Genomic DNA, 55,508 nt, shown 5'->3' on the forward strand with positions numbered 1-55,508 from the left:
CCCGCAACGGACCGGTGGGAGCGCCACCGACGAGGAGATAACGGCGCCATGCCGAAGAACAAGACGCACAGCGGTACCAAGAAGCGCTTCAAGGTCACCGGCTCCGGCAAGGTGCTCCGCGAGCGCGCCGGCAAGCGCCACCTGCTCGAGCACAAGTCGTCCCGTGTCACCCGCCGCCTCACCGGCAACGCGGAGATGGCCCCCGGCGACGCCGCGAAGATCAAGAAGCTTCTCGGCATCTGATGTCCTCCGCTCCCCTTGCGGGAGCGGTGACGTCAAGACCGGGACCCCATCGAATTCGGGCCGTGTGAAGACACCCACGGCCCCGCTACAAGGAGTTAAAAAGTGGCACGCGTCAAGCGGGCAGTAAACGCCCACAAGAAGCGCCGGGCAATCCTCGAGGCGGCCTCCGGCTACCGCGGTCAGCGTTCGCGCCTGTACCGCAAGGCCAAGGAGCAGGTCACCCACTCGCTGGTCTACAACTTCAACGACCGCAAGAAGCGCAAGGGCGACTTCCGTCAGCTGTGGATCCAGCGCATCAACGCTGCTGCCCGCCAGAACGGCATGACGTACAACCGCCTCATCCAGGGTCTGAAGGCCGCCAACATCGAGGTGGACCGCAAGATCCTCGCCGAGCTGGCCGTCAACGACGCCAACGCGTTCGCCGCGCTGGTCGAGGTCGCGCAGAAGGCGCTTCCGGCCGACGTCAACGCCCCCAAGGCCGCTGCCTAAGGGCTAGCCGGCCCAGCTTCACGCGGCCGGCCCCCACGGACCCGCAGGCATTCGCCTGCGGGTCCGTGTGCTTTCGCCCCGCGGGCCCGAGAGCCCCGCGAGCCCCCGTACGGTCCGTGCACGGCCGCGCCCCCGCCCCTCCTGCGCGCGGCGCCCGCCCCCCGCGGCCGGCCCTCGCCACCGCGCCCCCGCTTCCCCGCGCCCCGCGCGCATCGGAACCCCGAGAGAGAACCGCTGAGACCATGGGTACCCCCGCCGAGCTGATCTCCCCCCGATCCCCGCGGGTGGCCGCCGCCAGGCGACTGGCGCGGCGCAACTTCCGCACCAAGGAGCGCCGGTTCATCGCCGAGGGCCCGCAGGCGGTCCGCGAGGCCGTCGAGCACCGCGGGCCCACCGGGGCGTCGACCCTGATCGAGCTGTTCGCCACCGTCGAGGCGGCCGAGCGCTACACCGAGATCATCGCCGCGGCCCTCGACGCGGGTGCCCGCGTGCACTACGCCTCCGACGAGGTGCTCGCCGAGGTCTCGCAGACCGTCACCCCGCAGGGCCTCGTCGGCGTCTGCCACTTCCTGGACTCCCCGTTCGAGGAGATCCTGGCGTCCGGGCCCCGGCTCGTCGCCGTCCTCGCGCACGTCCGCGACCCCGGCAACGCCGGCACGGTGCTGCGCTGCGCCGACGCCGCCGGCGCCGACGCGGTGGTGCTCACCGACGCCTCCGTGGACCTCTACAACCCCAAGTCCGTACGGGCCTCCGTGGGCTCCCTCTTCCACCTCCCGGTCGCGGTCGGCGTCCCCGTGGAGCAGGCCGTCGAGGGCCTGCGCGCGGCCGGCGTACGGATCCTCGCGGCCGACGGCGCGGGCGAGGACGACCTCGACGCCGAGCTGGACGCGGGCACCATGGGCGGGCCCTCCGCCTGGGTCTTCGGCAACGAAGCCTGGGGCCTGCCCGAGGAGACCAGGGCCCTGGCGGACGCCGTGGTGCGGGTCCCGATCCACGGAAAGGCGGAGAGCCTGAACCTGGCGACGGCCGCCGCCGTGTGTCTCTACGCGTCCGCGCGTGCACAGCGGGCGCCCGGAGGGTGCCGCTCCGTGACCCCCAGCTAGTAATGTGGCGGCCCGGGGGCCCACTGCGCTACTCGGAGATGTGGGGTACGGGGACATGACCGTCGGTACGAACAGCTCACCGGGGGCCGGCACGACGGCCGGTACACCGGTGCCGGCCGCCGTCGGCGGCCGCGAGGTCCGCCCGGTGGGCGACGAACTCTCCGGCGTCCCGTCGCAGGCTCCGCCCCCGTCCGCCGCCCGCAAGGGCCGGCCCGCGGCCCGGGCCGGCGGTGTCCGCGCCGACGCCGTCCCCCCGGTGCCCACGTCCGGAACGCGCTGCCCCGTACCGCCGCAGGCCGGGCCCCCGCAGGCCGGACCCCCGCTGTCCGGGGCCCGCGCGGCGGTCCCGGGCAGCGGCGCCCCCGACGAGGGGACCGGCTTCGGGATCGACCCCGACAGCCTGCCCGACGGACTCGTCGTCGCCGACGAGACCGGGCGGGTGATCTGCTTCAACGCCGCCGCCGCACGGATCACCGCCCTGGCGCCGGAGCAGGCGCTCGGCACGCGCATCGACCGGGCGCTCCCGCTGGAGGACCTCGAAGGCCGCCGCTGGTGGGCGATGACCGACCCGTACGGGGGCCTCGCCACCCGCCGCGGACAGCCCGAGCGGAACCTGCTGCTCCCCGGCGGCCGCGAGGTGCTGGTATCCGCCAGCTACGTCCGCACCCACCCCACGGGCCCGCTGCGCCGCCTCGTCATCACCCTGCGGGGCACCGAGGCGCGCCGCCGCACCGAGCGCAGCCACGCCGAGCTGATCGCCACCGTCGCCCACGAGCTGCGCTCCCCCCTGACCTCCGTCAAGGGGTTCACCGCCACCCTGCTCGCCAAGTGGGAGCGGTTCACCGACGACCAGAAGCGGCTGATGCTGGAGACCGTCGACGCCGACGCCAACCGCGTCACCCGCCTGATCGCCGAACTCCTCGACATCTCCCGCATCGACTCCGGCCGTCTGGAGGTGCGCCGCCAGCCCGTCGACATCGCCACGGCCGTCGGCCGCCACGTACAGGCGCTCACGGCGAACGGCCAGGCCCCCGAGCGGTTCCTCGTGAGCGTGAGCCGTCCGCTCCCCGATCTGTGGGCCGATCCGGACAAGATCGACCAGATCCTCGGCAACCTCCTCGAAAATGCGGTGCGCCACGGAGAGGGAACGGTCACCATCGGGGTATCGCCGCATGAGAAGGGAACCGCCGTCACCGTGTCCGACGAAGGCCCCGGGATCCCCGAGGAGTCGATGGGCCGCGTCTTCACCCGCTTCTGGCGGGGGAGCAAGCGCGGCGGCACCGGCCTGGGCCTGTACATCGTCAAGGGCATCGTGGAGGCCCACGGCGGCACCATCACGGTCGGCCGCGGCCCCGGCGGCGGCGCCGAGTTCCGATTTATCCTGCCCGTGAGCGCCCCGGCGTACCTCACGCAGTAGCCCTGCTGAGCATCTCGCCAGACGGCCCACGGGCTCCTTCACCCCCAGCGACCTTTAGACTCGTCCTTTGGCACCTTTGTGTCCTTGTGCCGAGCGCGTCCTGCGCGTCGCGCGGGGGACCCATCCAGCCAGCCATCGGAAGTACGGGAAGAGATGTCGGCACCGAACAAGTCGTACGACCCTGTCGAGGTCGAGGCACTGAAACCGGAAGAGATCGAGCGCATGCGGGACGAGGCGCTCGCCGCCTTCGCGTCCGCCGGCGACCTCGACGCGCTGCGTGAGGCGAAGACCGCGCACATGGGCGACCGCTCGCCCCTGGCGCTCGCCAACCGCGAGATCGGCGCGCTGCCCCCGCAGGCCAAGGCCGAGGCGGGCAAGCGCGTGGGCCAGGCCCGCGGCGCCGTGAACAAGGCCTTCGGGGCCCGCACGGTCGAGCTCGAAGCCGAGCGCGACGAGCGGGTGCTGGTCGAGGAGGCCGTGGACGTCACGCTGCCCTACGACCGCGTCCCCGCCGGCGCCCGGCACCCCCTGACCACGCTGATGGACCGCATCGCGGACATCTTCGTGGCCATGGGGTACGAGGTCGCCGAGGGTCCCGAGGTCGAGGCGGAGTGGTTCAACTTCGACGCCCTCAACTTCACGCCCGACCACCCGGCGCGCCAGATGCAGGACACCTTCTTCGTCCGGGGCCCCGAGGGCACCGAGGGCGACGAGTCCGGTGTCGTCCTGCGCACCCACACCTCCCCGGTGCAGGCGCGCTCGCTGCTGGAGCGCAAGCCCCCCGTCTACATCGTCTGCCCGGGCCGCGTGTACCGCACCGACGAGCTCGACGCGACGCACACCCCGGTCTTCCACCAGGTCGAGCTGCTCGCCGTGGACGAGGGCCTGACCATGGCGGACCTCAAGGGCACCATGGACCACATGGTCCAGGAGCTGTTCGGCGAGGGCACCACCACGCGCCTGCGCCCGCACTTCTTCCCCTTCACCGAGCCGTCCGCCGAGATGGACATGCAGTGCTACGTGTGCCGCGGCGAGTCGGTGGGCAACCCCGACCGCCCGTGCCGTACCTGCTCCAGCGAGGGCTGGATCGAGCTGGGCGGCTGCGGCATGGTCAACCCCAAGGTGCTCGTCGCCTGCGGTGTGGACCCCGAGAAGTACAGCGGGTTCGCCTTCGGGTTCGGCATCGAACGGATGCTGATGTTCCGTCACAACGTTGAAGACATGCGAGACATGGTCGAGGGTGACGTTCGCTTCACCCGGCCGTTCGGGAGTGAGATCTGATGCGCGTCCCGCTTTCCTGGCTGCGGGAGTACGTCGACCTGCCCGCGGGCGAGACCGGTCGTGACGTGGCCGCCAAGCTGGTCGACGCCGGCCTCGAGGTCGAGACCGTCGAGCAGCTCGGCGGCGGGCTCAAGGGCCCGCTCGTCGTCGGCCAGGTGCTGACCATCGAGGAGCTCGAGGGCTTCCGCAAGCCGATCCGCTTCTGCACGGTCGACGTCGGCCAGGCCAACGGCACCGGCGAACCGCAGGAGATCGTCTGCGGCGCCCGGAACTTCTCCGTCGGCGACAAGGTCGTCGTGGTCCTGCCCGGCGCGGTGCTCCCCGGCGACTTCGCGATCGCCTCGCGCAAGACGTACGGCCGCACCTCGCACGGCATGATCTGCTCCGGCGACGAGCTGGGCATGGGCGACGACGGCACGCACGGCATCATCGTGCTGCCGCACGAGCACGAGGTCGGCACCGACGCCATCGAGCTGCTCCAGCTCGTCGACGAGGTCCTCGACATCGACATCACCCCGGACCGCGGCTACTGCATGTCCATGCGCGGTGTCGCCCGCGAGGCGGCCACCGCCTACGGCCTGCCGCTGCGCGACCCGGCGCTGCTCGACGTGCCCCAGCCGAACTCGTACGGCTACCCGGTGAAGATCGACGACCCGGCCGGCTGCGACCGCTTCACCGCCCGTACGGTGACCGGCCTCGACCCCGACGCGCGCTCCCCGATCTGGCTGACCCGCCGCCTGCAGAAGGCGGGCATGCGCCCGATCTCGCTCGCCGTCGACATCACCAACTACGTGATGCTCGAGCTCGGCCAGCCGCTGCACGCCTACGACCGCTCCAGCATCGACGGCACCATCGGTGTCCGCCGTGCCGAGCAGGGCGAGAAGTTCACCACCCTCGACGGCGTCAAGCGCACGCTCGACGCCGAGGACCTGGTGATCACCGACAACAGCGGGCCGATCGGTCTCGCGGGTGTCATGGGCGGCGCCAACACCGAGATCGCCGACTCCGTCACCGACCCCGAGACCGGCCAGGTCACGGGGACCACGGACGTCGTCATCGAGGCCGCGCACTTCGACTCCGTGTCGATCTCGCGCACCGCCCGCCGCATGAAGCTCTCCTCCGAGGCCTCCAAGCGCTTCGAGCGGGGCGTCGACCCGCAGGCCGCCGCCGCGGCCGCGCAGCGGACCGTCGACCTGCTCGTGCTCCTCGCGGGCGGCACCGCCGAGGCGGGCGTCACCGAGGTCCTCGCCCCGGGCGCGCCGCGCACCATCGCCATGCCCGCGGACCACCCGGACCGGGTGGCGGGCATGGAGTACGGCCGCGAGACCGTCGTGCGCCGCCTCCAGGAGATCGGCTGCGACGTCTACGGCCAGGACGAGCTCGTCGTCACCGTCCCCTCGTGGCGGCCGGACCTCGCCGCGCCCAACGACCTCGCCGAAGAGGTCATCCGGCTGGAGGGCTACGGGAACCTCCCGTCGACCCTCCCGCAGGTGCCCTCCGGCCGCGGTCTGACCGCCCGGCAGCAGCTGCACCGCCGGGTCGGCCGCGCGCTGGCCGGCGCGGGCTACGTCGAGGCGCTGAGCTACCCCTTCATCGGCGAGGGCGTCTTCGACCAGCTCCAGCTCCCCGCGCACGACGCCACCCGCCAGGTGGTCAAGCTCGTCAACCCGATCTCCGACGAGGAGCCGGCGCTGCGCACCACGCTGCTGCCGGGTCTGCTCGGCGCGCTGCGCCGCAACGACAGCCGGGGCAGCCACGACCTCGCGCTCTTCGAGACCGGTTCGGTCTTCCGGGCCGCCGCCCAGCCGGGCGTCGCCGTACGGCTGCCCGTGGACCGGCGTCCCACCGACGAGGAGATCGCCACCCTGAACGCGGCCCTGCCCGCGCAGCCGCGGTACGCCGCGGTCGTGCTGGCCGGTGCGCGCGAGCAGGCCGGCTGGTGGGGCAAGGGCCGACCGGCCGACTGGGCGGACGCGGTCCAGGCCGCCCGCTCGCTGGCCGTCGAGGCCGGCACGGAGCTCGTCGTCCGCCAGGGCCAGTACGGCCCCTGGCACCCGGGCCGCTGCGCCGAGCTCGTCGTCACCATCGACGGCGTCGAGCAGGTCATCGGCCACGCCGGCGAGCTGCACCCGCGCGTGGTCAAGGCGATGGGCCTGCCGGCCCGCACCAGCGCCATGGAGCTCGACCTGGACCGCCTCGCTGCGGCCGGCGGCGAGGCCCTGCAGGCGCCCCGGATCTCCACCTTCCCGGTGGCGACCCAGGACGTCGCGCTGATCGTGGACGCGTCGGTTCCGGCGTCCTCGGTGGAGGCCGCCCTGCGCAAGGGCGCGGGCGAACTCCTGGAGTCGCTGCGGCTGTTCGACGTGTTCACCGGTGAGCAGGTCGGCGAGGGCAAGAAGTCCCTCGCCTACGCGCTGCGCTTCCGCGCGGCCGACCGGACGCTGACCGCCGAGGAGTCCACGGCCGCGCGCGACGCGGCGGTGGCCCTGGCGGGCGAGCGGACCGGGGCGGTGCTCCGGGGCGCGTAGCCGCACCGCGTAAGGCCAGTTGAGGGCGCATCCGGACCACCGGATGCGCCCTCACTCGTTCGGGTGAGAAGCGCGGAGGCCCGTGTCCGGGGCGCCGGTCGGTCGACACAATCGATCCGGCCGGAGGGGAGCCTACGGATGATCACGCGCGGGGAGATGCCCCAGCTGCGCCGGGTGTGCGTCGTGGCCTGGGGCGGTGCCGCGGTGTCCTGGGAGCTGGCCACCCCGGGGCGACTGGTGCCGAGCCTGGCCACCTGCGCGGCCTTCCTGCTGCTGGCCACCGGGTGCGCCCTGCACATCCGGCGCGGGCTGCTGAACGAACTGCGCCGCTCGCAGGAGATCGCGGGCGCCGCGCAGCGGGCCCTGCTGCGGCCGTTGCCGGGGCGGATCGACGGTCTGACGCTGGCCGCGGCGCAGCTCTCGGCGAGCCGGGGCGCGGCGGTGGGCGGGGACCTGTACGAGGCCGTGCCGACGGCGTACGGGGTGCGGGTGGTCATCGGGGACGTACGGGGGCACGGACTGCCGGCGCTGGGTGCGGCGGCGGCCGTGCTCGGGGCCTTCCGCGAAGCGGCGTACGACGAGGTGGCGCTGGGCGGTGTGCTCCGGCGGATGGAGCGGGCGCTGTCCCGCCACGTCCGTGACCGGGCCCGGTCGGAGCATCCGGCGTCCTGCCCCGCGGAGCCGGAGTCGCCCTCGGCGGAGGAGTTCGTGACGGTCCTCCTCCTCCAGATCGCCCCGGACGGCACCCTCCTGGCCCTGAACTGCGGCCACCCCTGGCCGTACCTGCTGAGCCCAGAACACTGCGCTCCGCGCAGCCGGGGCTCCGCCCCAGACCCCGCTCCTCAAACGCCGGAGGGGCTGAAATTGCCAGGGTTGTGCGTCGCGCGCTTCACGGACGGCAGCGGGGAAAATCCAGCCTCGCCGGCGTTTGAGGCGCGGGGTTCGGGGCGGAGCCCCGGTCTTTCAGCCCGTCCGGCGTTTGAGGACCGGGTTCGGGCGGAGCCGGGCGTGGGCGTACAGGCGGTCGACGGGGGTGAGCCGCTGCCGCCGCTCGGGGTGGTGCCCCTGCCGGTGGGAGTCGAACCGCACCCCGTGGGGGAGCTGCACCCCGGCGAGACCCTCTTCCTGCACACCGACGGCGCCGAGGAGGCCCGGGACGCCGCCGGTGCGTTCTTCCCCCTGCGCAGCGTCCTCGCAGAGGCCCCGGCACCGCGAACGCCCGCGCGGCTGGTCGCGGGCGTGCACGCGGCCCTGCTCCGGCACACCGGCGGGCGACTCGCCGACGATGTCGCCCTGCTGGTGCTGCGCAACGACCGGTCCTGACCGGCCGGCTGCCGGGGGGCCGGCTCCGCCGGGGCCCGGCGACCAACCGGACGCCGGCGGAGCCGGAACACGCCGCCCGCCTGCCGTGGAGTGTCGGGCAGACAGCAGGACGGGCGGCGCGGTGCGGGTCGTCGCACTGTACGAGGGGGAGCCGACGACCCGAGCCGCCTCTTTGGCGAGGCCCTTAAGTGAAGCGCCCACGGGGGCCCGTGCGGCAGAGTGCGCATCGCATTTATGCGCGTACTCGGTTCACACCCCGTGTGAACCGCGCACCCACTAGCCTGAGACCGACGAGCCCTTGGAGCGGCCCATGCAGCCCAATGTCCTGCTCGACGCCCTCCTCGCCGAGGCGGGCATGTCCCATGCCGGACTCGCCGCCTACGTGAACCAGGCAGGCCGCACCCGCGGACTCGCCCTGCGCTACGAACACACCGCCGTGGCCCGGTGGCTGAAGGGCCAGCGGCCCCGGGGCCAGGTCCCCGACCTGATCTGCGAGGTGCTCGGCGGCCGGCTGCGGCGCCCCCTCGGGCTGGACGACATCGGGCTGGGGGCGGCCGACCGGCCCGTCTCCCTGCACGCCTCCCCGCTCAGCGGGTTCGTGGACCGGGCCGCCGCCCTCTGGCGTTCCGACGGCCAGGCCCGGCCCCAGCTGCTCGCCGCCGAGGCGGTCACCGGCACGCCCGCCGTCATCCCGGTCTGGGAATGGGAGAACCCGCCCGAGGACGCGGACGTCTCCCGCGAGGGGCCGAACCGGATCGGTCCCGAGCACATCGAGATCCTGAAGGCCGCCCGCGCGCACTACGAGCTGATGTACCGCCGGGCCGGCGGGGTGGCCACCCGGGACCGGATCGTCCGCTTCCTTGGCAGTGAGACGGCGCCCATGCTGCGCGGCAGTTACTCCGACGGCCTCGGCCGCCAGCTGCACCGGGCCACCGGGTCCCTCGTGGCGGTGGCGGGGATCTGCGCGTACGACTCGGACGCCCACGGGCTCGCCCAGCGCTACTTCCACCAGGCGCTGCGCCTGGCCAAGGCGTCCGGGGACCGGGGGCTCGGTGCGTACGTGATCGCGCTGATCGTCAACCAGTCCCTGCACCTGCGCGAGTACCGCCAGGCCGTCGCCTTCGCCGAGGCCGCGCTGCGCGCCGCCGGCCGGCACACCACCCCGGCGCTGGCCGCCGACCTGTACGCGATGCAGGCCAAGGCGTACGCCCAACTCGGCGACACCCAGGCCGCGCTGGCCTGCATCCGCAACGCCGAGGCGGCCGCCGAGCGGATCCACCCGGGCACCGAACCCGACGAGACCGGCTACGTGCAGCCGGGGCTCGTCAACGTCCAGGTCGCCGAGGCGCTGCTCAGTCTGGGGGATCTGGAGGCGGCCCGGATCCAGGCGGCCGCCGCCGTAGGCACCCCGGCCCACGACCGCGGCCGGGTGCACCGGCTGGCGATGCTGTGCGAGATCCAGCTGCGCCAGGGCGAGGCGGACCGGGCCGCGGCGTCCGCGGCGGAAATGGCCGAGCGGGCCAGGGGAATGGAGTCGCTGCGGCTGCGCGACCGGCTGCGGACGGTCCGCGAACAGCTTCTGACCAGCGGTTCTCCGGACGCGGCGCAGACCGCACAGCTCATCGACGGGGCGCTGCGCGTTCCGCTGTGACCGGTCAGCTGCTGCCATGTTTGCCACCTACTCGAACGGAAGGTGGCACAGCCGTGCAGTGGATGAACCTGAGTGAGCAGACTGTGTACAAGAACCGCTGGTTCGACGTGAATCTCGCCGATGTGGAACTTCCCGACGGCCGGCACCTGGACCACTTCGTGATCCGGCTGCGTCCGGTCGCCGTGGCCACGGCCGTCAACGAGGCCAACGAGGTGCTGCTGCTCTGGCGGCACCGCTTCATCACCGACAGCTGGGGCTGGGAGCTGCCCGCCGGGGTGGTCGAGGACGGCGAGGACATCGCGGTCGCGGCGGCGCGGGAGATGGAGGAGGAGTCGGGCTGGCGGCCCGGCCCGCTCCACCACCTGATGACCGTCGAGCCGTCCAACGGGCTGACCGACGCCCGCCACCACCTCTACTGGGCGGACGGGGCCACCCACATCGGTCATCCCGAGGACGATTTCGAGTCCTCGCGCCGGGAATGGGTCCCGCTCAAACTCGTGCCGGACATGATCGCGCGCGGGGAGATCCCGGCCGCCAACATGGCGGCCGGGCTGCTCCTGCTGCACCACCTGCGGCTCGGTCAGCCGTAGGTGGCAGTGGCGGGGATCAGGCGTACGGGTAGAAGCCCGCGCCCGTCTTGCGGCCCAGGCGGCCCGCGTCGACCATCCGCTGGAGCAGCGGGGGAGCGGCGTACAGCGGCTCCTTGTACTCGGCGTACATCGAGTCGGCGATCGAGGCGATGGTGTCCAGGCCGATCAGGTCGGACAGCTTGAGCGGGCCCATCGGGTGGGCGCAGCCCAGCTCCATGCCGTTGTCGATGTCCTCGCGGCTCGCGATGCCGGACTCGAACATCCGGATGGCGGAGAGCAGGTACGGGACGAGGAGCGCGTTGACGACGAAGCCGGAGCGGTCCTGGGCGCGGACCGCGTGCTTGCCCAGCACGTCCCGCACCAGGGCCTCGGCCCGCTTTACCGTCTCCTCGCCCGTGGTCAGCGCGGGGATCAGCTCGACGAGCTTCTGCACCGGGGCCGGGTTGAAGAAGTGGATGCCGATGACCTGGTCGGGCCGCGAGGTCGCGACGGCCAGCTTGACCAGCGGGATCGAGGAGGTGTTGGAGGCCAGGATCGCGTCCGGGCGGGTGATCACCTGGTCGAGGACCTGGAAGATCTCCGTCTTGACCTGCTCGTTCTCGACGACCGCCTCGATGACGAGGTCGCGGTCGGCGAACTCGCCGAGGTCGGTGGTGAAGGTGAGGCGGGCGAGGGTGGCGTCGCGCTCCTCCTCCGTGATCTTGCCGCGTTCGGCGGCCTTGGTCAGGGAGTTGTGAAGCCGGGTCCGGCCGATCTCCAGGGCTTCGCCGGTGGTCTCGGCGACCTTGACCTCAAGGCCACTGCGGGCGCACACCTCGGCGATACCCGCGCCCATCTGGCCACAGCCCACTACGCCGACTCGTGTGATGTCGGAAGGGAGGTCAGTCACTTCGTGCCTTTCGCAGCTCTCCGTCGGCGGGTCCCCCGTACGATTCCGGCGCCCGCCACGCCCCCCGACGTTACTCCCGACCTTGCGCCGGGCGGCGGGCCGGGGCGGGCATGCTGGGCGGACATCGTGCAATGTCACTCAGTGAAACGGAGTCGTCACATGACGTACATCGGCCGACGGGCACTGCTGGCCGGAGCCGCGGGGGTGATCGCGGCCGCCACGTCCGGACCGGCCGCCGCGGCGGCGGGGCGGACCTCCTCCGGGCCTTCCGCACGGGCCGCCGCCGACTTCAGGGGGATGTGGATCGCCTCCGTGTCCAACGTGGACTGGCCCTCGCAGAGCGGGCTCTCCGCCGCGCGGCAGCGCACGGAACTGCTCCGGCTCCTCGACACCGCGGTCGCGCGACGGCTCAATGCCGTGATCCTCCAGGTCCGGCCGGCGGCCGACGCGTTCTGGCCCTCGAAGCTGGAGCCCTGGTCGCAGTGGCTGACCGGGGAGCAGGGGGCCGATCCCGGCTGGGACCCGCTGGGCACGGCCGTCGCCGAGGCGCACGCCCGCGGGCTGGAGCTGCACGCCTGGTTCAACCCGTACCGGGTGGCCAACCACACCGACCCCGACCGGCTGGCGCCCTCCCACCCGGCCCGGCGCAATCCGGGCTGGACCGTGGAGTACGGCGGCAAGCTCTACTACAACCCCGGCCTGCCCGAGGTGCGGCGCTTCGTCCAGGACGCCATGTTCGACGCCGTCACCCGCTACCCGGTGGACGCGGTGCACTGGGACGACTACTTCTACCCCTACCCGGCCGACGGCGAGTACTTCGACGACGACGAGGCCTACGAGGAGCACGGGAGCGGTTTCTCCTCCCGCGCCGCCTGGCGCCGCCACAACACCGACACCCTGGTCCAGGAGATGTCCGCGCGGCTGCGGGCGCTGCGCCCGGCGGTCCGGTTCGGCATCAGCCCCTTCGCGGTCTGGCGCAACTCCGACCGCGACCCGCTCGGCTCCCCGACGCGGGCGGGCCTGGGAACGTACGACGACCTGTACGCGGACACCCGCAAGTGGGTCCGGGAGGGCTGGATCGACTACATCGTGCCGCAGGCCTACTGGCACATCGGCCACCCGACGGCCGACTACGCCGACATCGTCCCCTGGTGGGCGCGGACCGTAGCGGGCGCGGGCGTCGACCTCTACGTGGGGGAGGCGCTCTACCGCTGCGACGCGGACAGCACCACCGCGGCCTGGCGCGATCCGGGGGAGCTGTCGAAGCACGTGCGGCTCGCCGCCGGACACCCGGAAGTCCGCGGCCACGTCTACTTCTCGGCGAAGCAGGTGGCCGCGGACCCCAATGGAGCAATGGCCCGGGTGGTCGCCGACCACTACGGCTCGGCGGTGCCCCCGCGCTGATTCAGTGTTCGGGGTCTACGGGGTGACGGACCACGCAGTCGGGCCCGGGGGCCATCAGGGCCTCGTGCCCGTCCTGGAAGCGGACCCGGTACGGGGGGGTTCCGTTCTCGCCCAGCACCTGGGTGATCTCGCCCACCTTGTCGTGCTGTCCGACGATCCTGCCGTGCTGCACCAGCTGGTCGCCCTCGGTCGCGCGCATAACTGACCTCCTCGGTGGCGGTCCGATCCGGTGCTAGCAGTTTAGGTCGTTCCGGGGCTATTTGACCCGTTGAGTCACCGCGATGCAGACGAGGACCGCGCAGGCGGCCGCCGGTGCGGCGGGAGTGAGGTGCTCGCCCAGCAGCGCCACCGACCAGACCAGGGTCAGCAGCGGCTGGGCGAGCTGGAGCTGGCTCGCGCGCGGCGCGCCGATCTCGGCCATGCCCCGGTACCAGACGTACAGGCCGAGGAAGGTGGAGCCGGCCGCCGCCCAGACCAGGCCGGCCAGCCCGTGCGCGCCGAGGCGCACCGGCTCGTACGCGAGCCCGAGCGCGGACCCGGCCAGGGTGAGCGGCAGGCACAGGACCAGCGCCCAGCCGATCACCTGCCAGCCGGGCAGGGTCCGCGCGAGGCGCCCGCCCTCGGTGTACCCGGCGGCGCAGACCAGCAGGGCGGCGAAGAGGTAGGCGTCGCCGGCCGAGAGGGAACCGCCGCTCTGCGCCACGGTGAAGCCCAGGACGACGGCGGCCCCGGCGACGGCCGCCGCCCAGAAGGTGCGCGAGGGGCGGGAGCCGGTGCGCAGCGCGGACAGGGCCGCGGTGGTGAGCGGCAGCAGGCCGACCACGACGGCGGCGTGCGAGGTGGTGGAGGTCGTCAGCGCGAGGGTGGTGAGCAGGGGGAAGCCGACGACCACCCCGGCGGCGACCACGGCGAGACCGGCCCAGTGCTCGCGGGCGGGCAGCGGGACCCGGCGGGCCAGTAGGAAGGCTCCGGCGATGACGGCGGCGAGCACGCTGCGCAGGGCGACGAGGGACCACGGGCCGAAGCTCTCCAGACCCCAGGCGGTGGCGGGGAAGGTCAGCGAGAAGGCGAGGACGCCGAGCGAGGCGAGGGCGGTGCCCCGGCCCACCGGACTCTTGACCGCTATCGGCTTCGGGAGAGTAGCGCTATTCTGTGCTGTCATGTATGAGCGTAGCAGTGTGGCAGAACTGGCAGAATCCCTGCGGTCCGAGCTGAATCGCTACTCGGTGGGTGGAAAGCTCCCGTCGAGCCGCGCCCTGGTCGAGCGCTACCGGGTCAGTCCCGTCACCGTCTCCCGGGCCCTGGCGCAGCTCGCCGCCGAGGGCCTCGTCGTCACCCGGCCCGGCGCCGGCGTCTTCCGCGCCTCCCCGCGCACGGCGCCCGCCGCGCCCGGGGACACCTCCTGGCAGGAGGTCGCCCTCAGCGCGGAGGCCCCCGGCGAGATCGTGCCGCGCTCGGTGGACGCCTCCGGGGTGCTGGTTTGTCTGGCCGCACCGCCGCCCGGGGTGATCGGGCTCAACAGCGGCTACCTGCACGCCTCCGTCCAGCCCCAGCGGGCCATGGCCGCCGCGCTCGCCCGGGCCGGGCGGCGCCCCGGGGCCTGGGACCGCCCGCCCATGGAGGGGCTGCCCGAGCTCCGGGACTGGTTCGCCCGCGAGATCGGCGGGGCCGTCGCGGCCGCCGACGTCCTGGTCACCGCCGGCGGGCAGAGCGCGCTGACCACCGCCCTGCGGGCGCTGGCCCCGCCCGGGGCGCCGATCCTGGTGGAGTCCCCGACCTATCCCGGACTGCTGGCCATCGCCCGCGCCTCCGGATGCCGGCCCGTGCCCGTCCCGGTGGACGCCGAGGGGGTACGGCCGGAGCTGCTGGCCGCCGCCTTCGAAGCGACCGGGGCGCGGGTGTTCGTATGCCAGCCGCTGTTCCAGAACCCGACGGGCGCGGTCCTGGCTCCCGCGCGGCGGGCCGAGGTGCTGAGGATCGCGCGGGCCGCCGGGGCCTTCGTGGTGGAGGACGACTACGCCCGCGCCCTGGGGCACGACGACGCCGGTCCGCTGCCAGCGACGCTGGCAGCCGAGGACCACGACGGGGTGGTCGTGCACGTCCGGTCCCTGACCAAGGCCACCTCGCCCAGCCTGCGGGTCGGCGCCCTCGCGGCCCGGGGCCCGGTGGTGGACCGGCTGCGCGCCATCCAGGTCGTGGACAGCTTCTTCGTCCCCCGGCCGCTCCAGGAGGCCGCCCTCGAACTGGTCGGCGCGCCCGCCTGGCCGCGCCACCTGCGCACCGTGGCCGCCGAGCTGCGCCACCGGCGGGACGTGCTCGCGGGGGCCGTGCGGCGCGAGCTGCCCGGGCTGACGCTGCCGCACCTGCCCTCGGGCGGATACCAGTTGTGGGTCCGGATGGCCGACGGCGCCGACGACGCGGCCTTCGCGGCGGCGGCCCTGCGCGCCGGGGTGGCGGTGGCCCCCGGCCGCCCGTACTTCTGCGCCGAACCGCCCGGCCCGTACGTCCGGCTGAGCTTCGCCGGGGTGTCGGGACCGGGGGAACTGGTGGAGGCGGTCCAGCGGCTGCGGGCGGGCCTGGACGACTAGGCCGCACCCGGCCCCGCCGACGGCCCCGTTCCGGAAAGCTTGACCCCCGGCCGTTCGCGGCTCACCATCACCGCATGCATGTTCGGGTTTCGCTGGTCGCCGCAGCCCGTAGTTCCTCGCTGCTCGCCGAGCGCTTCGACGACGACCGCCCGCTGGACGGAGCGGGCTGGCGGTCGGTGGAGTGCGCCGCCCGGGACCTCGTGCCCCTGGGCTCGGCCGAGCTGCGCTACTGCTCTCCGACCCCGCGCAGCCGGGCCACGGGCGAGGCCCTCGGCTACGCGCCCCTCGCGCAGCCCGCGCTGCGCGAGTGCGACATGGGCCGCTGGCGGGGGCTGACCCTGGCCGAGGTGACCGCCCGAGAGCCCGGGGCGGTGGACCTGTGGCTCGCCGATCCGCGGTCCGCCCCGCACGGAGGCGAGTCCCTGCTCGCCTTCATCTCCCGGATCGGCGGCTGGCTGGACACCCGTCCCGCCGACGACGGCGGCGAGATCGTGGCGGTGGCCGAGCCCTCGGTGGTCCGGGCTGCCCTGGTCTACGCGCTGCAGGCGCCCCCGCTGACCTACTGGCACGTGGACGTCCGGCCGCTGTCCACGCTCACCCTGACGGGCTGGTCGGGGCGCTGGTACCTCTCCCTGCAGGCCCCGGCGTAAACGCGTTCGAGGCCTCCCCGGGCAGTCGTTAGGGTGCGGGGGTGACCGCGATACTGATCACCACGCTCGCCGAGCGGCCCGAACTGGCGGACCGGCTCTGGGACATGAAGGACCCGTGGCCGCCCTTCGCCGCCCACGACGCGGTCGCCTGGCTGCTGTACCCGCGGATGACGGCCGAGCTGGCGGACTACGTCCTGGTCGCCACCGACGGGGACGCGGTGGCCGCCCGGGGCTTCAGCGTGCCCTTCGCCCTGCACGCCGACGGCCGTGACGGGGAGCTGCCCGCGCAGGGCTGGGACCGGATCCTCCTGTGGGCCTTCTCCGACCTGCGCCGCGGGGTGCGGCCCGACACGGTGAGCGCGATCGAGATCACCGTGGCCGCCGACCGGCAGGGCGAGGGGCTCTCCGGGCTGATGCTGGCCGCGATGCGGGACAACGCCCGGGCCCTCGGCTTCGCCGAGGTGGTGGCCCCGGTCCGGCCCAGCGGGAAGCCGGCCGAGCCGGACACCCCGATCCACGAGTACGCGTACCGGACCCGCGAGGACGGCCTCCCGTACGACCCGTGGCTGCGCGTCCACGTCCGCGCGGGCGGGGTCGTCCACTCGGTGGCGCCGCTGTCGATGACGATCACCGGCTCGCTCGCCCAGTGGCGCGAGTGGACCGGACTGCCCTTCGACGCCGCCGGCCCCGTGCGCGTCCCGGGCGCCCTGGCGCCGGTGCGCTGCGAACCGGAGCAGGGCTACGCGGTCTACGTGGAGCCGAACGTATGGGTCAGGCACCGTCTCGTCGACGGGACGCCCCCGCCGGCGGCCGGCGCGACCGGCTGACGGGAAGGCGGAATCGCCGCCGGAGCGGGGCCTTTCCTGCTAGACATCTTCTCCAGGGCGCCACAGGCGCCGGATCCTCCCGCGCACCCCTCCCGCCGAGATCCAGAACATTGCATAAACGTGCGGACGTACGTATAGTCATGCCATCGATGAGGAGGGTCCGATGGTGGTACGTGTAGCGGTGGCCGGAGCGAGCGGGTACGCGGGCGGAGAAGTCCTGCGCCTCCTGCTCTCGCACCCCGAAGTGGAGATCGGCGCGCTGACCGGCCACTCCAACGCCGGACAGCTCCTCGGCCCCCTGCAGCCGCACCTCGTGCCGCTCGCCGGGCGCACCCTGGAGGCGACCACCCCGCAGGCCCTCGCCGGCCACGACGTCGTCTTCCTCGCACTCCCGCACGGCCAGTCCGCCGCCGTCGCCGCCGAGCTCGGCGAGGACGTCCTCGTCGTCGACATGGGCGCCGACCACCGGCTCAAGGACTCCGCCGACTGGGACGCCTTCTACGGCGCCCCGCACGCCGGGACCTGGCCCTACGGGCTCCCCGAGCTGCCGGGCTGCCGCGCCGCGCTGGAGGGCACCAAGCGCATCGCCGTCCCCGGCTGCTTCCCCACCGCCGTCTCCCTCGCGCTCTTCCCCGCCTACCAGGCGCAGCTCGCCGAGCCGGAGGCCGTGATCGTCGCCGCCACCGGAACCTCCGGCGCGGGCAAGGCCCTCAAGCCGCACCTGCTCGGCGCCGAGGTGATGGGATCGGTGACCCCGTACGGCGTCGGCGGCAGCCACCGGCACACCCCCGAGATGGTGCAGAACCTGAGCCCGCTCGCCGGGCAGCGCGTCTCCGTCTCCTTCACGCCGACCCTCGTGCCCATGGCGCGCGGCATCCTCGCCACGTGCTCGGCCAAGGCCCTCCCCGGCACCACCGCCGAATCGCTCCGCGCCGCCTACGAGAAGGCGTACGCCGACGAGCCCTTCGTGCACCTGCTGCCCGAGGGCCGGATGCCGTCCACCAAGTCCGTCCACGGTTCCAACGCCGTCCAGATCCAGGTCGCCTACGACGCGTCCGCCCAGCGGATCATCGCCGTCAGCGCCATCGACAACCTGACCAAGGGCACCGCCGGCGGCGCGGTGCAGAGCATGAACATCGCCCTCGGGCTCCCCGAGCAGCTCGGGCTTTCCACGATTGGAGTCGCGCCGTGAGCGTTACGGCTGCACAGGGATTCACGGCGGCGGGCATCGCCGCCGGGATCAAGGCCAGCGGCAACCCGGACCTGGCCCTCGTGGTCAACAACGGGCCGCGTCTCGCCGCCGCGGGCGTCTTCACCTCCAACCGCGTCAAGGCCGCCCCCGTGCACTGGTCCGAGCAGGTCCTGCGGGGCGCCGCCGTCAGCGCGGTCGTCCTCAACTCCGGCGGCGCCAACGCCTGCACCGGCCCCAAGGGCTTCCAGGACACCCACGCCACCGCCGAGAAGGTCGCCGACGTCCTGAACGGGCTCGGCACCGGCACGGAGTTCAACGCCGGCGAGGTCGCCGTCGCCTCCACCGGCCTGATCGGCGTCCTGCTCCCCATGGACAAGCTGCTCCCCGGCATCGAGACCGCGGCCGCCGCCCTGTCCGAGGACGGCGGCGAGGCCGCCGCCATCGCCATCAAGACCACCGACACCGTGCACAAGACGGCCACCGCCTCCCGGGGAGACTGGACCGTAGGCGGCATGGCCAAGGGCGCCGGCATGCTCGCCCCGGGCCTGGCCACCATGCTCGTCGTCCTCACCACCGACGCCGACCTGGACAGCGCCACCCTCGACAAGGCGCTGCGCGCCGCGACCCGCACCACCTTCGACCGGGTCGACTCCGACGGCTGCATGTCCACCAACGACACGGTGCTGCTGCTCGCCTCCGGCGCGTCCGGCCAGGTGCCCGTCTACGAGGAGTTCGCGGAGGCCGTGCGCACGGTCTGCGACGACCTGGCCCGCCAGCTGATCGGCGACGCCGAGGGCGCCAGCAAGGACATCCGCATCGAGGTCATCGGCGCGGCCAGCGAGGACGACGCGGTCGAGGTCGGCCGGTCCATCGCCCGGAACAACCTGCTCAAGTGCGCCATCCACGGCGAGGACCCGAACTGGGGCCGGGTGCTCTCCGCGATCGGCACCACCGGGGCCGCCTTCGACCCGGACCGCCTCAACGTCGCCATCAACGGCGTGTGGGTCTGCAGGAACGGCTCGGTCGGCGAGGACCGCGACCTGGTGTCGATGAAGGACCGCGAGGTCCGCATCACCGCCGATCTGTCCACCGGCGGCGAGTCGGCCGTCATCTGGGCCAACGACCTGACCGCCGACTACGTCCACGAGAACAGCGCCTACTCCTCATGAGCGACGAGAAGGCCGGCCAGCCCGGCACCTCCGGCGGCACCGCCCGCAAGCACACCGCCCTGCCCAAGGCGCAGATCCTCATCGAGGCCCTGCCCTGGCTCACCCGCCACAACGGCAAGATCGTCGTCATCAAGTTCGGCGGCAACGCCATGATCGACGAGGACCTCAAGGCCGCCTTCGCCCAGGACGTGGTCTTCCTCCGCCAGGCCGGCCTCAAGCCGGTCGTCGTGCACGGCGGCGGCCCCCAGATCAACGCCCAGCTCGACAAGCAGGGCCTGGTCAGCGAGTTCAAGGCCGGCCTGCGCGTGACGACCCCGGAGGCCATGGACGTCGTACGGATGGTCCTGGCGGGCCAGGTCCAGCGCGAGCTGGTCGGACTGCTCAACCAGCACGGGCCGCTCGCCGTCGGCATGACCGGCGAGGACGCCCACACCATCACCGCGACCAAGCACACCCCGCAGGTCGGCGGCGAGGCCGTCGACATCGGGCGGGTCGGCGAGATCACCGCCATCGACACCGGCGCGATCGAGGCGCTGCTGTCGGACGGCCGGATCCCGGTCATCTCCTCCATCGCGCGCAGCGCCGACGACCACCACGTCTACAACGTCAACGCCGACACGGCGGCCGCGGCGCTCGCCGCCGCGCTGGGCGCCGAGACGCTGATGGTCCTCACCGACGTCGAGGGGCTCTACGCGGACTGGCCGCACAGCGACGAGGTCATCAGCAAGCTCACCGTCAGCGAGCTGGAGAAGCTGCTGCCCGAGCTGTCCAGCGGCATGGTGCCCAAGATGGAGGGGTGCCTGCACGCCGTGCGCAACGGCGTGAACACCGCCCGCGTGCTCGACGGGCGGGTCCAGCACTCGATCCTGCTGGAGATCTTCACGGACTCGGGCATCGGCACGATGGTCGTGCCCGACCCACAGCCCGGACAACAGCCAGGGGGAGCGGAATGACGAAGGGCACCGGCAACCAGGAGTACGGCGCGCGCTGGCAGGGTGCGCTGACCAACAACTACGGAACCCCCGCGGTCGCCCTCGTGCGCGGCGAGGGCGCCCAGGTGTGGGACGCCGACGGCAAGCAGTACACCGACTTCGTCGGCGGCATCGCGGTCAACGCGCTGGGCCACGCCCACCCGGCGATCGTGGCGGCCGTGACCGAGCAGATCTCCACCCTCGGCCACGTCTCCAACCTCTTCATCTCAGAGCCGGTCGTCGCGCTCGGCGAGCGGCTGCTGCAGCTCTTCGGCCGCCCCGGCAAGGTCTTCTTCTGCAACTCCGGGGCCGAGTCCATCGAAGCCGCCTTCAAGATCGGCCGGCTGACCGGGCGGACCCACATGGTCGCCACCGACGGCGGCTTCCACGGCCGGACCATGGGCGCCCTCGCCCTCACCGGGCAGCCGAAGAAGCAGGAGCCCTTCCGGCCGCTGCCGGGCGACGTCACGCACGTCCCGTTCGGCGACGTCGAGGCCCTGCGGGCCGCCGTCACCGAGGAGACCGCGCTCGTCGTCATCGAGCCGATCCAGGGCGAGAACGGCGTGGTCGTTCCCCCGGCCGGATACCTGACGGCCGCCCGCGAGATCACCCGCGCCACCGGCACCCTGCTCGTCCTCGACGAGGTCCAGACCGGCATCGGCCGGTGCGGCCAGTGGTTCGAGCACCAGGCCCACGAGGACGTCGAGCCCGACATCGTCACCCTCGCCAAGGGGCTGGGCGGCGGCCTGCCGATCGGCGCGGTGGCCCTCTTCGGGGCCGCGGCCGACCTGTTCCAGCCCGGCCAGCACGGCACCACCTTCGGCGGGAACCCGGTCGCCTGCGCCGCCGGCCTCGCCGTGATCGACACCATCGCCTCCGAGGGCCTGCTCGACCAGGTCAAGGCCCGCAGCGAGCGGCTGCGGGCCGGGATCGAGGCCTCGGGGCACGCGCTGGTCTCCCACGTCCGGGGCGCCGGCCTGCTGCTGGGTATCGTGCTGACCGAGCCGCTCGCACCCCAGGTGCAGCAGGCGGCTCAGGATGCCGGATTCCTGGTCAACGCGCCCGCCCCCGACGTCGTACGGCTCATGCCCCCGTACGTACTCACCGAGGCCGAGGCGGAGGCGTTCCTCCGGGCCCTGCCCGGCATCCTCGACGCAGCCAACGGGGACGGATCCGGAGAATGAGACGACGATGAGCCAGCCGCAGGACAACGAGCAAGGCGGCCAGGCCGTCCCGCAGACCCGCACCGCGCGCCACCGCCGGATCGTGGACATCCTCAACCGGCAGCCGGTCCGCTCCCAGAGCCAGCTGGCCAAGCTGCTCGCCGACGACGGGCTGAGCGTCACCCAGGCGACGCTCTCCCGGGACCTCGACGAGCTGGGCGCGGTCAAGATCCGCAACACCGGTGGCGAGCTGATCTACGCGGTGCCCAGCGAGGGCGGGTTCCGCACCCCGCAGGCCCCGCTCGGCGAGTCCGCGAAGGAGGAGCGCATGAGGCGCCTCTCCGGGGAGCTGCTGATCTCGGCGGAGGCCTCCGCGAACCTCGTGGTCCTGCGCACCCCGCCGGGTGCCGCGCAGTTCCTCGCCTCGGCGATCGACCAGGCCGAACTCCGGGCGATCCTCGGCACGATCGCGGGCGACGACACCCTGATGCTGATCAGCCGCGACCCGGCGGGCGGCCAGGCCCTCGCCGATCACCTCCTGCGTCTGGCGCAGAAGGAGGGCTGAGCGGGGAGGCCCGGGGGGCGGCGGAAATCCCGTGCCGGACCGACGCCCGCCGACATAGCCTCGGGGCGTGCTCCAACTCGTCCTCGCCATATGGGCGTCCGTCATGACCGCCGCCGTGTACGGGCCCATCGGCCTGCGGTGGCGGCGCCGGGCCCGGATCCGGCGCGAGATCCTCCGGCTCGTCGCAACCGTCGAACCGGAGCCGTACCACGCCGCCCTGTGGCGCAGCGAGGCGACCGAGGCGGCGGCCGCCGAACTCGTCCTCGGCGGCCACCTCCGGATCGACGGGGAGGGAGCCGCGTTCCTGACCGAGGAGGGCCGCGACCCCGCCCGGACTCCCGCCCACCCGCTGCCCGCCACCCTGCTGGAGGCTGTACGCCGGCACGATCCGGAGCCCGTGTCGATCGGCTGGATCGACCGGTACGACGAGGAGTACGTGCGGCGGCGCAGCGCCTACGCGAGCGAACGGGACGCCCTGCTGCCCGACCTCCCGCGGATGCCGGACGGCGAGGGGAACCGACTGCTGGCCTGCTGCGGCTGCGCGGGCCTCTTCTTCGTGATGATGTCCTGGGGCCTGGTGGGCGTGCTGCTGGTGGCCGAGCGCCCGCAGGGCCCGGGGGAATGGGCCTGCGCCGCGGTTGCCGCCCTCGGCCTGATGGCGCTGGCGTTCGCCGAGAAGGCCGGCCGGGAGGTCCGGGAACGGACGCAGTGCGGCGACCCGCTGGGGGACCGGATCCGCGCCGAGCCGCATCCGTCCCTCGCGGCCCTGGACGAAGGGCAACGGCGCCACGTCGTGCGGAGCATCGATGACCGCGACCGGTGGCGCGGCGTCGACCAGGCCGATGACGACGACGACGATGACGAGGCCGACGAGTGGCTGGACGACAAGGTCTGGTGGGAGGACGCGTACGAGTACCGGGCCACCGACGAGGACGAGGACGAGGACGAGCCCGAGGCCAAGGGGCCCGGTAGCGGGTGACCTAGGCAGTGTCCTGGCGATCACGAACGGAACCAGATGATGGGTGCGGCTGCGGTGACGGTGCCGAGGTAGAGGTAGCCGCGCTTGTCGAACCTGGTCGCAACCGCACGGAAGGCCTTCAGCTTGTTGATCGCCCGTTCCACTGTGTTGCGCTTCTCGTAGCGGTCCTTGTCAAATCCGGGCGGCCGACCCCCGGCGCTGCCGCGTCGGACCCGGTTGGCGGCCTGGTCGGCTCTCTCCGGGATGACGTGCCGGATTCCTCGTCTGCGCAGGTAGCTGCGGGTTCGGCGGTTGCTGTGGCCCTTGTCCGCAATGACGCTGTCCGGCCTTATGCGAGGACTGCCGCAGGTCAGCCTCGGCACGCGGATCTTGTCCAGGACCGGCTCGAACTGGGTGCAGTCGGCGCACTGCCCGGGCGTGACGACCAGCGAGAGCACCCGGCAGCGGCCGTCCGCACTCAGGTGGATCTTGGTGGTGAACCCGCCGCGCGAACGGCCGAGCGCCTCACCTCCCGCGCCACCTCCGCCAGGCGGTCGATCAGTTCCGCCCGGATCCGAGCGGCTCTGACCGTCTGCGCGGAGCCCCCTTTGAGGACGGGCGGCGGAGCCTGCCGGGCGCCGGCCGCATGGTGATGCGCGCGCACGGATGTGGAGTCGACCGAGCCGTCCCAGTCAATCTCGCCGGCCGCGTCCCCCTCGGCCTGGACCCGCCGCAGGAGCATCTCCCACGTCCCGTCCGCCGACCAGCGGCGATGCCGCTCATTCACCGTCTTCCACGGACCGTACCGCTCTGGCAGATCGCGCCACTGCACGCCGGTCCGGATCCGGTACAGCACCCCGTTCACAACCTGACGATGGTCCCGCCACCTGCCACAACGCCCGTTGCTGACTGGCAGAAGCGGCCCCAGTCGCTCCCACTCGGCATCCGTGAGATCGCTCCTACTTCCCATGGTCGTATCAACGATTCAACTGAACAGCGGCCACGACCAGGTGCGCGGCGGGCAACGGTCTGCCCTCCCTTCCACTCTCTGCCAACCACCCAGTGAAGACAAGACTGCAATTTTTGTTCTCCACCCCGGACACTCATCACCGGGCGGAGGTCTACGCCGCTCCCCAACGGGAGGACGCTCATGTCAGAAATCTGGGATCCGCATGGCAGCCTGCAGCGCACTCTGTGGATCGGCGGCGCACAGTGGTCCGGCAAGACCACCGTGGCAGAAATCATCGCCAAGGAGCATGGCTTGACGGTGTATCACTACGACTATCATGACGCCCGCGGCCACCAGGATCGCCGGATCGCGCGCCGGGTCGCCCTGGGTGAGCCCGTGGGAGACCCCACTCCCGACCATGTCTGGGTGGAACAGAGCCCGGAGGAAATGGTCTCCGAGACGCTGGCCGGCTTCCCGGTCCGCTTCGAGTGGGCGTTGGACGACCTGCGCGCGCTGTTCACCGGCCGGCCGGCGATCGCTGAGGGATGGGGACTGCGACCGGAGCTCGTCGCGCCGCTGCTCGACTCGCTCCGGCGAATGGTCGTCCTCGTCCCCACCGAAGACTTCCGCCACCACCAGCTCCACACCCTTCCGCGCGCAGGAGCCCTCAACGTTCCTGTCACCAACCCAGCCCGCGCCCAAGCCAACCGCATCGCCCGCGACCGGCTGATTGCCGAGGATGCGGCACAGAACGCCCGCCGCCTCGGCATTCGCGTCATCGAAGTCGACGGCACGCTCAACGCGACGGCGGTGGCGGCGGAGGTGGCCGAGCACTTCGCCCCTTACCTGGGTGCGGCGACAGCTGCGTGAACGCTAGGCGCAAGCAGCCTTCCACTCTTGATCGCCAGGACACTGCCTAGTACCGGGTGACGGCGAGCGGCCCCTCCGCCGTGCCGATCGCGATGTGCGGACGCCGGCGCGGGTCCGCCCAGCGCAGGATCGCCCGCATGGCCCGCTCGGGCACCGACACGCAACCGGCCGTCGCACCCTTGCCGTTGACGTGCAGGAAGATCCCGGCGCCACGGCCGCGTACGGGCCGCTCGTAGTTGAAGGCGATGAGCAGGGCGTGCGCGTACTGCTTCTCGTACGTCACCAGGTGCTCGGCCTCGCCCGGCGCGCAGTCCGCGGGCAGCGGCTCCACCCAGCGGTTGTAGTGCGCGGACGCGTTGTCCTGGCACCACCAGGAGTCGCCCCGCACCCGCCGGTAGCCGTACTCCGTGCCGGCCGGCGCCCGCCGGATACCGAAGGCGTATGGGAGTGCGTACAGGCCCGTCGGCGTGGTGCTGGTGCCCTGCGTACGGGTCGCGCCCTCGGTGAGGCCGTTCGCCCCGAACCGGGCGGGCGCGCTCCCGGCCTCGTGCCAGCCCCCGGACCACCGGTCCCACCAGGTCAGCCGGCCGGTGGTGGATCCGGGGGCGGGCGCGACGGCGATGATCAGCTGACTGCCGCCGCCGGTGTCGGTGAGCCGGGAGGGCAGGGACGCGGGGCCGTGCGGGAGCAGACTCGCGGCGATCAGTGAACCGGTGACGAGAGCGGTACGCAGCACATGTCAGACGGTACGGGGCGGAAGGGGCAGGGGCAGCGCAGGCAGGCCGTCGACGCTCGTCCCGATGAACTCCTTCTTCTCGCAGTACGCGGCGAACTCCTCGTCCGTCTTGCGGCCGAAGTACTCCGAATGGAGGGTGCGCTCGCCCTGGTACTCCATCAGGGGGACGGCGTACCCGCAGACATCGGCGATCCGGCAGGCGCGGACGAGGATGATCGCCCGCGCCGCGGGTCCGTCGGCCTCGCCGAAGAGGGCGATCAGCTCGGCCCAGCGCGCGTCGTCGCGGAAGACCGCCTCGCCCTCGCCGTGGATGCGCACGATGTTCGGCGGGCCGCTGAACGCACACCACATGAGGGTGATCCGGCCGTTCTCGCGGACGTGCGCGATGGTCTCGGCGCCGCTGCCGCCGAAGTCCAGGTAGGCGAGCGTCTGTTCGTCGATGACCACGAGGGTCCCGGCGCGGCCCTTGGGGGACAGGTTGACGTGGCCGTCACCCGCCAGGGGTGCGGTCGCGGTGAAGAAGACCGGCTGTTCTTCGATGAACTTGCGCAGGCGGCCGTCTATGCGTTCGTGGAGTTTTCCCATGGTGATCAGTATCCGTCCGTCGTGGTTCGTGTGCGGGGGAGCCCGAGCTGTGCGCGCATCCGCTGCAGGACGTAGTCGCTGAACACTCCGGTGCAGCGGTCCAGCAGGACGCCGACCTCGGGGTCCCGGATCGGCAGGGCCGGCGGCCGGTGGGGGGACCACAGGCTCTGCAGGCGCTGCCGGGCGACCATGCGCAGTCCCGGGTCCTCGTCCGACAGCAGGTCCACGGAGGCCCGCAGTCCGGCCACGCCGCCGCGCGCGAACAGCAGCCGGTAGGCGGCCCGGCGGGTGGTCAGCGGCTGCCCGGGAGCGATGCGGGCCAGCAGCCAGTCGGCGGGCAGCTGCCCCGCCGAGGCGCGCAGGCTCACCGAGGCCTCCCGGGCCACGCCCGGGGAGGGGTCGTCCAGCAGCGACCGCAGCAGCGCGAGGTCGGTGACGTCCAGGAGGCGCAGTCCCGCGACGGCCGCCGCCCGGACCGCTCCGACGGGGTGGTCCAGCAGGGCGCGCAGCAGCGGGGCGTCCGCGCGGGCTGCGCACTCGGCGAAGCCGGTCACGGCGTACCGCGTGATCCGGTCCGGGTCCTCGACCAGCTCGCGGAGGTAGGCGTACGGATCGCCGCCGCCCTGGCGCAGGAGCCAGCGGGCACAGGCCCGGACCGTTCCGGAGCGGTCGGCGAGGTGGTGCACGGCCTCGGCGGCCCGCCCGGCCCCGCGCAGGGCGGTGACCCCGGCGGCCCGGACCATCGGGAGGTGCCCGCCCAGCAGGGCGTCGACGGCCGCGTCCGCGTCGGCCCGGTCAGGTCCGTCGTCCGGAGCCCCGGCGGCCAGGGCGGCCAGCGCGGCGTCGGTCCACAGGGTGCCCGTCACCGCGTCCTGCTCGACGGCGGCCCGCCGGGCCAGTTCCCGTACGCGGAACAGCCCGAGGTCGAGGGTGATCCGGGTGGCGAAGCGCCGGGTCGCCACGTCCGGGTTCCAGCGCAGCCACGCCAGTACGGTGTCGGGCTCCTCGCCGGTGCGGGTGTGCGCGGGCCGCTCGGCCCGCCACCAGGTCGCGGGCCGGGCCGGCCGCCACCACGGGGCGAGGACGGGGTCCTCGGCGCGCAGGGCCGCCTCGAACCGCTCCAGCGCCCAGGCGCCCTGCTCCCGCCGTCCCAGCCGCAGGACCAGCGGGGTCAGTTCGGTCAGTGTCCGCGCGGGATCGGCGGCCAGGGCCTCGCCGAGGACCCGGCGGGCGCGCTTGCGCACCGCCGGGACCCAGTCGGCACACCGGATCGCGACGAGCGGGAGCGCCGGGTCCGGCTCGGCGAGCGCGGCCTCGCGGATCCGGCCGTCCCGGTGGCACAGGCGGGTCTCCAGGCGGTCGTAGGAGGGCAGCGAGGTGCCGTGGGCGCGGGCCTGCCGGACCTCTTCGTCGAAGGCGGTCCAGGCCGCCGGCCGGTCGGGGAGGCGGACTCCGCCGATCCCGAGGCGCCTGCCGGCGAGCAGCCCCGCCGCGGCGGCCCGCCCGTTCTCCGCGTCCTGTCGCTCCCAGACGCTCATGCGCCCTCCCCCTGTCCGTGCGTACCCGGTGAGCCTAGGCGGTGGCCGGGCGTTGGCGCGCCCCATATTCGCCCTGGTCAGGGGCCTCACGGTGGGGTCGATTGACGAAACATACGGAGTAGTGCATAGTTATGCCTGTCGTTGATTGCACCGTAAGGAGAAACCCGTGACCGAGCGCGTCGTACTCGCCTACTCGGGCGGCCTGGACACCTCCGTCGCCATCGGCTGGATCGCCGAGGAGACGGGCGCCGAGGTCATCGCCGTTGCCGTGGACGTCGGCCAGGGCGGCGAGGACCTGGACGTCATCCGCAAGCGCGCGCTCGACTGCGGTGCGGTCGAGGCCGAGGTCGCCGACGCCTCCGACGAGTTCGCCAACGAGTACTGCCTCCCGGCGATCAAGGCGAACGCCCTCTACATGGACCGGTACCCGCTGGTCTCGGCGCTCTCCCGGCCGGCCATCGTCAAGCACCTGGTCGCCGCCGCGAAGAAGCACGGCGCCACGACCGTCGCCCACGGCTGCACCGGCAAGGGCAACGACCAGGTCCGCTTCGAGGCGGGCATCGTCGCCCTCGCCCCGGACCTCAAGTGCATCGCCCCGGTCCGTGACTACGCGATGACCCGCGACAAGGCGATCGCCTTCTGCGAGGAGAAGCAGCTCCCGATCGCGACCACCAAGAAGTCCCCGTACTCCATCGACCAGAACGTCTTCGGACGCGCCGTCGAGACGGGCTTCCTGGAGGACATCTGGAACGCCCCGATCGAGGACATCTACGAGTACACCTCGAACCCGGCCCTGCCGCGCGAGCCCGACGAGGTCGTCATCTCCTTCAAGGAGGGCGTCCCGGTCGCCATCGACGGCAAGCCCGTCACCGTGCTCCAGGCGATCCAGCAGCTCAACGACCGCGCCGGCGCCCAGGGCATCGGCCGGATCGACATCGTCGAGGACCGTCTCGTGGGCATCAAGTCCCGTGAGGTGTACGAGGCCCCGGGCGCGATCGCGCTGATCACCGCCCACCAGGAGCTGGAGAACGTCACCGTCGAGCGCGAGCTGGCCCGCTACAAGCGGCAGGTCGAGCAGCGCTGGGGCGAGATGGTCTACGACGGCCTGTGGTTCTCCCCGCTCAAGCGGGCGCTGGACGGCTTCATCAACGAGGCCAACCAGCACGTCACCGGTGACATCCGGATGACCCTGCACGGCGGCCGCGCCGTCGTCACCGGCCGGAAGTCGGACGAGTCGCTGTACGACTTCAACCTCGCGACCTACGACTCGGGCGACACCTTCGACCAGTCCAAGGCCCAGGGCTTCATCGAGATCTTCGGCCTCTCCTCGAAGATCGCGGCGCGGCGCGACCTCGCCTGACCGATCAGCAGTACGTGACCGCCTCCCCGTTTCCTCCGCGGCGGGGAGGCGGTTTCACATCCGAAAAGCATGCCGTACAGGCCGTACAGGCCATGCAGTCCTGAGGAGCAGTAGCTGTGAGCAGCAACAAGGGTGACGTCCGGCTCTGGGGCGGCCGGTTCGCCGACGGTCCCGCCGAGGCCCTCGCGAAGCTGTCCGCGTCGGTCCACTTCGACTGGCGCCTCGCGCCCTACGACATCGCCGGCTCGCGCGCCCACGCCCGCGTGCTCCACAAGGCGGGCCTGCTCACGGCCGAAGAGCTCGACCGCATGATCGCCGGGCTGGACCAGCTGGAGGCCGACGTGGCCGACGGCTCCTTCACCGGCACCATCGCCGACGAGGACGTGCACACCGCCCTGGAGCGCGGCCTGCTGGAGCGGCTCGGCGCCGACCTCGGCGGCAAGCTGCGCGCCGGCCGCTCCCGCAACGACCAGGTGGCCACCCTCTTCCGGATGTACCTGCGCGACCACGCCCGGACCATCGGCGGTCTGGTCGCGGACCTCCAGGACGCGCTGGTCGGCCTCGCCGAGAGCCACGCGGACGTCGCGATGCCGGGCCGGACCCACCTCCAGCACGCGCAGCCGGTGCTCTTCGCCCACCACGTACTGGCCCACGTGCAGTCCCTGTCCCGGGACGCGGAGCGGCTGCGGCAGTGGGACACCCGGACCGCGGTCTCCCCCTACGGATCGGGCGCCCTCGCCGGCTCCTCCCTGGGCCTGGACCCGGAGGCGGTCGCCGCCGACCTCGGCTTCGAACGGGGCTCGGTCGGCAACTCCATCGACGGCACGGCCTCGCGCGACTTCGTCGCCGAGTTCGCCTTCGTCACCGCGATGATCGGGATCAACCTGTCCCGGATCGCGGAGGAGATCATCATCTGGAACACGAAGGAGTTCTCCTTCGTGACGCTGCACGACGCCTTCTCCACCGGCTCGTCGATCATGCCGCAGAAGAAGAACCCGGACATCGCGGAGCTGGCGCGCGGCAAGTCGGGCCGCCTCATCGGCAACCTGACCGGTCTGCTCGCCACGCTCAAGGCGCTGCCGCTGGCGTACAACCGGGACCTCCAGGAGGACAAGGAGCCGGTCTTCGACTCCTGCGACACCCTCGAGGTCCTGCTGCCGGCCTTCACCGGCATGATGGCCACCCTCACGGTCAACCGGGAGCGGATGGAGGAGCTGGCCCCGGCGGGCTTCTCGCTCGCCACCGACATCGCGGAGTGGCTGGTCAAGCAGGGCGTGCCGTTCCGGGTGGCGCACGAGGTGGCCGGCGAGTGCGTCAAGGAGTGCGAGGCGCTCGGCATCGAGCTGGACGAGCTCACGGACGAGCAGTTCGCGAAGATCTCGGAGCACCTGACCCCCGAGGTCCGGACCGTCCTCAACGTCAAGGGCGCGCTCGCCTCCCGCAACGGCCGCGGCGGCACCGCCCCTTCGGCGGTCGCGGTCCAGCTGACCGAGCTGAAGGCCGACCTGGTCATCCAGCACGCCTGGGCGGTCCACAAGCAGTAGTCCCGAAAGCAGTAGTCCCGAGCACGGCCGGGGGCGGGGGAGCGGATGGGCTCCCCCGCCCCTTCGGCGTTTACAGGCAGACGATGCTGATCGAGAACGGCCGGTCACTGTCCACGGCGGCGTTGCCGCCCGCGGACGGGGTCGCGGTGCGGACGAAGAGCGTGTTCGCGTTCACCTGGCCGACCAGGATGGACGAGCTGCCCGGCCCGGGGTCGCTGCCGCCGTTGGTGTTGATGGTGCCCAGGAGGGCGCAGTTGTTGATGTTGGACGTCGTGGTGATGTTGTAGCGGCCGGCGCCGAAGTGGTTCACGGTTCCGGTGATGCCCTGCGCTCCCAGGAACTGTCCGCTCGCGGAGACCTTGGCCCAGGCCGTGGTGGTGGCCGCCGCCCGGACCGCCTCGTGCGGTTCGGCCGACGCCGAGGACACGGCGACCACGCCGCCGACCGTCAGTGCCATCGCCGTGGCCGCGAGGGCCAGCTTCCTCGATGTGTTCATGGTTCTCTCCCTGCCGAAAGAAGGACTCGGTGCAGGTGAACCCGCCCCGGGTAAGGGCTCACTGGAGAGGAGCCTCCCGCTTTCCGCACCGGCCCGGGAAGGTCTTGCGGGCACGGTCACTCCAAATGATCAGAGCCTGCGGAGAGGGGAGCGTTCGTTCGATGGGGGATTTTCCGGCGGGGCCCGTTGACGACCGCGCATCATCCGTGCGAACACGGGTAGTAGTCATCGAATCACAGTGAGTGCGCCCAGTTCGCAAGGGTGTCGAAGTCCTCCCCGGTCAGCCCGATCCGCTCGTCGATCCGCAGGAGCAGGGCGTGCGCCGGGTGGTGCTGCTCGACGTACTCGTGGTCCATGGCGCCGATGTCGTCGTCGATCCAGGCGAAGGGCCGGCCGCCCGTGTACTCGAGGATGTACTGGGTCTTCCAGAAGGTGCCGCGCGGTGCGCGGCCGTGCATCGACGGCCAGTCGATGAAGGGCAGCCGGGGCAGGCCGAGATGGGGGGCTATCCAGTCGTTCGCCTCGTCCTTCCACGTGGTGGCCCAGACCAGTTCGTACGCGTCCGCGAGGGTGAGCAGCTCCTCCCCGTGGGCGGGATTCAGCCAGACCCGCAGCGGCTTCGCGCTCTCCGCCTCCCTCCAGCCCGTGGGTCGCATCCGGTGCGTGGTGTAGCCCTCGGGGCGGCGCTGGGCCTTGGCCGCGTAGGGGTTCAGCGGTCCGTCGACATCGATCAGCAGCAGTGGCTTCATCGGCTCAGATTCCCTTCCGGCTGCCCGCGAGGCAGCCCATTTTTCGCGAGAATGAGACATTGACGTCTCATTCGGGGTATGCTTGTCTCATGGCCATGGATCGTGACCAGGTGCTCCGCGACGCCGCAGCCCTGCTCTCCCGCAAATCGACCGCCACGATGGACGAGGTCGCCCGCGCCGCAGGGATCGGCCGCGCGACCCTCCACCGGCACTTCGCCGGGCGCGACGCCCTCGTACGGGCCCTCGAAGAACTCGGCATCCGGGAGTTCGAGGTGGCGTTCGACAACGCCCGCCTCGACGAGGGCACGGCCGTGGAGGCGCTCAGACGCCTCGTCGCGGAGGCCGAGCCCAACGCCGAACTGCTGGCCTTCCTCGTCACCGAGAACCAGCTGTTCGAAGGCGAGGAGATCCACGAGGGATGGGCCCGGCTCGACGCCCGCGTCACCGCCCTGTTCCGGCGCGGCCAGGAAGAGGGCGACATCCGGATCGACCTGAGCCCGGCCTGGCTCACCGAGGCCCTCTACGGCCTCATCGGCAGCTGCGCCTGGGCCGTCATGGACGGCCGGGTCGCCGCCAAGGACTTTCAGTACATGATCATCGAGCTGCTGCTCGGTGGCGTCAGACGGAGTGTGGAGAAATGAGCCGTACCGAACAGCTGAGCAGGCAGACGGGGACGGAGGGGAAGAGCAAGGGGCGCTGGCTCGCGCTCTCCGTGCTCGTCCTGGCCGTGCTGCTGGTCGCGGTGGACGCCACCGTACTCGGCCTCGCCACCCCCTCCCTCAGCGAGGACCTCAAGCCGTCCGGCACCCAGCTGCTGTGGATAGGCGACATCTACTCCTTCGTCATCGCCGGACTCCTGGTGTCGATGGGCAGCCTCGGCGACCGCATCGGCCGCAAGAAGCTGCTCCTCGTCGGCGCCACCGCCTTCGGCGCCGTCTCGGTCCTCAACGCCTACGCGACCAGCCCCGAGATGATGATCGTCGCCCGGGCCCTGCTCGGCGTGGCGGGCGCCACCCTGATGCCGTCCACCCTCGCGCTGATCCGCAACATCTTCCACGACCCCAAGGAGCGCAGCCTCGCCATCGGCATCTGGGGCGCCACCGCCTCGGCCGGCGCGGCCGTCGGCCCGGTCGTCGGCGGAGCCCTGCTCCAGCACTTCTGGTGGGGCTCGGTCTTCCTCATCAACCTCCCCGTGATGATCGCCCTCGTCCTCGTCGGCATCAAGCTGCTGCCCGAGTCCAAGAACCCGGTCGCCGGCCCCTGGGACCTGGTCAGCGTCGGCCTCTCCCTCGTCGGCGTCATCGCCGTGGTCTACGCCGTCAAGGAAGTCGCCACCCACGGCCTGACCTGGGAGGTCGTGGCCACCGCAGGGCTCGGCGCGGGCGCCCTGTACGCCTTCGTCCGCCGCCAGTTCACCCTGCCGTCCCCGCTGCTCGACATGCGGCTCTTCAGGCACCGCGGCTTCTCCGGCGCGGTCCTCGCCGACCTGCTCACCGTCTTCGGCCTCTCCGGACTGGTCTTCTTCCTCTCGCAGTTCCTCCAGCTCGTCCAGGGCCGCGGGCCGCTGGAGGCCGGCCTCGCCGAACTGCCCGCCGCCGTCGGCGCGGTGGTCACCGGCCTGATCGCGGGCAACTACGCCCGCAAGTACTCCGTACGGTCCATCGTGGCCGGCGGCCTCGGCGCCATCGGCCTGGCCCTGGCCGTCCTGACCGTGATCCACAAGGAGACCGGCTACCCGCTGCTCGGCGTGGCCCTGCTCGTCGTCGGCCTCGGCGCCGGCTTCTCCTTCACCGTCACCGCCGACGTGATCCTCTCCAGCGTGCCCAAGGAGCAGGCCGGTTCGGCCTCCGCCGTCTCCGAGACCGCGTACGAACTCGGCGCCGCCCTCGGCATCGCCCTGCTCGGCTCCATCGTCACCGGCGTCTACCAGGGCTTCACCGCCCCGGCTTCCGTCGGCGGACCGGTCGCCGACGCCGCGCACGAGTCCCTGGGCGGGGCGGTCGAGGCCGCCAGGTCACTGGACCCGGCCACCGCCACGCAGATGGTGGGCGCCGCCCAGGACGCCTTCGTCGACGGCCTGCGCCTCGCCTCCGGCGTCGGTGCGGCCGTGCTGCTGGCCACCGCCGCGGCCGCCTGGTTCCTGCTCAAGGGCCAGCGGCTCCAGGACGGCGTCGAACACTGACGTCCCGCCAGAGGGTGGTGTCCCGAACGGAGTTGACAGTCCGTCGAACCAAGGGACACCATCCCGGCGATGGAGATCAACGACCTGACCCCGGCCGAGCGCCGCATCTGGGACGCCTTCCCGCGCGGTGAGGGCGTCGACTTCCGCGAGCACCCCGACGACAGCTCCGTGGACGGAGCCGGCTGGGGGCCGGACCGCACCGTCCGCGCCGAGGTGCTGCGGGCGCTGCTCCTGGGCGCCGGCCGCGCCGAGCCGGGCCAGGTCGCCGGACTGAAGGTCAAGGGCGCGAAGATCACCGGCAAGCTCGACCTGCGCTACGCGGTCGTCGACCACCCGATCCGGCTGCGCGACTGCTGGTTCGAACGCAAACCGCTCCTGTACGGCGCCCAGCTGAAAGCCCTCGTCCTGGGCTACTCCACGCTGCCCGGCCTCACCGCGGCCACCATGCGCGTCGAAGTGGTCCTGCGGCTCTCGTGCTGCCGGATCAGCGGCCCCGTCCGGCTCCAGGGCGCCAAGATATCCGGCGGCCTGTTCCTGCAGGGCGCCGTGGTCGGCCCCACGACGGGCGAGGAGGCGGACGAACCCCCGCTCCAGCTCAACCACGTGGAGATCGGCACCGACATCATCGCCAACGACCTGACCGTCCACGGCCAGCTGCGCCTCAACGGCGCCGTCGTCGGCGGCCAGGTCAGCCTCGACAACGCCCGTCTGCTCACCCCGGACGGCATCGCCCTGCACGCCGAGACCCTGTCCGTCGGAACCGACCTGCGAGCCCACCGCATGGAGGCCCGCGGCATGGTCAATCTCACCGGCGCCCGGATACCCGGCCAGCTCAACCTGGCCCGCGCGGTATTCGCCAACCCCGGCGGAACCGCCCTGCGTGCCTCCAGCTGCACCATCGGCGAGGTCTGGCTGCGCGGCTGCGACCGGATCCAGGGCATGATCAACCTGCGCCGCTCCCACCTCGACATGCTGCACATACCGACCGAGACCTGGCCCGATCAGATCCGCATCGACGGCCTGACGTACCGCACGCTGGCCCCGCACCTGCCCGCCGAGGAGCGGTTGCCCGCGCTGGAGCGCGAGGAGTCCGGCTACCTCCCGTACGCCTACGAGCAGCTGGCCGCGGCCTACCGCACCGCAGGCGACGAAGCGGCCGCCCGTACGGTCATGCTCGCCAAGCTGCGCCGGCACCGGCGCACGCTGCCCCGGCACACGCGCCTGTGGGGACTGCTCCAGGACGCCACCGTCGGCTACGGCTTCCGGCCGCTGCGGGCCACGGGCTGGCTGCTGGCGCTCCTGCTGACCGGGACGATCGCCTACGGACTCGCCCCGCCCCGGCCGCTCAAGCAGGGGGAGGCCCCCGACTTCAACGCGGTCTTCTACACGATCGACCTGATGCTGCCGATCATCGGCTTCGGGCAGGAGTCCGCCTACGCGCCGAGCGGCTGGTACCAGTGGCTCTCGTACCTGCTGATCGTGACCGGCTGGATCCTCGCCACCACCACGGCGGCGGGCGTCAGCCGGTCCCTGCGCAGGCAGTGACCGCTACGCGGCCTTCGCCTTCGTCGCGTACATGTCCACGTACTCCTGGCCGGAGAGCCGCATGACCTCGGCCATCACCGAGTCGGTGACGGCGCGCAGCACGTAGCGGTCGCGGTCCATGCCCTCGTAGCGGGAGAACTCCATCGGCTCGCCGAAGCGGACGGTGACACGGCCCGGGCGCGGCATGCCGGCGCCGCCGGGCTGGAGCTTGTCGGTGCCGATCACCGCGAACGGGACCACGGGGGCGCCGGTCATCAGGGTCAGGCGGGCGATGCCGGTGCGGCCGCGGTAGAGCCGGCCGTCGGGGGAGCGGGTGCCCTCGGGGTAGATGCCGAAGATCTTGCCCTCTTCGAGGATCCGGCGGCCGGTCATCAGGGCCGCGACCCCGCCGTTGGCCCCGTCACGGTCGACGGGGATCATGCCGGACCCGGTGAAGAACCAGGCCATGGCGCGCCCCTTGACGCCCTTCCCCGTCACGTACTCGTCCTTGCCGATGAAGTGGACCGTACGGTCGCAGACCAGCGGAAGGATCATGGAGTCGATGAAGGTGAGGTGGTTGCCCGCCAGGATCACCGGTCCGTCGCCGGGGATGTTCTCGACGCCCTCCACACGGGTGCGGAACATCATGCGCATGACCGGTCCGACTGTGGCTTTGATGAGGCGCGTACGGAACAACGTGGGCCCTCCGGCATCAAAAAGCGGTTCTCGCACTCACCGCACGGGCGGTGGTGCAGGTGAGGACGATACTCGCGGGTCAGGTCCGAGCGCACATCGGGTTCACGTGTCGGATACGCAGTGTTGACACTCGTTTGCGCCAAGTTCCCCGGATGTGCCGTCGCCGCACCCCCTGCGGCCACCCCCCTTTGCCTACCATCGGCACGCCGATCAGGGGCCGCGAAATGCCGGGACATCGGAGTTCCGGTGGCCGCGGACCTTCACGACGACGAGGAGTGGCACGCATGACACAGGGTGGGGCAGCGCGGCGCACGGTCCTGGGGGCGGCCGTCCTGGCGGCCGGGAGCGGCATCACCGGACTCGCGGCGGGACCGGCGTCCGCCACGAGCGGCGGGCACGGCGACGGAGGCCACCGGGACCTCCCGCACCCGACGGTCATCGGCCACCGCGGAGCCAGCGGCTACCGGCCCGAGCACACGATCGGTTCCTACCAGCTCGCGCTCGACATGGGCGCCGACGTCATCGAGCAGGACCTCGTCCCCACCAAGGACGGGCATCTGGTGTGCCGCCACGAGAACGAGATCGGCGGCACCACGGACGTCGCCGACCACCCGGAGTTCGCGGCGCGCCGGACCACCAAGTCCGTCGACGGGGTCTCCGTGACCGGCTGGTTCACCGAGGACTTCACGCTCGCCGAGCTGAAGACCCTGCGCGCGAAGGAGCGCATCCCCGCCGTCCGCCAGCGCAACACCCTCTACGACGGCCAGTGGGCGGTGCCCACCTTCGAGGAGGTCCTGCGCTGGGCCAACCGGGAGGGCCGCCGCCGTGACAAGCAGGTCTGGCTGCACGTGGAGACCAAGCACCCCAGCTACTTCCGGGCGCTGGGCCTCGGCCTGGAGGAGCCCCTGGCCACGCTGCTGCGCCGCTACGGACGAGACCGCCGCGATGCGGCCGTCTTCCTCCAGTCCTTCGAGCCCTCCAGCATCCAGCGGCTCTCCCGGCTGGTCTCCGCGCCCCGCGTGGTACTGCTCTCCGCGGCGCACACGCGTCCCTGGGACTTCGAACTGGCCAAGGACCCGCGGACGGTCGCGGACCTGGTCAAGCCCGAGGGCCTGAAGTGGATCGCCGGCTTCGCCCAGGGCATCGGCCCGACCATGGACCTGATCCTCCCGCGCACGGCGGACGGCCGGCTCGGAACCCCGACCACCCTGGTGAAGGACGCCCACGCCCGCGGGCTGGTGCTGCACCCCTATACCGCGCGCAATGAGAACAGCTTCCTGCCGGCCGAGTACCGCAAGGGCACCGATCCGGCCGCCTACGGCGACGCCCTCGCCGCCTTCCGGACGTACTTCGAACAGGGCATCGACGGAATCTTCACCGACAACCCGGACACCGGACTGCTCGCGGCCGAGGCCTTCCGCCCGGGCCGACGGCCCGTCAACGGCTGAGCGCGCCTTCCCGAACGAGTGGGCCGGGCCCGGCTGGGAAACCGCCGGGCCCGGCCCACTCGTCCCGCCCGGCATGGACCTGCTGAAGGCTGACCTCTTTGAGAAGCTCGGCCCGCTGCTCTCCGCGGAGGCGGCCGCGGAGGCCGCGGGCACCGGAGTGGACGCGGCCGACCTGGAACAAGCCGTCTGGGTCAGGCTGCTGGAGAGAGGCCGGAGCGCCCCCGATCCCGCCGAGCCGGCGGAACCTGCACGCTGGCTGCGCCGGGCGGTACGCGCGGAGGCCCGCCTGGCCCGGCGCCGGGCCCGCCGGGAGATCCCGTACGACGGCCCGCCGGCCGGCGACAGCGCGGGAGACGAACCGGCCGCCAGGCGCGAACCGGCCGTGGGGGCCGAACCGGAAGACGCCCTTCTGCACGGGGAGGTGAACCGCGCACTCCGATCGGCGGTCGCCCGGTTGCCCGGGCGCTGTCCCGAGCTGATGAAGGCATTTCTTTCGCCCAGAGACCTCACTTACCGTGAAATCGCAGGAGAGTTGGGTATCTCACAAGGAAGTTTGGGGCCCGTCCGTTCCCGATGCCTGGGATGTCTGCGCAGAATGCTGGCTGCAGAGGTTGCGGCTCCTGGCCTTCGGGGAATGGAGCGGTAGACCAACGGGCTACCAGGTGAGCTGGAGGCATGCGCACATGGGCATGAGCGTGACCATTTCGGCGGCGGCTGCCGAGGACGCTGAGCAGATCTTCAAACTGCAGTACCTGGCCTTCCAGCGCGAGGCCGAGCTGTACGGCAACTACCTCATCCAGCCGCTCACCCAGTCCCTGGACTCCCTCAAGGGAGAGCTGGCGACGGACACGGTCCTGGTGGCCCGGCTCGGCGACGAGATCGTCGGCACCGTGCGCGGCAACGTGGACGAGGACGGCACCGGCAAGATCGCCAAGCTGTGCGTCCACCCCCGCCTGCAGGGTCACGGACTCGGCGCGCGCCTGCTGCGCGCGGTCGAGGAGGCCCTCGCGAGCCCCGGCACCACCACCCGCTTCCGCCTGCACACCGGGCACAAGAGCGAGTCCAACCTGCGCCTCTACCGCAAGGCCGGCTACGTCAAGGTCGGCGGCCGCACGGCCTCCGACGGGGTCCAGCTGGTGATCCTGGAGAAGGAGGCCAAGGACCCGACCGACTTCACGGTCAGCGCGTAGCGGGTCGGGCCGCAGCCGCCCGGCGCTCGTTCGCTCCGCGCCCGTTCGCCCGGCACCCGTTCGTTCAGCGCTTCGTGCGCAGCCAGAGCATCCCGGTGATCGGCAGGATCACCGGGATGAACAGGTACCCCATCCCGAAGGCCGACCACACGGTCGTGTCGGGGAAGGCGTCGGGGCTGACGAGGGACCAGGTGCCCACGGCCAGGACGCCGGCCAGCTCGGCGGCGCAGCAGACGAGCGCCGCCTTGCGGGCCGTCTCCCCGCCGCGCACCAGCGAGTACGTGATGAAGGCGTAGGCCAGCGCCGCCACGGCGGACAGTGAGTACGGGAGCGGCGCCTTGTCGAACTCGGTGGAGATCTGGAACGCGGAGCGCGAGACCGCGCCCACCACCATCACCCCGTAGAGCCACACCAGCAGCAGCCCGGGCCCGGAGACCAGCCGCTTGTGCCCGGCGGGAGTGGCGGTCGTCGTCTCAGCGTCAGGCACCGGTGGTTCCCCAGATGTCGTAGAGCCGTACTTCGAGGACGGCGAGGACGACCGCGCCGGCGGCCACCGTCACCGAACCCCACCTGGTCCGCTCGGTCAGCGAGAGCATGCCGGCCGCCGGCACCGCGGCGAACGCGCCCAGCAGGTACGACACGAAGATCACCGTGCCCTCGTCGGGCTTCTCGCCCTGGCCCAGCTTGACCAGGCCGATCACCAGCTGGGCCAGGACCAGCACGGTCACGACGGCCATGCCGATGAAGTGCCAGTCCTTGGTCGGCTGGTCGCGCCATGCGGCGTGGCCGCACCAGGCGGCGAGGGCGAGTGCGGCCACGCCTATGGCGACCGTCAGGGCGTCGAGCATGCAGCGAGGGTATTACGGGCCGAAAGACCCGATGCGCGCGCCCCTTCCGGCCGGGCCGCGCTCCGGTGGCCGCGCGCGGTGCGCGGACCGTGGTCTTGACCACACAGGGCCGTCCCGCCGGGCTCCGGACCGGTGCGGAAGCATGCGCCCCGTGGGCCGCGTCGGCGCAGGTCAGGGGCGAGAGCACGGCACGCGGCAGCCACGGGTGCCGTCCGGTATACGGGCGGATTGCGTCCGCTATCCGGACGTCATTGATCGGTCAGGGGAGACGTCTGCTTTACTTGGGCCCATGACCACGACGAGCAACCGCACCCTTGCGACCGAGGCGACGATGACGCCCGGTGCTCGTTGTATGTGTCGAATGTGCGCCTTCTGAGGGCCCCTTCCTGAGCCTCGCGCCCCGAAGCGAGACCAGCCGCGCCTGAGCGTCACCAGCTGATGAACAGCACGGCTCACTCCTGCCCCGCGCATGCGACCAAGCCATCGTTTTCTGACGGTTCGTCCCGTATCGCGTCCCCAGATGTTTGCCCCGTGCCCGGCACCCCGCTGCGCCGTGCACTCGACAGCGACGGAAATCCTGTGATCACCACATCGGGCCTCACGAAGGTCTACCAGTCCCGTGGCCGCGAGGTCACCGCCCTGGACGGCGTCGATCTCCACGTCCGTGAGGGCGAGGTGTACGGAGTCATCGGCCAGAGCGGAGCCGGCAAGTCCTCCCTGATCCGCTGCGTGAACCTGCTGGAGCGTCCCACCACCGGCACCGTGAGCGTCGACGGAGTCGACCTCACCGCGCTCGCCGGCCGCGGCCGCCGCGCCGGCAAGGAGCTCCGCGAGGCCCGCAGCCGCATCGGCATGGTCTTCCAGCACTTCAACCTGCTGTCCTCGCGCACCGTCCAGGCCAACGTCGAACTGCCCCTGGAGATCCTCGGGGTCTCCGGCCGCGAACGCTCCCGCAAGGCCCTCGAACTCCTCGACCTGGTCGGCCTCGCCGACAAGGCCAAGGCCTACCCCACCCAGCTCTCCGGCGGACAGAAGCAGCGCGTCGGCATCGCCCGCGCCCTGGCCGGCGACCCCAAGGTGCTGCTCTCCGACGAGGCCACCAGCGCCCTGGACCCCGAGACCACCCGCTCCATCCTCAAGCTGCTGCGCGACCTCAACCAGCAGCTCGGCCTCACCGTGCTGCTCATCACGCACGAGATGGACGTCGTCAAGACCGTCTGCGACTCGGCGGCCCTGATGAAGAACGGCCGGATCGTCGAGTCCGGCACCGTCGCCGAACTGCTCGCCACCCCCGGCTCCGAGCTGGCGGGCGAGCTCTTCCCGGTCACCGGCGCGGCCACCGGCCCCGACCGCACCGTCGTCGACGTCACCTTCCACGGCGAGGCCGCCGCCCAGCCGGTCATCTCGCAGCTCTCGCGCACGTACAACATCGACATCTCGATCCTCGGCGCCGCGATGGACACCGTCGCCGGCCGGCTGATCGGCCGCATGCGCATCGAACTGCCCGGCCGCTACGAGGACAACGTCGTGCCGGTGGGCTTCCTGCGCGAGCAGGGCCTGCAGGTCGACGTCATCGACGAGGTCGACGAGATCGACGACGAACTGGCCGCGCTGGTCAAGGATGGTGCGAAGTGACCTGGTCCGAAATGCAGCCCCTGCTCACCCAGGGCACCTACGACACCCTCTACATGGTGCTGTGGTCCACCCTGGTGACCGTGCTCGGCGGACTGCCCATCGGCATCCTGCTGGTCCTCACCGACAAGGGCGGCCTGCTGCAGAACCAGCCGCTCAACAAGGTCCTCGGCGTGATCGTGAACATAGGCCGCTCGCTGCCGTTCATCATCCTGCTGATCTTCCTGATCCCGGTCACCACCGCGATCGTCGGCACCTTCATCGGCCCCACCGCCATGATCGTCCCGCTGGCCATCGGCGCCGTCCCCTTCTTCGCCCGGCTCGTCGAGACCGCCGTCCGCGAGGTGGACCACGGCCTGATCGAGGCCGTCGAGTCCATGGGCGGCGGCATCCCCACCCTCGTCGGCAAGGTGCTCCTGCCGCAGGCCCTGCCCTCGCTGGTCGCCGGCGTCACCACCACCGTCATCACCCTCGTCGGCTACTCCGCCATGGCCGGCGCCGTCGGCGGCGAAGGACTCGGCTCCAAGGCCATCACGTACGGCTTCCAGCGCTTCGAGACCGGCTTCATGGTCGCCACCGTCGCGGTCCTGGTCGTCCTCGTCACGGTGATCCAGCTGGTCGGTGACGGCGTGGTCCGCCTCCTGGCCCGCCGCGGCCGCACCGCCTGACCCGGCCCTCGGGCCACCCCGGACTGTCCCACCCCACAGAGCCCGCACTTGTCGTGCTTGGGCCACCACCAGCAAGTCTTCGGTACTTGTTCAGCAAGAAAGGCACTCTTCGTGCGTAAGAACATCAAGCTCACCGCCCTCGCCGCCACGGCCACCGCGCTCGCCCTCGGCCTCACCGCCTGCGGCAGCTCCTCGGACCCGTCCTCCGCCAAGGCCGACGGCGGCAAGGCCGACGAGAGCAAGCCGCTCGTCATCGCGGCCTCCCCGAGCCCGCACGCCGACATCCTGAACTTCGTCAAGGACAACCTCGCGGCGAAGGAAGGCCTCAAGCTCGACGTCAAGGAGTTCACGGACTACGTCCTGCCGAACACCGCCACCGAGCAGGGCCAGGTCGCCGGCAACTTCTTCCAGCACAAGCCGTACCTCGACGACTTCAACAAGAAGAACGGCACGCACATCGTGCCCGTCGTGAACGTGCACCTGGAGCCCCTCGGCCTCTACTCCAAGAAGGTCAAGGCGATAGCCGACATCAAGGCCGGCCAGACCATCGCCGTCCCCAACGACACCACCAACGAGGGCCGCGCGCTCCAGCTGCTCGCCGCGAACAACCTGATCACCCTCAAGGAGGGTGTCGGCACCAGCGCCAAGCTGTCCGACATCACCGACAAGAAGGGCCTGGAGTTCAAGGAGCTGGAGGCCGCCACGGTCCCGCGCGCCCTGAACGACGTGGACGCCGCCGTCATCAACGGCAACTACGCCATCGAGGCCAAGCTGTCGCCCGCCAAGGACGCGCTGATCCTGGAGAAGGCCGAGGGCAACCCCTACGCCAACTTCCTCGCGGTCAAGGACGGCAGCCAGAACGACCCGCGGATCCAGAAGCTCGCCAAGCTGCTGAACTCCGACGAGGTCAAGAAGTTCATCGAGGAGAAGTACCAGGGCTCGGTCATCCCGGCCTTCGGCACCCCGGCCTCCTGACCCGGCGGGCCGGCCGGCCCCCGGCCCGGCCCCGCAGTCAGGAATCTCGGCCCCGCACGCCCCTGACGGCGCGCGGGGCCGAGCTCTGCCCGCTTCCGGGCAACCCGGCCCTGCACATCCCCCGGTCGATGCTGCATGCTGTGGCCTACGACCCGTCGAGGCGGCCCCGCATGAACGGTCCCTCACCACGGTCGCATCGCACCACGGTCGCACCACGTTTCTCAGGCATGGAGCTGCGCATGACTACCACCTTCCCGGACGTCACCATCAGCACGGACCGGCTGGTGCTGCGCTCCTTCGAGGAAGAGGACGTCACCGCGCTCACCGAGATGATGAACGACGAGTACGTCACCGCCTGGACCACCGCGGCGCACCCCTACACCCACGCCGATGCGCACCGGTGGGCCACCCGCGACTCCCACGCCGAACGCACCGAGGGCCGCGGCATCGTCTTCGCCGTCACCGAGTTCCTCACCCAGCGCCTCGTCGGCATCGTGCACCTCCAGAACACCAACTGGCGCACCCGGGCCACCGAGGTCGGCTACGTCACCGCCCCCTGGGCCCGTGGCGAGGGCTACGCCAGCGAGTCCGTCCTCGCCGTCGCCCAATGGCTCTTCCGCGACCAGGGGTTCGAGCGCCTCGAACTGCGCACCGCCGCCGACAACACCGCCTCCCAGCAGGTGGCCCAGAAGATCGGCTGCATCAGCGAAGGCGTGCTCCGCAACGCGTGGATAGTGCGCACGCAGACCCCCGACGGAGGCTGGAGCGACACCCGCACCGACCTCATCGTCTGGAGCCTCGTCCCCGAGGACCTCGACGAAGGCGACGGCTACGACGGGTACGACTCCTACGACGGATACGCGGGCAGCACCGCCTACGGGCAGCGCGCCGACGCGCACGGCCGCGCCGTCGGCGCCGACTGGAGCTGAACCGATGACCGGGTAGTCTCACCGTGCCCGCCCCCGACGAAGCTACCCACACCCCCCCACACCAGGAGACTGACGACGATGGCCGACCGGGTCACGGTGATCGGCTGGGACGGTTCGCCCCTCACCGCGGCCGCCCGGTCCGCGCTCTCCGCCGCCACCCTCGTGGCCGGCGCCGCCCACCACCTCGCCCTCCCCGAGGTCCCGCCCGCCGCCGAACGCATCCGCCTCGGCAGCCTCGGCCTCGCCGCCCGCCGCATCGCCGGCCACCGCGGCACCGCGGTCGTCTTCGCCGACGGGGACCCCGGCTTCTTCGGCGTCGTACGCACCCTGCGCGCCCCCGAGCACGGCCTGGAGGTCGAGGTCGTCCCGGCCGTCTCCTCCGTGGCCGCCGCCTTCGCCCGCGCCGGCATGCCCTGGGACGACGCCCAGGTCGTCGTCGCCCACCCCCGCACCCTGCGCCGCGCCGTCAACGTCTGCCGTGCCCACGCCAAGGTCGCCGTCCTCACCTCGCCCGGCGCCGGCCCCGCCGAACTGGCCCTGCTCCTCGACGGAGTCCACCGCACCTTCGTCGTCTGCGAGGAACTCGGCACGGACCGGGAGCAGGTGAGCGTCCTCACCTCCGACAAGGCCGCCGACCACAGCTGGCGCGACCCCAACGTCGTCATCGTCATCGGCGGCGCGGGTCAGGCCCCGGCCGTCGAACCGGGCTGGCTGCTCGGCCAGGGCGCCGCCCACTCCGGCGACCGCGGCTGGGCCCGCCCGCAGCCCGACACGGGCGAAGGGGAGTCGGCGCAGCTCCGCGCGGCCCAGCTCGCCCGGCTCGGCCCGCGCACCGGCGACCTCGTCTGGGACATCGGCGCCGGCTCCGGCGGCGTGGCCGTGGACGCCGCCGCCCTCGGCGCCGCCGTCATCGCGGTCGACGCCGACCCGCGCGCCTGCGAACGCGTAACTGCCGCTGCCCGCAAGCGCGGAGTCCAGCTCCAGGTCGTCGCCGGGCGCGCACCGCACGTACTGGAGAACCTGCCCGAGCCCGACGTCGTCCGCGTCGGCGGAGGCGGGGCCGAGGTCGTCGCGGCCGTCGCCGACCGCCGCCCCGAACGGATCGTCAGCCACGCCTCCACCCGCGACGAGGCGGAGGCCATCGGCCGCACCCTCACCGAACACGGGTACGCCGTCGAGTGCGCGCTGCTCCAGTCCGTCGCCCTGGACCCCCGCACCTGGGCCGAACAGGACCGTTCCGTGGTGTTCCTCCTGTCGGCAGAACGCCCTGTGACCCGCTGAGACGAGGGCCGGGGTAGGCTGGCCGATCGTCGTACTGCCCCGGCGTTCCGGGCATCGCGACACCGCCGGAACGCGCGACGTGGCGCAGTCCACAGAGGACCGTGGCGGTTATGGCCGCCACGATGGCTAACGGGCGCGACAATGCTTACTGGTTGTCGTGCAGGCGTATGTGAGACGGACTCGTCGCACGCCGGACCCGCACGGCAACTCCGCTTGGAGGCCTCGTGGGCGACCGGGCGACCGACGAGGCAGAACCGATGGGCGAGGGGTAAGCATGACTGACACCGGCCAGGTACCGGGCGAGGGTCTCCCGGACAGTGCGGGCATGGTGGATCAGCAGGGCATCCCCGCTCCGGTCCAGATCCCGGCACCGATTCCCGGCGGCTACGCCTTCCAGGACCTCATGGACAACCCGGCCGAGCCGGAGGACGAGGAACTGCTGCTGATGCCGAGCGGCCAGGGCGCGTGGAGCGACCCGCAGGTCGTCCCGCCGGCCCCCGTCTTCCCCGTGGACCCCCAGTTCCCCGAGCCGCAGATGTACGCCGACGCCTCCTACGGCACCGAGCCCGCGTACCCGGGGGCCCCGGCCGCGTACGCCGAGCCGGCCGCCTACCCGGAGCCCGCCGGGTACCCCGAGTTCCCCCAGCCCTCCTTCCCCGACAGCGGCTACAGCGCGGGTGCGCACGAGGCGGGCGGCCGTGACTCCGGCGCGCTCGACCTCGGCGGGCTCGTCGTCCCGCCGCCCGCCGCTCCGGTGGCCCCCGCGGCCCCGGTCCGGCGCCCGCTGCACATGGGCCCGCCCGTGCCCGAGGCCAACGGCGGGGTCGTACGCTCCCTCGCCGACCGCGGCCCGGCCGCGGCCCCCGCTCCGGCCGCGCCGATGGCCGCCGTGCTGAGCACCCCTGTGGCGCCGCTCCGCCAGGCGGGGCCCCCGACCACGGGCCCGGAGTACCTGGACGTCCCGCGCGCGGAGGCCGTCGCGGCCCCCGTCCCGCAGCCCGGCGAGATCCCGGCGCAGGCCGGTGCGCCGTGGGCGGCGGATCCGGTCGCCACCCCGGAGCCGGTCGCCGTACCGGAGGCCGCGCCCGCGCCCGTGCAGGCCGCCGAGCCCGCGCAGCCGCCCGTGGAGCCGGAGCCGCCGGTCGTCCCCGCAGAAACGGTGGTTCAGGCCGAGCCGCAGCCCGAGCAGCCCGAGCAGCCGCCCGTGGTCGCCGAGGCCGTCCCGGCCGAGGCGGCGCCCGCGGCAGCCGAGTCCCCCGAGCCCGCCGGGCCGGAGCCGGTCGAGCCCGTCGCGCCGCAGCCCGAGCCGGTCGTCCCGGTCGAGGCCGTCGTGGCCGAGCCGGTCCAGCCGGAGCCGGCCGAGCCGCAGCCCGAGCCCGTCGTCCCGGTCGAGGCCGTCGCGGTCGAGCCGGTCCAGCCCGAGCCGGTCCAGCCGGTCGAGCCCGTCGCGCCGCAGCCCGAGCCGGTCGTCCCGGTCGAGGCCGTCGCCGCCGAGCCGGTCCAGCCCGAGCCCGTAGCCGCGCAGCCCGAGCCGGTCGCCCCGGACGAGCCCGCCGAGCCGGAACCGATCGAGGTGGCGTCGGAGCCGGCCGTCCCGGTCGAGGCCGTCACGGCCGAGCCGGACCAGCCGGAGCCCGTCGAGGCGCAGCCCGTGTCCGAGCCCGAGGCGGTCGCTCCGGCCGAGCCCGCCGCAGGCGACCCGGCCCCCGCCTACGCCGACGCCGAGCGCGAGGCCGTCCTGCGCGTCATGCGCGAGCGCCGCGACATCCGCAAGGGCTTCCGTACCGACCCGATCCCGCACGAGGTGCTGCTCCGCGTCCTGGAGGCGGCCCACACCGCGCCCAGCGTCGGCCACTCCCAGCCCTGGGACTTCGTCGTCATCCGCTCGGCCGAGACCCGCCGGACGATGCACGAGCTCGCCCAGCGCCAGCGCGAGGCCTACGCGAAGTCGCTGCCCAAGGGCCGGGCGAAGCAGTTCAAGGAACTCAAGATCGAGGCCATCCTCGACACCCCGGTGAACATCGTCGTCACCGCCGACCCCACCCGGGGCGGCCGCCACACCCTCGGCCGGCACACCCAGCCGCAGATGGCCCCGTACTCCTCGGCCCTCGCCGTCGAGAACCTCTGGCTCGCCGCCCGCGCCGAGGGCCTCGGCGTCGGCTGGGTCAGCTTCTTCGACGAGCGCGAGATGGTCCGCGAGCTCGGCCTGCCCGAGCACCTCGAGGTCGTCGCCTACCTCTGCGTCGGCTACGTCGACGAGTTCCCCGAGGAGCCCGAGCTCGCGCAGGCCGGCTGGTCGCAGCGCCGCCCGCTCTCCTGGGTCGTCCACGAGGAGACCTACGGCCGCCGCGCCCTGCCCGGCGAGGAGCCGCACGACCTCCTGTCCGAGACGGTCGCCAGCATCCGCCCGCTCGACGCGAAGGCGCTCGGCGAGGCCTGGGAGCGGCAGAAGCGCATGACCAAGCCCGCCGGGGCCCTGGGCATGCTCGAAATCATCTCCGCGCAGCTCAGCGGCCTCTCCCGGGTCTGCCCGCCGCCGATCCCGGAGCCCGCGGCGGTCGCGATCTTCGCCGGTGACCACGGCGTGCACGCCCAGGGCGTCACCCCGTGGCCCCAGGAGGTCACGACCCAGATGGTCGCCAACTTCCTCGGCGGCGGCGCGGTCTGCAACGCGTTCGCGAACCAGGTGGGCGCGGAGGTCTGCGTCATCGACGTCGGCGTCGCGGGCGACCTCCCGGCCACGCCGGGCCTGCTCCCGCGCAAGGTCCGCCCCGGCACGGCCGACCTCTCCACCGGCCCGGCGATGACCCGCGAGGAAGCGATCGCGGCCATCGAGGTCGGCATCGAGACGGCCCGCGACCTCGTCGCGGCCGGCAACAAGGCCCTCCTCACCGGCGAGATGGGCATCGCGAACACCACGGTCTCCGCGGCCCTCATCTCGGTCTTCACCGGCGTCGACCCCTCCGAGGTCACCGGCCGCGGCACGGGCATCAACGACGAGACCCACGCCCGCAAGGTCGAGGTCGTCCGCCGGGCCCTGGAACTCCACCAGCCCGACCCGGCGGACCCGATCGGCGTCCTGGCCGCCATCGGCGGCTTGGAGCACGCGGCGATCGTGGGCCTCCTCCTGGGCGGAGCCTCCCTGCGCACCCCGGTCATCCTGGACGGCGTCAGCGCCGGCGCGGCCGCCCTGGTGGCCCGCGCCATCGCCCCCGAATCCCTGTCGGCGTGCATCGCGGGCCACCGCAGCGCGGAGCCGGGCCACGTGGCGGCCCTGAACAAGCTCGGCCTGCGCCCCCTGGTCGACCTGGACCTCCGCCTCGGCGAAGGCACGGGCGCCCTCCTGGCCCTCCCCCTGGTCCAGAGCGCGGCCCGCGCGATGCACGAGGTGGCCACCTTCGACTCGGCGGGCGTCACCGAGAAGTAGGGCCGACCGGAGCACCCCGCCGCGCGGCGGGGTGCGACCCCCCGGAGCCTGGTTCCCATGAGCATCGGAGCCAGGCCCAGGGTGGTCGTCTCCCCACCGGACACCCGGGGCCTGCGCGAGGTGAGCGCGGGCAGCCGGGTCCTGGGCCGCGTCTGGTCGCTCCGGGAGCTGCGCCGCGTTCTGCACCGGGCCCGCTACCCGTCGGCCATGCCCCTGCGTGACCCGCGCTTCGTCATCTGGCGCGGCGCCGGCCCCGATACCTGGCCCGACCACCCCTGGCCCCGCCGCACGGCGGGGGCCGTGATGGCGCTCGGCCTGGCGGGCTCCGCCGTGCTCCTGGTCCGCATCGGCGCCGTGGACGCGTTCGAGTCCCAGACCTTCGCAGGGCGCCTGACCGGATGGCTGCTGCTCGGCGCGGCCGCGGTGCAGTCCGCGGGGGTCGTCTCCGCGCTCGACTACTGGGGCAAGCGGCGCTGGAAGTACTCGGGAGCCGTGACGCTGATCGGAGCCCTGATCGCTCTGGCGATGAGCGTGCTGCTGCTCAGCATGTGGTTCGAGGCGTCGGAGTTCGTCGTCTACCTGCCGGTCTACGTCGCTCTGCTCGGCTGGTCCTCGTGGGCCTCGTGGCGGCTCTGCCGCCACGAGGCCTGGAAGGGCCTGCCCCACCCCAGGAGCGTCGTCGCGGGCCTGACGCTCTCCGCCGTCCTGGCCGGTGTGAACTTCGCGAACACCACGCTCTACGAACCCAACGCGCGGCGCAGCCTCATCACGACCGAGGCGAAACTGGGGGAGCCCAAGCTCAGTCCGGACGGCAAGATCGTGCACATTCCGCTCAGGGTGAGCATCAAGAACGTCGGCACGGTTCCCGTGGACATCCTCACCACGATCTTCTGGGTGATCGGAGTGAAAACGGTGCTCCACGAGGAGACGAGGCTCCAGTACTGGCGGGAGATCCTGGCCTTCGACGGTGATGCCGAGCAGTACACCGAGGTCACCGGCCGGGACCAGCTGGCCACCGGTACGTTCGGAACCGAGGGCTCCTGGCTCGATCCGGGCAACGAACACGCCGAAGACAAGATCATCCAGATCCCGGCAGGGGTCGAGTACTCCATGATCGAGGCATCGGCCAGGGCGATCACCACGAGAAGGGACCGCGGCAAGATCGCGCCGGGTTACGGGCAACCCCAGTTCTCCTGGCACCCTTCCTCGCCCGGTTTCTCGGCCTGCCCGCTCCCGGGCGGTGACTGCATCGCCTTCCGGGCGCGCATCAGGCACAACAACAATCTGATCAACGTCACCAGGAGAGCCCGCTACGTCACGTCGTGGTGGCAGATGGAACCGGGGGGCCGGAACTCCGAGATCAATTCCGTGATCGGACCCGGAACCCCGTGCCGGGGCGTGCTGCCGCTCAAGGAGGAGCCGGAGCGCTACGGGCTCATGAGGACCCTCTCCGTGACGTCCAGGGTGCCCGCCACCGGGCTCATGCGCCCGTCGGGTGCGCCGACCCCTCCACCCTGACCGGACGGCCCGCGCCGTATGGTGGACCAGCACCGCATCACCGCACGTCAGTACACCGCCGCTCCAGCGCCGCAGCGGCACGCAAGAGCACCGCCGCCCCCAGGAGCCGCATCCGCCATGGCCGACACCCCCGCCTACCCCGTAGGACTCCGACTCGCCGGCCGCCGCGTCGTCGTCATCGGCGGCGGCCAGGTCGCCCAGCGCCGCCTTCCCGCCCTCATCGCGTCCGGCGCCGACGTCCTGCTCGTCTCGCCCTCCGCCACCCCCTCCGTGGACGCCATGGCCGAGACCGGCGAGATCCGCTGGGAGCGCCGCCGGTACGAGGACGGCGACCTGGCCGGCGCCTGGTACGCCCTCATCGCCACCCGGGACCGCGAGGCCAACGACCGTGCCTCCGCCGAGGCCGAGCGCGAGCGGGTCTGGTGCGTCCGGGCCGACGACGCCGGGGCCGCCACCGCCTGGACCCCGGCCACCGGCCGCGTGGAGGGCGTCACCGTCGCCGTGCTGAGCGGCAACGACCCGCGCCGCTCCGCCGCCGTCCGGGACGCGGTCGTCGAGGGGCTGCGCGACGGCACCCTCACGGCCGCCCGCCCCCGCACCCCCGGCGTCTCCCTCGTCGGCGGCGGGCCCGGCGACCCGGACCTCATCACCGTGCGCGGCCGCCGCCTCCTCGCCGAGGCCGACGTCGTCATCGCCGACCGCCTCGGCCCCCGGGACCTGCTCGACGAGCTTCCGCCGCACGTCGAGGTCATCGACGCCGCGAAGATCCCGTACGGCCGTTTCATGGCCCAGGAGGCCATCAACAACGCGCTGATCGAGCACGCCAAGGCCGGCAAGGCCGTGGTGCGGCTCAAGGGCGGGGACCCGTACGTCTTCGGCCGCGGCATGGAGGAGCTCCAGGCGCTCGCGGAGGAGGGGATCCCGTGCACCGTCGTGCCCGGCATCTCCAGCTCCATCTCGGTGCCCGGCGCCGTCGGTATCCCCGTCACCCACCGCGGTGTGGCCCACGAGTTCACCGTGGTCAGCGGGCACGTCGGGCCCGAAGACCCCCGCTCCCTCGTGGACTGGGCCGCCCTCGCCAAGCTCACCGGCACCCTGGTGATCCTGATGGGCGTCGACAAGATCGGCCTGATCGCCGAGGCGCTCGTACGGCACGGGCGCGCGGCCGACACCCCGGTCGCGGTCGTCCAGGAGGGCACCACCGCCACCCAGCGCCGGGTGGACGCCACCCTCGCCACGGTCGGCGAGCGGGTCCGGGCGGAGGAGGTCCGTCCGCCGGCCGTCATCGTCATCGGCGAGGTCGTCCGCGTCAACGCCCCCATCACCAGCGCCTGACAGGCCGTTGGCACCGCACCCAGGACAAGGCAGTATCACCCTGTGGCTGATCTCATCACCGTCGAGGACCCCGACGACCCGCGCCTGCGCGACTACACGGGCCTGACCGACGTCGAACTGCGGCGCAGGCGCGAGCCCGCCGAAGGGCTCTTCATCGCCGAGGGCGAGAAGGTCATCAGACGCGCCAAGGACGCCGGCTACGAGATGCGCTCGATGCTGCTCTCGGCCAAGTGGGTCGACGTCATGCGCGACGTCATCGACGAACTCCCGGCTCCGGTCTACGCCGTCACCCCCGAGCTCGCCGAACGCGTCACCGGCTACCACGTGCACCGCGGCGCCCTCGCCTCCATGCAGCGCAAGCCGCTGCCCACGGCCGAGGAACTCCTCGCCACCACCCGCCGCGTGGTCGTCATGGAAGCGGTCAACGACCACACCAACATCGGGGCCATCTTCCGCAGCGCCGCCGCCCTCGGCATGGACGCGGTGCTGCTGTCGCCCGACTGCGCGGACCCGCTCTACCGCCGCTCGGTGAAGGTCTCCATGGGCGCGGTGTTCTCCGTCCCCTACGCCCGCCTGGAAGCCTGGCCCAAGAGCCTGGACTCGGTGCGGGAGGCGGGCTTCAAGCTGCTCGCCCTCACCCCGCACGAGAAGGCCTCACCGATCGACGTGGCCGCCCCGCAGTCCCTGGAGCGGGTCGCGCTGATGCTGGGTGCCGAGGGGGACGGCCTGTCCACGCCGGCGCTGGTCGCCGCCGACGAATGGGTACGGATCCCGATGGCGCACGGCGTGGACTCGCTGAACGTCGGCGCGGCCGCCGCCGTCGCCTTCTACGCGGTGGCCCAGGGCCGCTAGGCCGGACGGCGCAGGGCGGGCTAGAGCTTCTGGGCCGCGGCGATGCCCAGCGCCACGATCAGCGTCACCAGGACGAACACGATCAGCCGCTGCCGCATCAGCCGCGGGTCCGGCCGCGAGGGTCGCCGTCCGGTGCCCGTCGTCCTGGGCGCCGGGCGGCCGCCCGTACGGCCGGCGGTCGGCCGGGAGGACGGACCGCCGGGGGTGCGCGGGTTGCGGGAGGACGAGGGCCGCGAGTGCGGCCCGCCCGGGGATCCGCCCGGGGCCCGGGGCGTGGTGGAGCCGCCGGTACGACGCTCCGCGCGCTGCTCGACGTAGTCCTCGGGGAGCCGTCCCGTCGGCCGCTCGGTCCGGGCCCGCTGGGCCGGCGGGCGGGACTCCGACAGCCCCTGTGCCTCGCGGGCCGCGATCTCCTTGAGCCGCATCGACAGCTGGAGCGTGCTGGGCCGCTCCTCGGGGTCCTTGGCCAGGCAGGCCCGTACGAGGGGCGCCAGCGCGTCCGGGACCCCCTGCAGGTGCGGCTCCTCGTGCACCACGCGGTAGAGCATGACCTCGGAACTGCCGTGCCCGAAGGGCGAGTCGGCGGTCGCCGCGTAGGCGAGGGTGGCGCCGAGGGCGAAGACGTCCGTGGCAGGGGTGACGGCCGCGCCGCGCACCTGCTCGGGTGCGAGGAAGCCGGGGGAGCCGACGGCGGTACCCACATGGGTGAGCGTGCTCGCCCCGGTGGCCCAGGCGATCCCGAAGTCGATGATCCGCGGGCCCTTGGGGGAGAGCAGGATGTTCGAGGGCTTGAGGTCCCGGTGGACGACCCCCGCCTCGTGCACGGCGACCAGCCCCTCGGAGAGGGCGGCGCCGACGGCGGCGATCTGCGCGGCCGTCAGGGGGCCCTCCTCGGCCACCTTGTCGTGCAGCGAGGGCCCGGGCACGTACTGGGTGGCGAACCACGGCCGCTCGGCCTCCAGGTCCGCCGCCACGAGCCGTGCGGTGCATCCGCCCCGGATCCGCCGGGCGGCGGACACCTCGCGGGCGAACCGCGAGCGGAACTCCTGGTCCTCGGCCAGGTCCGGCCGGATGACCTTGAGCGCGACGCGCTGCCCGCGCCGGTCCGACCCCAGGTAGACCACGCCCATGCCGCCCGCACCGAGCCGCCGGTGCAGTCTGAACGAGCCGACGACACGCGGGTCCTCGCGCCGGAGCCGCATCATCGCCATGTCCACCCCGCTGACCGGTCGTCCTGTTGACGTGCCCAGCTTACGGACCATCCGGCATGCGTGCTCAGAGGCCGCGCCCTCGCCGTGGGATTCGATTGTCAGTGCGGCACAGCACACTTGAGGGAGCCTCAGGGATGCCGGACGGCAGCGCGGCGCGGGCCCTCCGCGCGCCCAAGCACCCCTTGGGTCAAGGGGATTGAGGCCGCGGGGCGGGTCCGGGGCCTCTCCGGTGCAGCCGTACGCCGCCCACGCGCGAGTGGATCTTGTCGAGGGGTGGCGGGCGGACACGCATCAACAGGGAGTGACGGAAGTGAGAGAAGTCACTACCCTCCGGTCATCCCCTCCGGGAAGACCCCGACACCGGGGGAGAGGCCTCCACCCAGGGGAGTACACGGAGGAGGTCCCGTCATCCTCCTGGAGGCCCGGCAATGGGTACGAAGGCATGAGGCCAGGGGCCGTCCGCCCGCCTAGTGTTGAAGACAAGCGGCGGGTGGCGCACTCGTCCCCCGAGGTCACAAGCCCGCCGCTGCCAAACGACAGGGAGAGGGCCATGGCGGACATCGCACGGCAGGGACGCAAGGCATTCGCGTTCAACGGCCACGAGTCCGGCACCCGCCACCCACTGGTGGCCGCGGCCATGGTGCTCCCCCTGGCCGCCCTGCTGCTCTTCCTCTTCGGAGGCTTCGATCAGCTGGTGGCACAGGCGTCGTCCGTGGGTCTGATGCCGGGGCGCTGAGCGGCGCCCCGGGCCCGGAAGAGCGGTCCGGGCCGGGACATCGGCTGTCGAACCCCGTGGGGACGGGGGAGCGACGGACGGACGGCAGGTGAAGGGTGCTGCCCGTACGACTGGGGAGTCGGACGGGCAGCACCCTTTTTCATGCCCCGTGCACGGCGAACGCGAAAGCCCCGGCCGAAGAGACGGCCGGGGCTTTCGATCGGTGCGCGATACTGGGATTGAACCAGTGACCTCTTCCGTGTCAGGGAAGCGCTCTCCCGCTGAGCTAATCGCGCGGGAACCACGGCTCGGAAGCCGCAGGTCAGGCAAGTGATGCCAGGTGCTGCGTGCGCGATACTGGGATTGAACCAGTGACCTCTTCCGTGTCAGGGAAGCGCTCTCCCGCTGAGCTAATCGCGCGGGGATCCTTGCGGATCAGTGGACGATACTGGGATTGAACCAGTGACCTCTTCCGTGTCAGGGAAGCGCTCTCCCGCTGAGCTAATCGTCCTTGGAGGTGGAGACGGGATTTGAACCCGTGTAGACGGCTTTGCAGGCCGTTGCCTCGCCTCTCGGCCACTCCACCATGGAGCTGCAGGGGTTCTCGGGAAGATCCCCCACTTCGAGCGGACGACGAGACTCGAACTCGCGACATCCACCTTGGCAAGGTGGTGCTCTACCAACTGAGCTACGTCCGCAGGTCACCGTGTTCACTCCGGGGTTTTCCCCCTTCGCTCCCTGGCGACGAGTTGAACTCTAGCGGATTCCCGGGCCAGCTCAAAAACGCGTTTCCGCAGCGTGCTGCCACCCGATCACCACAGGTCACCTCCTCGTCACCCCACCGGCGCCGCGTCGTCACCGGTCATAGACTCGCAGCCGTGCACGACCTGCCCCCCATGGCCCGCTTCGGCGGCCTCCTCGCGACCGACCTCCGGGACGTCACCAGTGATCCCGCCGCCCTCGACTCCACCGGCTTCTGGGCGGTGGCCGCCGGCTTCGAAGGGCGGCTGGTCTGCGCGCGCTTCGGTGACGTGCGCCCCGACCCCGTCCCGGCGCCGGTCCCCGGCGCCTGGCGCGGGCCCGACGCCGACGAGTGGACCTCCTCGCTCGACCGGGCCGCGTACGTCGCCGGCGTGCGCCGCATCCGGGAGCACATCGCCGCAGGTGAGGTCTATCAGGCCAATCTCTGCCGGGTGATGTCCGCGCCGCTGCCTCACCCGGACCGCGCCGACGTCGACGCGCTCACGGC

52 protein-coding genes and 5 tRNA genes (1 of these 57 running past the window's edge) are annotated in these 55,508 nt (G+C 72.4%); 39 read left to right on the forward strand and 18 right to left on the reverse strand.

The window, feature by feature from the left end:
• Window positions 1-48 precede the first annotated feature (48 nt).
• The 9 genes from rpmI to ACIPYQ_RS26840 all read left to right on the forward strand — a co-directional run bounded on the left by rpmI (window position 49) and on the right by ACIPYQ_RS26840 (window position 10,625).
• Window positions 49-243 carry a 50S ribosomal protein L35 gene (gene rpmI, locus ACIPYQ_RS26800; RefSeq protein WP_030012385.1) on the forward strand — a complete coding sequence of 65 codons (195 nt, stop codon included), beginning with the start codon at window positions 49-51 and terminating at the stop codon, window positions 241-243.
• Between the two features lie 102 nt (window positions 244-345).
• On the forward strand, window positions 346-732 hold the full coding sequence (gene rplT, locus ACIPYQ_RS26805) for a 50S ribosomal protein L20 (RefSeq protein WP_007263143.1): 387 nt from the start codon (window positions 346-348) through the stop codon (window positions 730-732).
• A 242-nt stretch (window positions 733-974) separates the two neighbouring features.
• Window positions 975-1,835 carry an RNA methyltransferase gene (locus ACIPYQ_RS26810; RefSeq protein WP_362233911.1) on the forward strand — a complete coding sequence of 287 codons (861 nt, stop codon included), beginning with the start codon at window positions 975-977 and terminating at the stop codon, window positions 1,833-1,835.
• A 55-nt stretch (window positions 1,836-1,890) separates the two neighbouring features.
• The gene (locus ACIPYQ_RS26815; protein ID WP_401255894.1) at window positions 1,891-3,252 is read left to right on the forward strand and encodes an ATP-binding protein; all 1,362 of its coding nucleotides are present in this window, start codon (window positions 1,891-1,893) and stop codon (window positions 3,250-3,252) included.
• Between the two features lie 153 nt (window positions 3,253-3,405).
• A complete protein-coding gene (gene pheS / locus ACIPYQ_RS26820) occupies window positions 3,406-4,533 on the forward strand; it encodes a phenylalanine--tRNA ligase subunit alpha (RefSeq protein WP_030706150.1) in 1,128 nt (375 codons plus the stop codon).
• The gene (gene pheT / locus ACIPYQ_RS26825) at window positions 4,533-7,061 is read left to right on the forward strand and encodes a phenylalanine--tRNA ligase subunit beta (RefSeq protein ID WP_401255898.1); all 2,529 of its coding nucleotides are present in this window, start codon (window positions 4,533-4,535) and stop codon (window positions 7,059-7,061) included. Before pheS ends, pheT begins: the two co-directional genes overlap by 1 nt.
• A gap of 138 nt (window positions 7,062-7,199) precedes the next feature.
• Window positions 7,200-8,384, forward strand: a complete 1,185-nt coding sequence (locus tag ACIPYQ_RS26830; protein ID WP_401255901.1) for a PP2C family protein-serine/threonine phosphatase — start codon at window positions 7,200-7,202, stop codon at window positions 8,382-8,384.
• 310 nt (window positions 8,385-8,694) lie between these two features.
• Window positions 8,695-10,035 (forward strand): transcriptional regulator, encoded by a 1,341-nt coding sequence (locus tag ACIPYQ_RS26835; RefSeq protein ID WP_361765606.1) that lies wholly within the window; start codon window positions 8,695-8,697, stop codon window positions 10,033-10,035.
• 62 nt (window positions 10,036-10,097) lie between these two features.
• Window positions 10,098-10,625, forward strand: a complete 528-nt coding sequence (locus tag ACIPYQ_RS26840) for an NUDIX hydrolase (protein ID WP_237545486.1) — start codon at window positions 10,098-10,100, stop codon at window positions 10,623-10,625.
• Window positions 10,626-10,641: 16 nt separating this feature from the next.
• On the opposite strand, the gene ACIPYQ_RS26845 is transcribed toward ACIPYQ_RS26840, so the two are convergent.
• Window positions 10,642-11,514 (reverse strand): 3-hydroxybutyryl-CoA dehydrogenase, encoded by an 873-nt coding sequence (locus tag ACIPYQ_RS26845; protein ID WP_361765600.1) that lies wholly within the window; start codon window positions 11,512-11,514, stop codon window positions 10,642-10,644.
• Window positions 11,515-11,673: 159 nt separating this feature from the next.
• Between ACIPYQ_RS26845 and ACIPYQ_RS26850 the strand changes: the two genes are divergently transcribed.
• Window positions 11,674-12,918 (forward strand): glycoside hydrolase family 10 protein, encoded by a 1,245-nt coding sequence (locus ACIPYQ_RS26850; protein ID WP_401255905.1) that lies wholly within the window; start codon window positions 11,674-11,676, stop codon window positions 12,916-12,918.
• A 1-nt stretch (window position 12,919) separates the two neighbouring features.
• Here the strand turns inward: ACIPYQ_RS26850 and ACIPYQ_RS26855 are convergent, their stop codons facing one another.
• Both ACIPYQ_RS26855 and ACIPYQ_RS26860 read right to left on the reverse strand, forming a co-directional pair.
• Window positions 12,920-13,117, reverse strand: coding sequence for a DUF1918 domain-containing protein (locus ACIPYQ_RS26855; protein ID WP_361765594.1), 198 nt, complete (start codon window positions 13,115-13,117; stop codon window positions 12,920-12,922).
• Between the two features lie 57 nt (window positions 13,118-13,174).
• Window positions 13,175-14,080: a DMT family transporter gene (locus ACIPYQ_RS26860; protein WP_362233898.1), complete on the reverse strand. Its 906-nt coding sequence runs from the start codon at window positions 14,078-14,080 to the stop codon at window positions 13,175-13,177.
• Between ACIPYQ_RS26860 and ACIPYQ_RS26865 the strand changes: the two genes are divergently transcribed.
• The 9 genes from ACIPYQ_RS26865 (at window position 14,079) to ACIPYQ_RS26905 (ending at window position 23,022) form a co-directional block, all read left to right on the forward strand.
• Entirely contained in the window at window positions 14,079-15,506 is a 1,428-nt protein-coding gene (locus tag ACIPYQ_RS26865) for a PLP-dependent aminotransferase family protein (RefSeq protein ID WP_401255908.1), read from the forward strand. The genes ACIPYQ_RS26860 and ACIPYQ_RS26865 overlap by 2 nt on opposite strands.
• Window positions 15,507-15,580: 74 nt before the next feature.
• Window positions 15,581-16,156: a histidine phosphatase family protein gene (locus tag ACIPYQ_RS26870; protein ID WP_401255911.1), complete on the forward strand. Its 576-nt coding sequence runs from the start codon at window positions 15,581-15,583 to the stop codon at window positions 16,154-16,156.
• A gap of 104 nt (window positions 16,157-16,260) precedes the next feature.
• Window positions 16,261-16,983: an N-acetyltransferase gene (locus tag ACIPYQ_RS26875; protein ID WP_401256371.1), complete on the forward strand. Its 723-nt coding sequence runs from the start codon at window positions 16,261-16,263 to the stop codon at window positions 16,981-16,983.
• Window positions 16,984-17,146: 163 nt separating this feature from the next.
• A complete protein-coding gene (gene argC, locus ACIPYQ_RS26880; RefSeq protein WP_401255914.1) occupies window positions 17,147-18,175 on the forward strand; it encodes an N-acetyl-gamma-glutamyl-phosphate reductase in 1,029 nt (342 codons plus the stop codon).
• Complete coding sequence (argJ, locus tag ACIPYQ_RS26885) at window positions 18,172-19,344, forward strand: bifunctional glutamate N-acetyltransferase/amino-acid acetyltransferase ArgJ (protein WP_401255917.1); 1,173 nt, start codon at window positions 18,172-18,174, stop codon at window positions 19,342-19,344. Before argC ends, argJ begins: the two co-directional genes overlap by 4 nt.
• Entirely contained in the window at window positions 19,341-20,297 is a 957-nt protein-coding gene (gene argB, locus ACIPYQ_RS26890) for an acetylglutamate kinase (protein WP_401255920.1), read from the forward strand. The genes argJ and argB overlap by 4 nt, the downstream gene beginning before the upstream one ends.
• Window positions 20,294-21,499: an acetylornithine transaminase gene (locus ACIPYQ_RS26895; protein ID WP_401255923.1), complete on the forward strand. Its 1,206-nt coding sequence runs from the start codon at window positions 20,294-20,296 to the stop codon at window positions 21,497-21,499. The genes argB and ACIPYQ_RS26895 overlap by 4 nt, the downstream gene beginning before the upstream one ends.
• 7 nt (window positions 21,500-21,506) lie before the next feature.
• On the forward strand, window positions 21,507-22,043 hold the full coding sequence (locus ACIPYQ_RS26900) for an arginine repressor (protein ID WP_361765567.1): 537 nt from the start codon (window positions 21,507-21,509) through the stop codon (window positions 22,041-22,043).
• A 67-nt stretch (window positions 22,044-22,110) separates the two neighbouring features.
• Window positions 22,111-23,022: a hypothetical protein gene (locus ACIPYQ_RS26905; protein ID WP_401255926.1), complete on the forward strand. Its 912-nt coding sequence runs from the start codon at window positions 22,111-22,113 to the stop codon at window positions 23,020-23,022.
• 20 nt (window positions 23,023-23,042) lie between these two features.
• Here ACIPYQ_RS26905 and ACIPYQ_RS26910 read toward each other — a convergent pair.
• Window positions 23,043-23,971 (reverse strand): IS5 family transposase gene (locus ACIPYQ_RS26910; RefSeq protein WP_401255929.1). Its coding sequence is split into 2 segments (ribosomal slippage): window positions 23,043-23,540 and window positions 23,543-23,971, totalling 927 coding nucleotides; the frame shifts between segments, so codons are not numbered across the junction.
• Window positions 23,972-24,151: 180 nt separating this feature from the next.
• On the opposite strand from ACIPYQ_RS26910, the gene ACIPYQ_RS26915 reads away from it, so the two are divergent.
• A complete protein-coding gene (locus ACIPYQ_RS26915; RefSeq protein WP_401255932.1) occupies window positions 24,152-24,820 on the forward strand; it encodes a hypothetical protein in 669 nt (222 codons plus the stop codon).
• Window positions 24,821-24,866: 46 nt separating this feature from the next.
• Here the strand turns inward: ACIPYQ_RS26915 and ACIPYQ_RS26920 are convergent, their stop codons facing one another.
• From ACIPYQ_RS26920 to ACIPYQ_RS26930, 3 genes are read right to left on the reverse strand one after another with little or no spacing between them, the layout of a single operon-like run.
• Window positions 24,867-25,553 carry a L,D-transpeptidase gene (locus ACIPYQ_RS26920; protein WP_401256374.1) on the reverse strand — a complete coding sequence of 229 codons (687 nt, stop codon included), beginning with the start codon at window positions 25,551-25,553 and terminating at the stop codon, window positions 24,867-24,869.
• A 6-nt stretch (window positions 25,554-25,559) separates the two neighbouring features.
• Window positions 25,560-26,141: a pyridoxamine 5'-phosphate oxidase family protein gene (locus ACIPYQ_RS26925; RefSeq protein WP_401255935.1), complete on the reverse strand. Its 582-nt coding sequence runs from the start codon at window positions 26,139-26,141 to the stop codon at window positions 25,560-25,562.
• 5 nt (window positions 26,142-26,146) lie between these two features.
• On the reverse strand, window positions 26,147-27,679 hold the full coding sequence (locus ACIPYQ_RS26930; protein ID WP_401255938.1) for a hypothetical protein: 1,533 nt from the start codon (window positions 27,677-27,679) through the stop codon (window positions 26,147-26,149).
• Window positions 27,680-27,845: 166 nt separating this feature from the next.
• Here ACIPYQ_RS26930 and ACIPYQ_RS26935 point away from each other — a divergent pair, with 166 nt between their 5' ends.
• Window positions 27,846-29,039 (forward strand): argininosuccinate synthase, encoded by a 1,194-nt coding sequence (locus ACIPYQ_RS26935; protein WP_351824100.1) that lies wholly within the window; start codon window positions 27,846-27,848, stop codon window positions 29,037-29,039.
• 116 nt (window positions 29,040-29,155) lie between these two features.
• Window positions 29,156-30,583 carry an argininosuccinate lyase gene (argH, locus tag ACIPYQ_RS26940; RefSeq protein ID WP_361765555.1) on the forward strand — a complete coding sequence of 476 codons (1,428 nt, stop codon included), beginning with the start codon at window positions 29,156-29,158 and terminating at the stop codon, window positions 30,581-30,583.
• 70 nt (window positions 30,584-30,653) lie between these two features.
• Here argH and ACIPYQ_RS26945 read toward each other — a convergent pair whose 3' ends face one another.
• Window positions 30,654-31,079 (reverse strand): hypothetical protein, encoded by a 426-nt coding sequence (locus ACIPYQ_RS26945; RefSeq protein ID WP_401255942.1) that lies wholly within the window; start codon window positions 31,077-31,079, stop codon window positions 30,654-30,656.
• A gap of 233 nt (window positions 31,080-31,312) precedes the next feature.
• Window positions 31,313-31,828 carry an HAD domain-containing protein gene (locus ACIPYQ_RS26950; RefSeq protein WP_401255945.1) on the reverse strand — a complete coding sequence of 172 codons (516 nt, stop codon included), beginning with the start codon at window positions 31,826-31,828 and terminating at the stop codon, window positions 31,313-31,315.
• A gap of 89 nt (window positions 31,829-31,917) precedes the next feature.
• On the opposite strand from ACIPYQ_RS26950, the gene ACIPYQ_RS26955 reads away from it, so the two are divergent.
• From ACIPYQ_RS26955 to ACIPYQ_RS26965, 3 genes are all read left to right on the forward strand, one after another.
• Window positions 31,918-32,469: a TetR/AcrR family transcriptional regulator gene (locus ACIPYQ_RS26955; protein ID WP_401255948.1), complete on the forward strand. Its 552-nt coding sequence runs from the start codon at window positions 31,918-31,920 to the stop codon at window positions 32,467-32,469.
• A complete protein-coding gene (locus ACIPYQ_RS26960) occupies window positions 32,466-34,010 on the forward strand; it encodes an MFS transporter (RefSeq protein WP_401255951.1) in 1,545 nt (514 codons plus the stop codon). Before ACIPYQ_RS26955 ends, ACIPYQ_RS26960 begins: the two co-directional genes overlap by 4 nt.
• A gap of 69 nt (window positions 34,011-34,079) precedes the next feature.
• Window positions 34,080-35,555 carry a membrane-associated oxidoreductase gene (locus ACIPYQ_RS26965; protein ID WP_401255954.1) on the forward strand — a complete coding sequence of 492 codons (1,476 nt, stop codon included), beginning with the start codon at window positions 34,080-34,082 and terminating at the stop codon, window positions 35,553-35,555.
• 3 nt (window positions 35,556-35,558) lie between these two features.
• Here the strand turns inward: ACIPYQ_RS26965 and ACIPYQ_RS26970 are convergent, their stop codons facing one another.
• On the reverse strand, window positions 35,559-36,188 hold the full coding sequence (locus tag ACIPYQ_RS26970) for a lysophospholipid acyltransferase family protein (RefSeq protein WP_401255957.1): 630 nt from the start codon (window positions 36,186-36,188) through the stop codon (window positions 35,559-35,561).
• 326 nt (window positions 36,189-36,514) lie between these two features.
• Here ACIPYQ_RS26970 and ACIPYQ_RS26975 point away from each other — a divergent pair, with 326 nt between their 5' ends.
• The 3 genes from ACIPYQ_RS26975 to ACIPYQ_RS26985 all read left to right on the forward strand — a co-directional run bounded on the left by ACIPYQ_RS26975 (window position 36,515) and on the right by ACIPYQ_RS26985 (window position 38,868).
• Complete coding sequence (locus ACIPYQ_RS26975; protein ID WP_401255960.1) at window positions 36,515-37,678, forward strand: glycerophosphodiester phosphodiesterase; 1,164 nt, start codon at window positions 36,515-36,517, stop codon at window positions 37,676-37,678.
• 73 nt (window positions 37,679-37,751) lie between these two features.
• On the forward strand, window positions 37,752-38,324 hold the full coding sequence (locus ACIPYQ_RS26980; RefSeq protein WP_401255963.1) for an RNA polymerase sigma factor: 573 nt from the start codon (window positions 37,752-37,754) through the stop codon (window positions 38,322-38,324).
• A gap of 37 nt (window positions 38,325-38,361) precedes the next feature.
• Window positions 38,362-38,868 (forward strand): GNAT family N-acetyltransferase, encoded by a 507-nt coding sequence (locus tag ACIPYQ_RS26985; RefSeq protein WP_361765740.1) that lies wholly within the window; start codon window positions 38,362-38,364, stop codon window positions 38,866-38,868.
• A gap of 64 nt (window positions 38,869-38,932) precedes the next feature.
• Here ACIPYQ_RS26985 and ACIPYQ_RS26990 read toward each other — a convergent pair whose 3' ends face one another.
• Together ACIPYQ_RS26990 and ACIPYQ_RS26995 are read right to left on the reverse strand one after the other, a co-directional pair.
• The gene (locus ACIPYQ_RS26990) at window positions 38,933-39,355 is read right to left on the reverse strand and encodes a hypothetical protein (protein ID WP_401255967.1); all 423 of its coding nucleotides are present in this window, start codon (window positions 39,353-39,355) and stop codon (window positions 38,933-38,935) included.
• Window positions 39,348-39,716 carry a hypothetical protein gene (locus tag ACIPYQ_RS26995; RefSeq protein ID WP_351289598.1) on the reverse strand — a complete coding sequence of 123 codons (369 nt, stop codon included), beginning with the start codon at window positions 39,714-39,716 and terminating at the stop codon, window positions 39,348-39,350. Before ACIPYQ_RS26995 ends, ACIPYQ_RS26990 begins: the two co-directional genes overlap by 8 nt.
• Before the next feature lie 579 nt (window positions 39,717-40,295).
• Here ACIPYQ_RS26995 and ACIPYQ_RS27000 point away from each other — a divergent pair.
• From ACIPYQ_RS27000 to ACIPYQ_RS27040, 9 genes are all read left to right on the forward strand, one after another.
• Complete coding sequence (locus tag ACIPYQ_RS27000) at window positions 40,296-41,351, forward strand: ATP-binding cassette domain-containing protein (RefSeq protein ID WP_362239213.1); 1,056 nt, start codon at window positions 40,296-40,298, stop codon at window positions 41,349-41,351.
• The gene (locus tag ACIPYQ_RS27005) at window positions 41,348-42,016 is read left to right on the forward strand and encodes a methionine ABC transporter permease (RefSeq protein WP_361765750.1); all 669 of its coding nucleotides are present in this window, start codon (window positions 41,348-41,350) and stop codon (window positions 42,014-42,016) included. Before ACIPYQ_RS27000 ends, ACIPYQ_RS27005 begins: the two co-directional genes overlap by 4 nt.
• A gap of 111 nt (window positions 42,017-42,127) precedes the next feature.
• Window positions 42,128-42,991, forward strand: a complete 864-nt coding sequence (locus tag ACIPYQ_RS27010; protein ID WP_401255970.1) for a MetQ/NlpA family ABC transporter substrate-binding protein — start codon at window positions 42,128-42,130, stop codon at window positions 42,989-42,991.
• A 239-nt stretch (window positions 42,992-43,230) separates the two neighbouring features.
• A complete protein-coding gene (locus ACIPYQ_RS27015) occupies window positions 43,231-43,920 on the forward strand; it encodes a GNAT family N-acetyltransferase (protein WP_401255973.1) in 690 nt (229 codons plus the stop codon).
• A 78-nt stretch (window positions 43,921-43,998) separates the two neighbouring features.
• Complete coding sequence (cbiE, locus tag ACIPYQ_RS27020; protein WP_401255976.1) at window positions 43,999-45,201, forward strand: precorrin-6y C5,15-methyltransferase (decarboxylating) subunit CbiE; 1,203 nt, start codon at window positions 43,999-44,001, stop codon at window positions 45,199-45,201.
• A 274-nt stretch (window positions 45,202-45,475) separates the two neighbouring features.
• Window positions 45,476-48,628 (forward strand): nicotinate-nucleotide--dimethylbenzimidazole phosphoribosyltransferase, encoded by a 3,153-nt coding sequence (gene cobT, locus ACIPYQ_RS27025; RefSeq protein WP_401255979.1) that lies wholly within the window; start codon window positions 45,476-45,478, stop codon window positions 48,626-48,628.
• 57 nt (window positions 48,629-48,685) lie between these two features.
• Complete coding sequence (locus ACIPYQ_RS27030; RefSeq protein ID WP_401255982.1) at window positions 48,686-50,146, forward strand: hypothetical protein; 1,461 nt, start codon at window positions 48,686-48,688, stop codon at window positions 50,144-50,146.
• A 117-nt stretch (window positions 50,147-50,263) separates the two neighbouring features.
• Complete coding sequence (cobA, locus tag ACIPYQ_RS27035; protein ID WP_401255985.1) at window positions 50,264-51,481, forward strand: uroporphyrinogen-III C-methyltransferase; 1,218 nt, start codon at window positions 50,264-50,266, stop codon at window positions 51,479-51,481.
• A 42-nt stretch (window positions 51,482-51,523) separates the two neighbouring features.
• Complete coding sequence (locus ACIPYQ_RS27040; protein ID WP_361765771.1) at window positions 51,524-52,333, forward strand: RNA methyltransferase; 810 nt, start codon at window positions 51,524-51,526, stop codon at window positions 52,331-52,333.
• A 20-nt stretch (window positions 52,334-52,353) separates the two neighbouring features.
• Here the strand turns inward: ACIPYQ_RS27040 and ACIPYQ_RS27045 are convergent, their stop codons facing one another.
• Entirely contained in the window at window positions 52,354-53,544 is a 1,191-nt protein-coding gene (locus tag ACIPYQ_RS27045) for a protein kinase (RefSeq protein WP_401256378.1), read from the reverse strand.
• Window positions 53,545-54,094: 550 nt separating this feature from the next.
• On the opposite strand from ACIPYQ_RS27045, the gene ACIPYQ_RS27050 reads away from it, so the two are divergent.
• The gene (locus ACIPYQ_RS27050) at window positions 54,095-54,280 is read left to right on the forward strand and encodes a hypothetical protein (RefSeq protein WP_327412946.1); all 186 of its coding nucleotides are present in this window, start codon (window positions 54,095-54,097) and stop codon (window positions 54,278-54,280) included.
• Between the two features lie 203 nt (window positions 54,281-54,483).
• Here ACIPYQ_RS27050 and ACIPYQ_RS27055 read toward each other — a convergent pair.
• The 5 genes from ACIPYQ_RS27055 to ACIPYQ_RS27075 all read right to left on the reverse strand — a co-directional run bounded on the left by ACIPYQ_RS27055 (window position 54,484) and on the right by ACIPYQ_RS27075 (window position 54,957).
• Window positions 54,484-54,555: transfer RNA gene (locus ACIPYQ_RS27055), tRNA-Val, on the reverse strand.
• A gap of 52 nt (window positions 54,556-54,607) precedes the next feature.
• Window positions 54,608-54,679, reverse strand: a tRNA-Val gene (locus tag ACIPYQ_RS27060).
• 19 nt (window positions 54,680-54,698) lie between these two features.
• A tRNA-Val gene (locus tag ACIPYQ_RS27065) sits at window positions 54,699-54,770 on the reverse strand.
• Between the two features lies 1 nt (window position 54,771).
• A tRNA-Cys gene (locus ACIPYQ_RS27070) sits at window positions 54,772-54,845 on the reverse strand.
• 39 nt (window positions 54,846-54,884) lie between these two features.
• Window positions 54,885-54,957 (reverse strand) — tRNA-Gly (locus ACIPYQ_RS27075).
• A 180-nt stretch (window positions 54,958-55,137) separates the two neighbouring features.
• Here ACIPYQ_RS27075 and ACIPYQ_RS27080 point away from each other — a divergent pair.
• Window positions 55,138-55,508, forward strand: partial view of a chorismate-binding protein gene (locus tag ACIPYQ_RS27080; RefSeq protein WP_401255989.1) — the 5' end (the start) only. Its footprint extends 712 nt past the window's final position; the window shows 371 of its 1,083 coding nt (coding positions 1-371); its start codon is at window positions 55,138-55,140; its stop codon lies off the right edge, out of view.

Source organism: Streptomyces sp. NPDC090045 (genome assembly GCF_044747975.1).
Lineage (GTDB): Bacteria > Actinomycetota > Actinomycetes > Streptomycetales > Streptomycetaceae > Streptomyces.

Bases quoted from the DNA above. Each gene is read 5' to 3' on its own strand.
- rpmI (WP_030012385.1), top strand. From the start codon at position 49: ATGCCGAAGAACAAGACGCACAGCGGTACCAAGAAGCGCTTCAAGGTC.
- ACIPYQ_RS26810 (WP_362233911.1), top strand. From the start codon at position 975: ATGGGTACCCCCGCCGAGCTGATCTCCCCCCGATCCCCGCGGGTGGCC.
- ACIPYQ_RS26815 (WP_401255894.1), top strand. From the start codon at position 1,891: ATGACCGTCGGTACGAACAGCTCACCGGGGGCCGGCACGACGGCCGGT.
- pheS (WP_030706150.1), top strand. From the start codon at position 3,406: ATGTCGGCACCGAACAAGTCGTACGACCCTGTCGAGGTCGAGGCACTG.
- pheT (WP_401255898.1), top strand. From the start codon at position 4,533: ATGCGCGTCCCGCTTTCCTGGCTGCGGGAGTACGTCGACCTGCCCGCG.
- ACIPYQ_RS26830 (WP_401255901.1), top strand. From the start codon at position 7,200: ATGATCACGCGCGGGGAGATGCCCCAGCTGCGCCGGGTGTGCGTCGTG.
- ACIPYQ_RS26835 (WP_361765606.1), top strand. From the start codon at position 8,695: ATGCAGCCCAATGTCCTGCTCGACGCCCTCCTCGCCGAGGCGGGCATG.
- ACIPYQ_RS26840 (WP_237545486.1), top strand. From the start codon at position 10,098: ATGAACCTGAGTGAGCAGACTGTGTACAAGAACCGCTGGTTCGACGTG.
- ACIPYQ_RS26850 (WP_401255905.1), top strand. From the start codon at position 11,674: ATGACGTACATCGGCCGACGGGCACTGCTGGCCGGAGCCGCGGGGGTG.
- ACIPYQ_RS26855 (WP_361765594.1), bottom strand. From the start codon at position 13,117: ATGCGCGCGACCGAGGGCGACCAGCTGGTGCAGCACGGCAGGATCGTC.
- ACIPYQ_RS26865 (WP_401255908.1), top strand. From the start codon at position 14,079: ATGTATGAGCGTAGCAGTGTGGCAGAACTGGCAGAATCCCTGCGGTCC.
- ACIPYQ_RS26860 (WP_362233898.1), bottom strand. From the start codon at position 14,080: ATGACAGCACAGAATAGCGCTACTCTCCCGAAGCCGATAGCGGTCAAG.
- ACIPYQ_RS26870 (WP_401255911.1), top strand. From the start codon at position 15,581: ATGCATGTTCGGGTTTCGCTGGTCGCCGCAGCCCGTAGTTCCTCGCTG.
- ACIPYQ_RS26875 (WP_401256371.1), top strand. From the start codon at position 16,261: ATGAAGGACCCGTGGCCGCCCTTCGCCGCCCACGACGCGGTCGCCTGG.
- argC (WP_401255914.1), top strand. From the start codon at position 17,147: ATGGTGGTACGTGTAGCGGTGGCCGGAGCGAGCGGGTACGCGGGCGGA.
- argB (WP_401255920.1), top strand. From the start codon at position 19,341: ATGAGCGACGAGAAGGCCGGCCAGCCCGGCACCTCCGGCGGCACCGCC.
- ACIPYQ_RS26895 (WP_401255923.1), top strand. From the start codon at position 20,294: ATGACGAAGGGCACCGGCAACCAGGAGTACGGCGCGCGCTGGCAGGGT.
- ACIPYQ_RS26900 (WP_361765567.1), top strand. From the start codon at position 21,507: ATGAGCCAGCCGCAGGACAACGAGCAAGGCGGCCAGGCCGTCCCGCAG.
- ACIPYQ_RS26915 (WP_401255932.1), top strand. From the start codon at position 24,152: ATGTCAGAAATCTGGGATCCGCATGGCAGCCTGCAGCGCACTCTGTGG.
- ACIPYQ_RS26925 (WP_401255935.1), bottom strand. From the start codon at position 26,141: ATGGGAAAACTCCACGAACGCATAGACGGCCGCCTGCGCAAGTTCATC.
- ACIPYQ_RS26930 (WP_401255938.1), bottom strand. From the start codon at position 27,679: ATGAGCGTCTGGGAGCGACAGGACGCGGAGAACGGGCGGGCCGCCGCG.
- ACIPYQ_RS26945 (WP_401255942.1), bottom strand. From the start codon at position 31,079: ATGAACACATCGAGGAAGCTGGCCCTCGCGGCCACGGCGATGGCACTG.
- ACIPYQ_RS26950 (WP_401255945.1), bottom strand. From the start codon at position 31,828: ATGAAGCCACTGCTGCTGATCGATGTCGACGGACCGCTGAACCCCTAC.
- ACIPYQ_RS26955 (WP_401255948.1), top strand. From the start codon at position 31,918: ATGGCCATGGATCGTGACCAGGTGCTCCGCGACGCCGCAGCCCTGCTC.
- ACIPYQ_RS26960 (WP_401255951.1), top strand. From the start codon at position 32,466: ATGAGCCGTACCGAACAGCTGAGCAGGCAGACGGGGACGGAGGGGAAG.
- ACIPYQ_RS26965 (WP_401255954.1), top strand. From the start codon at position 34,080: ATGGAGATCAACGACCTGACCCCGGCCGAGCGCCGCATCTGGGACGCC.
- ACIPYQ_RS26970 (WP_401255957.1), bottom strand. From the start codon at position 36,188: ATGCGCATGATGTTCCGCACCCGTGTGGAGGGCGTCGAGAACATCCCC.
- ACIPYQ_RS26975 (WP_401255960.1), top strand. From the start codon at position 36,515: ATGACACAGGGTGGGGCAGCGCGGCGCACGGTCCTGGGGGCGGCCGTC.
- ACIPYQ_RS26980 (WP_401255963.1), top strand. From the start codon at position 37,752: ATGGACCTGCTGAAGGCTGACCTCTTTGAGAAGCTCGGCCCGCTGCTC.
- ACIPYQ_RS26985 (WP_361765740.1), top strand. From the start codon at position 38,362: ATGGGCATGAGCGTGACCATTTCGGCGGCGGCTGCCGAGGACGCTGAG.
- ACIPYQ_RS26995 (WP_351289598.1), bottom strand. From the start codon at position 39,716: ATGCTCGACGCCCTGACGGTCGCCATAGGCGTGGCCGCACTCGCCCTC.
- ACIPYQ_RS27015 (WP_401255973.1), top strand. From the start codon at position 43,231: ATGACTACCACCTTCCCGGACGTCACCATCAGCACGGACCGGCTGGTG.
- cbiE (WP_401255976.1), top strand. From the start codon at position 43,999: ATGGCCGACCGGGTCACGGTGATCGGCTGGGACGGTTCGCCCCTCACC.
- cobT (WP_401255979.1), top strand. From the start codon at position 45,476: ATGACTGACACCGGCCAGGTACCGGGCGAGGGTCTCCCGGACAGTGCG.
- ACIPYQ_RS27030 (WP_401255982.1), top strand. From the start codon at position 48,686: ATGAGCATCGGAGCCAGGCCCAGGGTGGTCGTCTCCCCACCGGACACC.
- cobA (WP_401255985.1), top strand. From the start codon at position 50,264: ATGGCCGACACCCCCGCCTACCCCGTAGGACTCCGACTCGCCGGCCGC.
- ACIPYQ_RS27045 (WP_401256378.1), bottom strand. From the start codon at position 53,544: ATGGCGATGATGCGGCTCCGGCGCGAGGACCCGCGTGTCGTCGGCTCG.
- ACIPYQ_RS27050 (WP_327412946.1), top strand. From the start codon at position 54,095: ATGGCGGACATCGCACGGCAGGGACGCAAGGCATTCGCGTTCAACGGC.